Raw genomic sequence first — 40,744 nt, forward strand, 5'->3', positions numbered from 1 at the left:
GGCGAGAAGAAGCCGGGCCACGCGCCGTCCGCGAACTCGACGTGCATTTCGAGCGCGATGCGCATCAGCCGGCTCAGGTAGCGGAATCCTTCCGCGCGCGTGAGCGGATCGTCCGGCGCCTCGGCGCGCAGGATCTGCTCGCCGCTGCGTTTCAGGGTGTCGCAGAAATCGGCCCAGGTCTGGCCCGAAAGCAATTGCGTGGCGCGTGTGTCGTCCGTCATGTGTCGTCTCCGCCGATGGTCGAGCGCTCACCTTAAGCGGGCGCGCCACGCGCCACTTCGTCCGGGTGGACTAAGGACAGATCCGCTGCCCGGCAGCGCCACGTGTTAGTCCACCCGGACGAAGAACGGCACCGCTCTCGCTCGATACCGTTGGCGTCATGCACGAAACGCCGCACATGTCGCGCGGCGCCGGCATGCAACAAGGAGACGAACGATGTTGACCCACTTGGAGCGACTGGAGGCCGAAAGCATCCACATCATGCGCGAGGTGGTCGCGGAAAGCGAAAACCCGGTGATGCTCTATTCGATCGGCAAGGACAGCTCGGTCATGCTGCATCTCGCGATGAAGGCCTTCTACCCGGCGAAGCCGCCCTTTCCGCTGCTGCACGTCGATACGACGTGGAAGTTCCGCGAGATGATCGCGTTTCGCGACGAGACGGCCGCGCGCCTCGGCCTCGACCTGCGCGTGCACGTGAATCCCGACGGCGTCGCGAACGACATCAATCCGTTCACGCACGGCTCGGCCGTGCACACCGACGTGTGGAAGACCCAGGGGCTCAAGCAGGCGCTCGACCACTACGGTTTCGACGCCGCGTTCGGCGGCGCGCGCCGCGACGAGGAGAAATCGCGCGCGAAGGAGCGCATCGTGTCGCTGCGCTCGGAGCAGCATCGCTGGGATCCGAAACGCCAGCGTCCCGAGCTCTGGTCGCTGTACAACGCGCGCAAGCGCCGCGGCGAAAGCCTGCGCGTGTTCCCGATTTCCAACTGGACCGAGCTCGACATCTGGCAATACATCCAGCTGCACGACATTCCGATCGTTCCGCTCTACTACGCAAAGGAGCGGCCGGTGGTCGAGCGCGACGGCGCGCTGATCATGGTCGACGACGAACGCCTGCCGCTGCGCGAAGGCGAAGTGCCGCAGATGCGCAAGGTGCGCTTTCGCACGCTCGGCTGCTATCCGCTGACGGGCGCGATCGACAGCGACGCGAGCTCGCTCGACGACATCCTGCAGGAGATGCGCGACACGCGCACGTCCGAGCGCCAGGGACGGCTGATCGACAGCGATTCGGCCGGTTCGATGGAAAAGAAGAAACAGGAGGGATATTTCTGATGGCACACGTACTCACGGCGCGCGACACGCGCGCACACGCGACATCCGCGACATCCGCGACTTCCGCGACTTCCGCGACTTCCGCGACGCCCGCGACGCCCGCGACGCCCGCGACACCCGATACGCCCGCGACAACCGATACGCGCGACATCCACGCCGACGATGCGCAGACGAAGGACCTGCTGCGCTTCATCACGTGCGGCAGCGTCGACGACGGCAAGAGCACGCTGATCGGCCGCCTGCTCTACGAATCGAACATGCTGTTCGACGACCAGTTGACCCAGCTCGAAGCCGATTCGAGGAAGGTCGGCACGCAAGGCGGCGAACTCGATTTCGCGCTGCTCGTCGACGGCCTGTCGGCCGAGCGCGAACAGGGCATCACGATCGACGTCGCGTACCGCTTCTTCGCGACCGCGCGACGCAAGTTCATCGTCGCCGACACCCCAGGCCACGAGCAGTACACGCGCAACATGATCACCGGCGCGTCGACCGCCGATCTCGCGGTGATCCTGATCGACGCGCGCAAGGGCGTGCTCACGCAGACGCGCCGCCACAGCCATCTCGTCGCGCTGATCGGCATCAAGCGCGTCGTGCTTGCCATCAACAAGATGGATCTGGTCGACTACGATCGCGCCGTGTTCGAGCGCATCGACGCCGACTATCGCGCGTTCGCGGCCGAACTCGGCCTCGACGAAATCGTCAGCATTCCGATGTCGGCGCTGCGCGGCGACAACGTGATCGCATCGAGCGCGCGGATGCCGTGGTACGCGGGCCCGCCGCTGATGCGGCATCTCGACACGCTGCCGCTCGTCGAGCGCGTGACGCGCGACGAACCGTTCCGGCTGCCCGTGCAATGGGTCAACCGTCCGCACCTGAACTTCCGCGGCTATGCCGGCAGCATCGCGTCGGGAGAAGTGCGCGTCGGCGAACGCGTGCGCGTGCTGCCGTCCGGCAAGGAGAGCCGCGTTGCATCGGTGATCACGCCGGCCGGTGAGGCCGAGCTTGCGCGCGCGGGCGAAGCGGTAACGCTTACGCTCGCCGACGAGATCGACATCAGCCGCGGCGACATGATCGCGCGTGCCGACGCGCCGCCGGAAGTCGCCGACCAGTTCGAGGCGACGCTCGTGTGGATGCACGACGAGCCGCTGCTGCCGGGCCGCCCGTATCTCGTGAAGCTCGGCACGCAGACGGTCGGCGCGACCTGCGCGACGCCGAAGTACAAGATCGACGTGAACACGCGCGAGCATCTCGCCGCGCGCACGCTCGCGCTGAACGAGATCGGCGTGTGCAACCTGAGCTTCGACCGGCCCGTCGCGTTCGATCCGTACGACCTGAATCGCCACACCGGCGGCTTCATCGTGATCGACCGCTTCACCAACGACACGGTCGGCGCCGGGATGCTGCACTTCGCGCTGCGCCGCGCGCACAACGTGCACTGGCAGGCCGTCGACGTCGACCGCGACGCGCGCGCGGTGCAGAAGGCGCAGACGCCGCGCATCGTATGGCTGACCGGGCTGTCGGGCGCGGGCAAGTCGACGATCGCGAACCTCGTCGAGCGGCGGCTGCATGCGCTCGGCAAGCACACGTACCTGCTCGACGGCGACAACGTGCGGCACGGCCTGAACCGCGATCTCGGCTTCACCGAGGCCGATCGCGTGGAGAACATCCGGCGCGTGGCCGAAGTCGCGCGGCTGATGCTCGATGCCGGGCTCATCACGCTCGTGTCGTTCATCTCGCCGTTCCGCGCGGAACGCGACATGGCGCGCGCGCTGGTTCGCCCCGACGAGTTCGTCGAAGTGTTCGTCGACACACCGCTCGCGGTCGCCGAGGAACGCGATCCGAAGGGTCTGTACAAGAAGGCGCGCAAGGGCGAACTGAAGCACTTCACGGGCATCGACTCGCCGTACGAGCCGCCTGCGCAGCCGGAACTGCGCATCGATACGGTGGCCGAGTCGCCGGAGGCCGCGGCGGAACGCATCGTCGCGTACCTGCTGCGCGAACGCACCGCGTAAGCGGCGCCAGGGCGGCGCACGCTGCGTCGCACCGGCACGGCCCGCGTCGTCTACTCCGTTCGGATGACGCGGGCGGCTGGCCGGTCGGTATGCTGGCTCGGGAGCATTCACCCCGACCCAGGAGAACACGAGCATGCGGATCGCGCTGGCGCCCGGCGACACGGCCGCACACGATAGTTTCGACGACGCGGCATGGACGGCCCGCGAACTCAGCGCGTGGCTCGGGCTCGTCTATCAGGGCCCGTCCGAATCGACGCCTTGGGCGGGCTTTCTCGAAGCGATGCGCGTGCGGCTCGACGCGAGCTTCACGACGCTCGTGCTGCGCAGCCCGCGCGGCGCGCGTCGCGGGCTCATCATCAACGCATCGACCCACGGCCCGCTGCTGCCCGGCGAACCGTCGTACAGCGAAGAGTTCTACGCGCTGTGCCCGTTTCTCGACCTCCCGCCCGGCCAGGTGTTCACGGCCGACACGCTGTTCGGCACGACGCGCTGGTGCGCGCACGATTTCTACCGGCAATACCTGCAGCCGCTCGACCTGCGCTTCATCCTCGGTGCGAACCTGCGCGGCGAGCGCGGCGTCGAGTGCGCGTTCTTCGTGAGCCGCCCGCATCATGCGCGCGACTTCGACGCGGCCGAACGCGCGCAGGTCGCGACGCTGCTGCCGCACCTGCAGCGCGCGGTCGAGCTGCATGCGGCGCTCGACGTGCTCGATGCCGAGCGCGCGCTGTATGCGGGCACGGTCGACCGGCTCGACGTCGGCACCGCGATCCTCGACGAGGACGGCCGCGTGATCAAGCACAACCGCATCGCCGAGCGGCTGTTCGAGCAGCAGGACGGCCTGTGCCTGCGCCAGGAGCGGCTCCATGCGTCGTGCCCGCTCGACGAGCGCCGGTTGCAGAAGGCGCTGCAGGCCGCGCTCGAGCATTTCCGTGCAGGCGCGCTCGGGCGCATCGAGGCCACGACGCTGTCGCGCCCCGGCGGCGCGATGCCGTTGAACGTGCTGCTGCGCCCGCTCGCGCCCTTTCACGGCGCGGAGGACCGCCAGCACCGGCCGGCCGTCGCGGTGTTCGTCCGCGATCCGGCGTCGTCGCCGCAGACCTCGCGCGACATGCTGCACCGGCTGTTCCGCCTCACGCCGATGGAAACCGAGATCGCGCTGCTGCTCGTCGACGGCCTGACGCTCGATGAAGCGGCCGCCGCGACCGGCATCACGAAGAATACGGCCCGTGCGCATCTGCGCGGAATCTTCGCGAAGACGGGCGCGACACGGCAGGCCGTGCTCGTGAAGATGCTTCTGAACAGCGTCGTGTCGATGGCGTAGCGGGCCGCGCGCGAAGCCGGCCGGTTGCCGGAGCGAAGTCCGCCGCAGGGCAGAACCGAGCGGCACGCCGAGCGCCCGCCGGCTCATGTCATCCGTCATCAGATGTGATCGCACACAGCGACACCCCCCTGACATTCCCCAATATTTGAAAATATTCCGGGTAAACCCGCGACGTCATTTCAGGATCTCAGGCGTACCATGTCATACGACAACATACTACTTAGATCACCACCCGACGCGAATGCGGGCTGCTGCCGCGTTCGCCGCCCGCTCGGAGACTCCCTTGACCTCGCCCGCCCTGCCCGGCCGCGACCCGCTCGCATCTGCCGTCTCGAAAGTGAAATGGCACGTGCTGCCGCTCGTGCTGATCATGTTCATCGCGAACGACATCGACCGCCGCCGACGGCCTTCGGCTATCTGAAGCAACATACGGGTTCGATCACGGGCGGTCTGGATGCGCTCGCGATCGCGTCCCTAGTCGTCCCTGGTCGCCGCGGTCGCCGCACCGTTCGCGAGCACGCACCGGCGCAGCGATCCGCCGCGCGGCCTGCCGGCCGACGAGTCCTTCACGCACACCGCAATGCTCCGCCATGCCGAACACTGACCGCCTGACCGTCGTCGTCTCGAATGCCGTCGACGGCGACCTCGCCACGTTCTCGCTCACGTCCGACGGCACGCTCGCGCCGCTCGCCCGCTACCCGGCCGGCGACGTCGCGATGCCAGTCGCCGTGCAGCCCGATCGCGCGCGGCTGTACGTCGCGACGCGCGGCGAGCAGCCGACGATCGTCGCATTCCGCGTCGCGGCGGCCACCGGCGCGCTCGCCCGCATCGGCGCGACCGCGATCGACGCGAGCCTCGCCTACCTGTCGCTCGACCGCAGCGGCCGCCGGCTGCTCGGCGCGTCGTACGGCGGCCATTCACTGAGCCTCTACGACGCCGCGCGCGTGCGCGACGGCGACGGCGCGCCGCTGCAGGTCGCGCACGGCATCGCGAACGCACATGCCGTCGTCGTGTCGCCGGACAACCGGTTCGCGTACGTGAGCTCGCTCGGCTCGGACCGGATCTTCACGTTCGCGCTGATCGAGGATGCCGGCGGCCAGCGTGCGGTCGAGCACGGCGAAACGCGCGTGCCGGGCGGCTTCGGGCCGCGCCACCTGCGCTTCGCGCGCAACGGCCGGATGCTGGTCGCGGTCAGCGAATTCCAGGCCACGCTCGCGACCTTCGCACGCGACGCCGACAGCGGCCGCCTCGGCGACGCACGGGTCAGCGCGCGCCATCCGGCCGTCGCCGGCCTCGCGCAAGGCCATGCGCGCCCGCCCGCGCCGACCGGGCCCGCCGTGTGGGCCGCCGATCTCCACCTGACGCCCGACGAGCGCTTCGCGTATGTCAGCGAACGCACGTCGAGCCAGTTGCTCTGCTATCGCCGCGATGCGGACGGCACCTTCGACCCCGTACACGCGACGGCCACCGAAACGCAGCCGCGCGGCTTCGCGGTCGATCCGTCGGGACGCTGGCTCGTCGCGTGCGGCGAGCAGTCGGAATACGTGTCGGTGTACGCGATCGCGCCGGACGACGGCACGCTGGCGATGCACGCACGCGTGCCGGGCGGCCGCGGGGCGAACTGGGTTGCGATCGTCTGATGGGTCCATCGACCGATGGATCCAACGATCGCTTCATCGACGCCGGGCGCACGACCGGCAGCGGCCCGCGCCGCCCGGCGCGCCGTCAGCGCCGCTCGCTCGGCGCGACGCCGGTCCAGCGCTTGAACGCACGCGTGAAATTCGCGCGGTCGGTATAGCCGACCCGCGCCGCGATCTCGTCGACCGGCAGGCGCGTGCCCTCGAGCAACCGGAGCGCATCGCGCAACCGGATCTCGTCGAGCAGCGCCGAATAGGTCGCGCCGAATTCCGCGAGCTTGCGTTTGAGCGTGCGCGCCGACACATGCAGTTCGCGCGCGACCTCGTCCACCGACGGATAACCGGTGTCGCCGCAGATCAGCAGGTTGCGCACGCGCTCGACGATGCTTTCCGCATAGCCGAGCCGCGCGAGTTCGGCCTCGCATTGCTGGACGATCATCTGCGCGGTCTGCGCGTTCGCGGTGCCGATCGGCTCGTCGAGCAGCGCGGCGTCGCAGCGGATGCGGTTCGCGCTCGCGCCGAAATGACAGCGCGGCAGCCGCGCGCGATAGCGCTCGAACCACGCCGGCTCGGGCCATTCGAAATGCAGCTCCGCTCGCGACTGCAGCGTGCGCCCCGGCGCGGGATCGAGCAGCGAGTTGAACAGGATCGCCGTCTCGACCAGGAAGTTCTCCACCGCGAACTGGCGCAGCCGGCCGAGCGGAAACGCCTCGAGCACGTCGATGTCGACGATCCCGTCGAGCTCAGCGAGCCGCACCGAAAAGAACGGCACGCGCGTCGGCAGGTAGCGGATGCCGAGCGCGATCGCCTCGCCGAGCGTTGCGCAACTCATCAGCCCGAAGCCGATCAGCCCGGATTTCGTGAGGCTGCTGCGCAGGCCGATCTCGATCGCGATCGACGGATCGTCCGTCGCCTCGAGCAGGTTGAACACGATCGCCGCCTGCTGCAGCGGCGTGATGCGCGCGTCGGGCTGCGCGAGCCGCTCGCGCTCGACGCCCGAGCCGGCGAGAATCCGGCCGCCATCGATGCCGCGCTCCTCGGCGAGCATCAGCATGAACAGCGCATACGCGGACGATACCGTCGCCTTGTTCAGCTGGCGCGCGGCATCCGGGGCGGACAGGGCCATGCGGCGAACTCCGGAGCGGTTTCGGCGGATTGTAGCGCCGCTGGCCCGCAATGACACCGCGGCGGCATTCTAGCCGCCCGACGCGGCCTCGCACGCCCGTGCACCGGCCACCGTGACCCGAAATGACACCATCATTGGCACCGGCGGCCCTCGCGTGCGCTCCGGGGCGCGCCTATGCTTGTCACATCGGCATTGCGCCCCACTCTTTCCGCACGGATTCCGGTCGATGAGCCAACCCGCACGAACCGTCTTTCGCCACGACGCCGACAAGGTCGCGCATGTCCGCCGCGAGGTCAACGCCGCGAGCGATGCGATCCGCGCGCGCTTCCCGCTGCTCGACAACCAGAACCTCGTCGGCGCGACCGTGATGGCCGTGTCGGTGGGCGCGATGCTCGCGATCGCGTGGCTGTATGCGCGCGGCGCGATCGCGTGGTACGTCGCGTTGCCGCTCGCCGCGTTCGTCACGTCGTTGATCCACGAACTCGAGCACGACCTGATCCACCTGATGTACTTCAAGAAGACACCGTGGGCCTATCACCTGATGATGGCGCTGTGCTGGTTCACGCGGCCGGGCACGATCAACCCGTGGACGCGCCGGCGCATGCACCTGCATCACCACAAGGTATCGGGCGGCGAATCGGATCTCGAGGAATTCGGCATCACCAACGGCGAACGCTGGGGCGTGAAGCGGCTGCTGATGATCGCGGACGGCATGCTCGCCGTCGTGCTGCGGCCGGATGCGATGCGCCGCAAGGTCAAGCAGTACGTGGCCGCGCAGCCGGTGCAGGATGCGGCCGAACGCGCGCAATTGCGCGTCGAGCAGGTGTCGTCCTACATGCCGGTCGGTCACGCGTACTACGCGCTGTGGCACGCGTTCATCGTGTATCACGCCGGCCTGTTCGCGCTGCATGCGTTCGGCTATGCGGTGACCGTGCCGGCCGTCGTCGAGCGCGTGATGAGCGTCGTCGATTTCCTCGCGGTCGTGTGGCTCGGGCCGAACTTCGTGCGCAGCTTCTGCATCAACTTCGTCAGCTCGAACATGCATTACTTCGGCGACATCGATTCGCGCAACGTGATCCAGCAGACCCAGGTGCTCAACCCGTGGTGGATGCTGCCGTTCCAACTGTTCTGCTTCAACTTCGGCAGCACGCACGCGATCCATCACTTCGTGGTGCGCGATCCGTTCTACATCCGGCAGTTGACCGCGCGCACCGCGCATGCGGCGCTGCGTGAAGTCGGCGTGCGGTTCAACGACGTCGGCACGTTCAGGCGAGCCAATCGCTGGGGCGCGTATCGTCCGATTCGCGGTGCGCGCGGCGTGCAGCGGGCCGACGCGTAACGGCGGGCAGGCGGCGCGGCTCGCCGCGCGGGTCCCGTCAGTCGGTCAGTCGGTCAGCTGGTCAGTCGGTCAGCTGGTCAGTCCGTCAGCGCCGATCGCCGGCATCGGTCCCTGCCCGCGGATCCATGCCCGGTTCGCGAGTTCGGCCATTTCCTTGTCGCCGCGGCTGTCGCCGTACGCGAACAACTTCGCGGGCGGCTGATTTCCCCACCAGCCGCGCAAGCGCACGACCTTCTGCGGGCCCCAGCAGTTCTCGCCGTTCAGCCGCCCGGCAAACGTGCCGCGCTCGAACGCGAGGCGCGTCGCGAGCACCGTGCCGATGCCGACCGTCTTCGCCCACTTCTCCAGATACAGCGACGGCGACGCGCTGACCAGCACGACTTCATGCCCGCGCGCCTGATGCTCGCGCACCCGTTCCAGCATGTCCGGACGCACGAGGGTCGGCAGATAACCATCGACGAAGCGGCGCGCGAGCGCGTCGAGCGCGTCCTCGCGGATCGGCCCGAACGCAAACCATGCGAACTTCGCCTTCGCGTCGCCGCGCGACAAGAGGCCCGCCTTCATCGCGACGATCCACGGCAGCGCGCGCAGCCCGGCCCATGCGAAACGCGGCGTGCCGACCGCGTAGCGGACGAAATGACGGAAGCTGTCGGTGGTCGTGATGGTGCCGTCGAAATCGAATGCGGCGACGATGCGGTCGGTCATGGAGAGGCGGGAAAGCGGTGAGATGCCCGGGAAGATAGCAGACTCGGGCCGCCGTGCGTGCGGGCACCGGCGCGACTGGCGGCACGGCTCGATACGCGATCGCGTCAGTTCGCGCTCTTCCGATACAACGCGACATACCCCGCGAGCATCAGCAGCAACGACCCGCTGACCCGGTTCAGCCACCTCTCCCCGGCCGCTTTCCACATCCGCACCGAATGCACGCCGAGCAGCGCGTAGCCGGTCATCCCGATCACGTCGATCGCGACGATCGTCGCCGCGAGGATCGCGTATTGCGGCGCGACCGCATGCGACCGGTCGACGAACTGCGGCAGCAGCGCGGACATGAACAGGTAGTACTTCGGGTTGCTCATCGCGACGAAGAAGCTCTTCAGAAACGCGGTGCGGCGATCGGGCATCGCAAGATCCGGCGCCTGCGCGGCGGTGGAACCGCCGCTCGACATCAGCATACGGATGCCGACATAGGCGAGCCACGCGGCGCCGAGCAGCTTCAGCGTCACGAACGCGGTTTCGGATGCCTCGAGAATGACGCCGAGACCGAACCCGACCAGCGCGACCAGCACGACGTCGGCCGTCACCGCGCCGAGCATGCCGACCATCGCGTGACGCAGTCCGTAGCGCGAACCGTTGCTCATCGCGAGCAACACCGTCGGGCCGGGCGTCGCGACGCCGACGGACAGGATCAGGGCAAATGCGAGCAGTGCGGAGATCGTCATGAGCGGGGGTGCGTGATGAAAGTGATCGAGGAAACGAAACGCGTGCAACGCCCCGGTCATGCAGGCCGCGTCGTTCGATGCGCCGGCCCTGCGGCCGGGACGGGACGGTCGATGATCGCACGATTGCCGCGCCGCCCGCTCGCCGGTCGTGCAGCCGTGTGTTGACGTGACGCCCGACCGCGGAACCTCGCCGCCCTTCCGTGGCGGCCGCGAGCGAGACGACGCAGGATCGCCGGGCGAGCCGCGGGGGGCGGCTTCCCGGCCGATTTCAGCGGCTCACCAAAGGGAGTGGCGGGAGGCCGCCAGAGTTTGCTATACTCTCATTCTTCCGGAGAGATGGATGAGTGGTTTAAGTCGCACGCCTGGAAAGCGTGTATAGGTTAATCGCCTATCGGGGGTTCGAATCCCCCTCTCTCCGCCAGAATCAATGAAAAGGCCTCGCAAGATCGATCGATTTTGCGGGGCTTTTTTGCGACATGCGACGTGGAATCAAGTCGCGTTGGCCGCCCTCTTCCCCGCTTCCGCGACTGGTCGTGGCAATGGCCCAGTCGCCGCGCGGATGTTCCTCACCGCCTGTCGCGCCGGCACGCCTTCGCGGCGTTAGCGCGTCGACCCGACATCGACGTTTTCGTCGCGGCGTATCAGACCAACGGCATGTTGTTGCCGATTGCCCGCCGCTTCAATGACGTGCTGTCCGTAACCATCGGGTTACATAGCATTCAGCTTATTCGTCTAGCCGACCGATAGATTCGCCATATATGTTCCCGGGTAATCGGTGAATGGCGTCGCTCTACCAAACTGCCCCTTCAATTTCGTCCCGATCGAAAGCAACAGCTCGCGCATCACCACGATGGGTCGCTTGAATTTCAATCACCCTCACGGTTTACGTGACGATTTGTGAGCTTCGTTGGTTCTGAGTATTCACTTATCACGGGATCGTTGGCAGCCGGATGAAGCTTGCAGACGTGTACTAATCGAATCAGCAAAACATAGTATACACACCGAAAAACACTGACCCGAAGTTTCGTACAGTAGTAGTTTTCTTATTAAAAACCAGACGTACCTCGATATGAATCGAATCTTCTCAAAAAGATTCCAGCAGCAGCCTTGAGAAAACCTTTAAAGATCGTTGCCACACAGTTATCGTGCCGAACCGACTTCGGTATGATCGCTTACGCAATCACGCGCAGCGTTCTTCATCTCTCATTTTCCGGGTGCTGCACTCATTTAAATAGAACACCTCAAATATATCGCCGTTTATTCCGAAAGATAAAGTTACCGCAATTACGCAGCTCCGATGTTTAAATATTCGGTGATGGTCGGGCGCGTTTTCCATGAAACGGGGTGACCGAATGGGCGGGAAAGTCTTGCTGAAGGTGCTGCGCGGCGGCTACGCGCAGTTCGATCGCATCATCAAACTTGACACGCCGCTCGGCGACGACTGGCTCGTGCCGCTGTACGTCAAGATCAACGCACGGCTCGGGCGCAATTTCGAGGTAACCGTCGACGCATCGTCCGTCATGGGCGACAAAATCAAGCTCAACGCCCTGATGCAGCAACCTGTCACGCTCTGGATTCGCCAGCCGGACGGCAGCTATCTGCCGATCCACGGCTACGTGCAACGCGCCTGTCGCCTCGGAAACGATGGGACCGTCTCGTATTTCCAGCTCCAGTTCTCCTCCTGGTTGAGCTTTTTGAAACTCGGCAGCGATCGGCGCGACTGGCAGGAAGCCAGCGGCTGGCAGATTCTCACCGACGTATTCGACAAGCATCCGCAAGCTTCCGGCAACCATGGTCAGGAACTGCGCACGGCGATGCGCTCATATTCGCATCGCGTGCAGTGGGAAACCGACTGGAATTTCGTGCATCGGAGCCTGGAGGAAGTCGGTGTGTTTCCGCGCTTCGATTTTGCGCAGGACGGCAAGTCGCACAAGCTCGTCATGATGGACGACCTGTATTTCGGGCCTTCGCTGCCGAATGCGGAGATGAAGTTCAGCCACGCGGGTACCGACGAGGATTTCGATGGGCTCACCCAGTTGAGCGAACAGCAGGACGTCCAGAGCGCGACACTCACGCTCGGAACGGTCGACTACAAGCGGCCGGACCTCGACAAACAGGTCAGCACGCCGGCGGCGGATCTGGATGATTTGCCGGGTCAGGGTGAAGACTATCTCTATACCGGCTCGCAGACTTGGGCCAAATCCGATGTTGGACAACAACAGGCCCGTATTCGAACCGAGGAATGGGCTTCACGTGCGAAGCGCTATTTCGCGATCGGCAGTCCGCGCTACGCGCTGCCCGGCTACTGGTTCAGGGTATCCGGGCATCCTCTCTTCGATGCGCTGCCAGCGGACGAGCGCGAGTTGTCGATCATCGCGAGCGACTGGCTGATTCAGAACAACGTGCCGGGAATGGATGCGCTCACGCGATTCCCGCGCAGTCTGCGCAGCGAAATCGAACAGGTCCAGTCCGCCGGGGCCGGTACGACCGTGAGCCACCGCGATGGCGGCGTCGGATTTTTTCACGTCGAGATCGAAGCGCAGCGCCGCAAGACACCGTTTCGCAGCCCGTTCGAGCATCAGAAGCCGGAGATGCACTTGCAGACGGCGATCGTGGTAACCGACAGCGACGAGGAAATCGTCACGGACGACGGCAACCGTGTGCGGGTCAGGACATCGAACAGCCGGAACAATCGCAATACGAAGTCGACGTCGTGGATCCGGGCGGCGATGCCGGACGCAGGCGCAAGGCGTGGCGGCTATTTTCCGTTGCGCAAAGATGATCAGGTGCTCCTGGGCTTCGTGAATGGCGATTGCGACCGGCCGGTCATCATCTCGCGATTGCATGGAGGCGCAACGATGCCGGTATGGCATACGCACGGCCTGCTGTCCGGCTTCCGCTCTCGCGAATATGGTGGCGACGGTTTCAACCAGCTCGTCATGGATGACTCGAGTGGTCAGAACCGGGTCCACCTTTACTCGTCGAGCTACAGCTCTCACCTGCATTTGGGCTATCTGATCGAGCAGAGCGACAACACGCGCGGCACGTTCCTTGGCAACGGGTTCGACCTGAAATCCGGCGCATACGGCGCGGTGCGCGCCGAGCAAGGCCTGTATGTGTCTACGCAGCCGGCCACCGCGCAGCCGCTGAACGTAACGGCCGCAACCGAGCCGCTCGCCGGCGCGGAAGCCGTGTTCGAAGCCGCGTCGAAGGCCAGCGAAACGAACCGCGCCGAAAGCCTGCACGACGGCCAGACCTCGCTGAAGTCGTTCACAGACGCAACGCAGCGCACGGTCGCTGGCGCGACCGGCGGTGGCCGCACAGCCGGCGGCGGCACCGGCAACGCGAATGGTTTTGCGAAGCCGGTGATGCTGCTATCGAGTCCTGAAGGGATCGCCGCGTCGACGCAGCAATCGGTGCATGTCACGGCAAACCGGCACGCGAACGTCGTGGCAGGCAAGAACATCAACCTGGCGGCCGGCAAAGCGTTGCTGGCCAGTGTGCTCGACAAGATCAGCCTGTTCGCGCAGAACCTCGGCATCAAGATTTTCGCCGCAAAAGGGCCGGTAGACATTCAGGCGCAGAGCGGCCCCGTTTCACTGGTCGGCCTGCAAGACGTGAAGATCGAAAGTGCGGACGGACGTCTGATCCTGACGGCCGCGGAGGAAGTGTGGATCGGCGCGGGTGGCTCGTATATCCGCATCAAGGGTGGGCTGATCGAGAACGTGACGACCGGGCAGATCCTCGAAAAATGCGGAAGCTGGGACAAACCGGGTGGTGCGAGCGGAACGATTCGCGATCCGTTGCAGACAACGCCGGTGTCGACCGATGGCGGCCGCGGCTCACTCTTCTCCGGTTGACGCCAGGCCGCCCACCACCCGAGCAGCAAGAAAAACGAGAACCGAGAGATTCCGGGAAACATGAGCAATAGCCACCCTACCCCGAAGCCCAGCGCGTCGGCCCAGCCGGCGTCTCCCCCGAGCACAAGTGCGGGATCACCTTACACACCGCTGAACTGGGCTTTTCCGTTCACGCCGGTCGGCAAGGATGACCCGGCCAACCCGATGACCTATATGAAGGCGTTGGCAGCCGCCGAGGACGGGTTCTATCCGTTGGGCGCGAACGGCATGTGGCACGGCGGCATCCACTTCGACCAGAACACGGCGGCGCGATTGAGGCAAGGCGACGGCATCCGCGCGATCGCCGATGGCGACGTCGTCGCGTACCGGCTGGACAGCAAGTATCCGGAGCAGCGCTATCAGGACGGCCGACACGCGTTGTATTCGACGGGGTTCGTGCTGATCCGTCATCGATTGCAGTTGCCACCTGCGCCCCAACCGCCGAAGGCGAACGCGGCAAAGGATTCCTCAACGCAGCCGACGACATCATCGACCGGGCCCACGCCGCCAGTTCCGTCGGCGACCAAGAACGCGACTGCGAGCAAGCCGGCACCGGATGAAACGCTGACGTTCTTCAGCCTGTACATGCATACGATGGACTGGAACACATACCGGTCTGCGGCAGAACAGGCGAAAGTCGCACCGGTCGGCGGGTCCGGGCCGAGCATCGAACCGATGCCGTATTGGGAGGGCGATCGCTACTATGTCGTCGGCAACAAGGCAAACGACAAGCAGAACGCACCGCGGCCGAAAGTGCCGGTACCGTCACTGCGCGACACGATCAACCGCGACGTGCTCGGGGAATTCATCCAGAGCGATTTCAAGAAACTGCCGGAACCGGAAGAAAGCGACAAGGATGCAACGCCGCTTCCGCCCCCGATCACGGGCATCCGCATCCGCGATCTTCCGAACGGCAAGATCATCGGCATTCTGCCGCGGGGGTCGGAATTGACCATATCGGACACTGACGAGCGGGCACAAGCGAAACCAGGCTGGGCGAAAATCAAGTCGATCAAGTCGGGCACGCCGGCCGCGGCGGTCGTCGGCGCGCCGGCGTCGCCGCACGCGCCGTACGGATACATCTTCCTCGGGGAACTCGATCCGATCGTCGACCCGAAGCCGCTAGACGTGGTCGTCGTGCTGAAGCAACCGTACAGGGTGAAGGCCGGCGACGTGATCGGCCGGCTCGGCCACTATCTGCGCTATCCGGATGCAAAGCTGCTGCCGCCGAAACCGAACCGGTCGCTGCTGCACCTCGAAGTATTCGCAGGCCCGGAGCTCGAATCGTTCATCCAGAAGAGCCGTGATCGCGCAAAGTATCTGCCGGCGTCCAAAGCGTTCCTGGAAATCTCGCCTGGAGCGCAGCTGGTTACCCATTTGCCGGAGCCCGCTCACAAGCTGCAACCCGGCACCAAGCTCGTACCGCTCGCCGCCGACGCAAAGGGCAAGTGGGTGAAGGTGCAACCGAAAACGGCCGCCCCCGGACATGGCAGTCGCCGCACGAAGCCGGTTTTCAACGACATCGGTACGCCTGTATGGGTCGACGGAAGCCTCGCCAATACGATCCTCACTACGATCGTGCCCGCCTGGAAGGACTTCCCGCTGAACTTTTCCGATGCAAAGGGCCCGGGAGCGGATTTCCGCGCCGTGTTCCGCACCGTCGATCTGGACAAGAACATCGCGCAGGACGACAAAGGGCGTCGCTGGTATTACGTGACGATCGGCACCAGGGACGGCGGCACGCGTGACGGATGGGTGTGCGAACAAGATCATCCGCTCGTGCGCATGTGCGGGCCGTGGGACTGGCCGGGCTTCGAGCTGATCGACAACAGCAGCATCAAGCCGCTCGACATGCTCAAGCGTTACATCTACGTCGCCGAGCAGTTCCTGGTCGACGAAGACAAGACCGAATTCGAGACGAGCGCAGCGACGGTCAATAGCAGCCCGCTCATCGCGAAACTCGAAAAAGCGATCGACGCGAACCACGACGGGAAAGTGACCGCCCAGGAACTGAAGCACGCGCAGGAAACCCCGTGGACGGCGGAAGCCCTCTCCCACCTCGTCGTACGGGGCGAGAGCGAATGGGGCGGCGGCCTGGGCAAGTGGGAGGCGTTGTCTCCGCTCATGAAGAAGCTGTTATGGCTGTGGAAGACCGAAATCGAGCGGATCGGAAAATTGCAGTGGTGGGAGCAGGTCACCAGTGTGGAGGGGTTCCCGAAGGAGCCGAATCCGTGGCATTTTCATCCGATTGGTTTGGTTGGAAACTTTATGGCCAGCGCTGGAGGGACTATCACTTTGGAAGAAGCGCGAGTCAGAGCGTTCCTTCGGATGATCCGTGTTGGAGAAGGTACTCGTGGACTGGATAGTTATGAACGGCTATTTGGGGGGCAATCCTTTATCAAGGATTATGGGCGCACATTTGACGATCACCCCCGCATAATGATAACCAGATTGATCCGTGGGCGAAGCGTTACCTCCTCTGCCGCAGGAGCATATCAAGTTATGGGATATAACTGGGATGGCAACGACAGCAAGGCGTACCGAAAAATGGCGCGCATCACAGATTTCTCCCCTGTCTCTCAAGACAGGTACTGTGTCGCCCTGCTCAAGTTTAAACGACGTGCGCTTGATGTCGTAAAGAACGGAGATCTAGACAGTGCAATATACAAATATCAATGCAATCTAGAATGGGCGAGTCTCCCCGGCGACAAATATGATCAAGGGGGAGTTACAATGAAATCTGTGCGAGCACACTTCCAGAAGTTCGTTGATGAAGAGCTCGCGGGGCAAACAGAATTAGTCGTTCCAATTGGTGGACTAGACGACTTGATCAAGTGAAGACAATGAAACACAAAATCTCTATAGTCATGACAGCCATCCTCCTGGGGATGGCGACCACCGCGCAGCCCGAGACTCTTTCCAGCGAATTTTCCAATTACAGCGCCCCAATATACAATGGAGAACTAAAAATACCAGATTATTACAATAAAACTGACGATGGCTGGCGCGATGACGAGGGAAAATTGGTCGATACCCCCCACATCAATTTTGCAGGGAAGTATTTCATAGGAAGGCATAGTTGCGGAACTGAGTGCATTTACTACTCCCTATCTGACCTGACCACTGGAAAAGACTACAATTATCTGGACATGTTTTCATCAGGGGGAGACACACCAACCCGGACGCGAGATGGGAGGCGCTATTTTACTGAATTGATAAGTGTGGCGAGCAGTCGACTGCTCATTGCAAAATATCACATTCCTGCCTCCCCCGGACGCAACGAAGAATGCAGACAGAAAGAATTTGAACTCAACAACTCAGGAAAAATCTCGCCAACATTAAAAAATACTACACACTGCAATAATTGAATTACCCGACCCTTGAGATTTCACCATGATCGATTTAATCCGCGTCGGAGACGGGACGGACCACGGTGGCAAGGTCGAAACAGGTTCCACGAGAATGCGCTTTGACGGTCGCTACGTCGCCCGCAAGGGCGACCGCGTATCGTGCCCGCAGCATCCCGACGTGTCGCCCAACATCATCGAGGAAGGCGATCCATCGATGACGGACGACGGAATACCGATTGCACGGCACGGCCATCGCGCGACGTGCGGCTGTCACCTGATTTCGAGTCTCACTTGACCGGCTCGACAAGTGTTGTTCGCACGATGTGAAGCGATCATCGCTGGATCTCTGCGTTGCTTGTTTTCGATCGCAGGCAAAAACATGAAGCCGCTTGAATTCCCCGGAAATCAAGCGGCCTCTCTGTCGGTGCACCGAGACGCCCCGCCCCCTCACGGATGCCGAATGTAATCCACCAACGCCCGCGTATACTCATCCGGCTGCCGATCAACCAGACTCACCGCGATCGCCACCGCGAACCCCGCCGGCACGCCGAACACGCCTGAACTGATCGGCTCGATCCCGAACCACGTCGGCCCCGCAAACCCTGTCAACTGCGTGAAGTACGGATAAGTCGACACGATGTAGTACACACAGACCGCGAGCCCCGTCACCATCCCGGCGATCGCACCGCGCGTCGTCGTGCGTTTCCAGAACACCCCAAGCACGAGCACCGGAAAGAAGCTCGACGCCGCGAGCGAAAACGCCGCCCCGACCAGAAACAGGATCTTCCCGGTATTGAGCGACGCGACATACGACGCGAACAGCGCGACACCGAGCAGCAAGACCTTCGAGATCGTCACGCGCCGCTGGCTCGACGCATCCGGCGCGACCATGCAGTAATAGACATCGTGCGACAACGCATTCGCGATCGTCAGCAGCAACCCGTCCGCGGTCGACAGCGCAGCAGCCAGCGCACCGGCCGCGATCAGCCCCGACACGACATACGGCAACCCCGCGATCTCCGGCGCGGCGAGCACGACCATGTCCGGCTGCATCTGGATCTCGGACCAGTGCACGATGCCGTCGCGAACCACCTCGACGACGCTGATCAGGTCCGGCTCGAAGTGATGCCACTGCGTGACCCACGCGGGCAATTCAGCGGTCGGCCGCCCGACGAGGTTGGTCAGAATCTCGTACTTGATCATCACCGCGAGCACCGGCACGCTCAGGTAGAACAGCGCGATGAAGAACAGCGTCCAGCCGACCGAGCGCCGCGCGGATGCGACCGACGTCGTCGTGTTGTAGCGCGTGAGGATGTGCGGCAGGCTCGCGGTGCCGAGCGACAGGCACAGCAACAGCGCAAGGAAATTCCGCTCGCGCGGCTTGCGGTCGTCGTCGTTCGCTGCGGGAAACGGCTCGTGCATCGGCACGGGCGGCTCGGCGCGTGCCAGCAGGTCGTCGCGCGCCTGGGTCCAGGTCACGCGCGCCGCCGTCGGGTCGCGCGGAAAGTCCGCCAGCTCGCGCTCGCGCTGGTTGATCTCGCGCAGCGGCCCGTTGTGGCGCCGCAGGTCCGCGAGCTGGTCGACGAGTTGCCGGCGTGCGTCCGCAAACGATGCGGGCAAGCGATCGAGCTGCGCCTGCACGGCTGCCGCCTGCCGGCGATACGCATCTCGCACCTGCTGCTCCTCGGCCGCGTCGCGCAGCTGCGCCTCGCGCGCCGCCACGCGTTCCATCAGCTTGCCGTAATTGAACTGCGGCACCGGCCCGAGCCCGTTCTTCATCGCGATCAACGACACGGGGATCAGGATCGCGCTGATCAGGATGATGTACTGCGCGACCTGCGTCCACGTGACCGCGCGCATTCCGCCGAGAAACGAACACACGAGAATGCCCGCGAGCCCGCAGAAGATCCCGATCGCGAAATCGACGCCGATGAAGCGCGTCGCGATCAGCCCGATCCCCTGGATCTGCGCGACCAGATAGACGAATGAGCACAGGATCGCCGCGCCGGCCGCGAGCGCGCGCACGGCGGTGCTCGAAAAACGCGTGCCGAGAAAATCGGGAATCGTATAGCGCGCGAGCTTGCGCACGTACGGCGCAAGCAGGAACGCAACGAGGCAGAACCCGCCGGTCCACCCCATCACGTACGCGAGCGCATCGTAGCCGGTTGCGTAGAGCGAGCCGGCAAGGCCGATGAACGACGCCGCCGACAGCCAGTCGGCCGCCGTCGCCATCCCGTTGAACGCGGATGGCACGCGCCGCCCGGCCACGTAGTATTCGACGAGATCGGACGTGCGCGACAGCAGCCCGATCACCGCATACACGGCAATCGGCACGAACAGGAACACATAGCCGATCCACACGCCGGAGCCGGTCGCGCGCTCGATCCGCCACAGCAGCAGCACGAACCCGAGAAAGCCGAGTGTGTAAAGCGCGTACGCGCGAATCAGTCGATGCGTCAGCATGGATCAGCGAGCATGGTGCGCATTGCCCGCGTGCGCGGCATGTTCGTCGTACGCGCGCCGCAGCATGCGGTCCGCGCGTTGCATCAAGCCGATGTAGACGACGATCAGCACGAGATACACGAGAATCGCGCCCTGCGCGCCGACATAGAACGGCAGGCTGAAACCGGCGAAGCGAATGCCCGCGAGCGCGGGCGCGAAGAACGGCACGACGAACGACACCGAGAAGCCGATTGCCATCAGCACCAGGATCAATGCGACGTTGAAGCGCCAATAGCGCGCATGGGCACGCGCGAGCGGCTCGGGAACGGGCGGCGGCGCGACAGGCGCCGGACGGTGCGGAACGGTCATGCCGTTATTTAGCAAAAAGCCCCTGCGCGGGCAATCGGGATTGCCGCGCAGGGGCCCGTGCGCGCAACGTGCGCAACAGGCGCGATCAGCGCACTTCGGCGAGCTGCTCGAGGATCGCCGGGTTCTCGAGCGTGGACGTGTCCTGCGTGATCGCCTCGCCCTTCGCGAGCGAGCGCAACAGGCGCCGCATGATCTTGCCCGAGCGCGTCTTCGGCAGGTTGTCGCCGAAGCGGATGTCCTTCGGTTTCGCGATCGGCCCGATCTGCTTGCCGACCCAGTCGCGCAGCGCCTTCGCGAGCGCCGCCGCTTCCTCGCCCTCCGGACGCGAGCGCTTCAGCACCACGAACGCGACCACCGCCTCGCCGGTCGTGTCGTCCGGGCGGCCGACCACCGCCGCTTCCGCAACCAGCTCGTGCGAGACCAGCGCCGACTCGATCTCCATCGTGCCGAGCCGGTGGCCCGACACGTTCAGCACGTCGTCGATGCGGCCCATGATCGTGAAGTAGCCGGTGTCCTTGTCGCGCACCGTACCGTCGCCGGCGAGATAGAGCGTGCCGCCGAGTTCTTCCGGGTAATAACTCTTCCTGAAGCGCTCCGGATCGCCCCAGATCGTGCGGATCATCGCCGGCCACGGACGCTTGACGACGAGAATCCCGCCTTGCCCGTTCGGCACGTCCTGGCCGGTTTCGTCGACCACCGCGGCCATGATGCCCGGCAGCGGCAGCGTGCACGAACCCGGCACCGTCGGCGTCGCGCCCGGCAGCGGCGTGATCATGTGGCCGCCGGTTTCGGTCTGCCACCACGTATCGACGATCGGGCAGCGCTCCTGGCCGACGTGCTTGTGGTACCACATCCACGCTTCCGGATTGATCGGCTCGCCGACCGTGCCGATGATGCGCAGGCTCGACAGGTCGTAGCTCTTCGGATGGACCTTGTCGTCGGCCTCGGCGGCCTTGATCAGCGAACGGATCGCGGTCGGCGCGGTGTAGAACACCGTGACCTTGTGATCGCCGATCATCTTCCAGAAGCGGCCGGCGTCCGGATACGTCGGCACGCCCTCGAACACGACCTGCGTGCCGCCGCACGCGAGCGGGCCGTACGTGATGTACGTGTGGCCCGTGACCCAGCCGATGTCGGCCGTGCACCAGAACACGTCGGCGGGCTTCCAGTCGAAGGTCCACTTCATCGTCTGCGCGGCCCACAGCAGGTAGCCGCCGGTGCTGTGCTGCACGCCCTTCGGCTTGCCGGTCGAGCCCGACGTATACAGGATGAACAGCGGATGCTCGGCGCCGACCCATTCCGGCGCGCAGGTGTCGGACTCGCCGTCGGCGATCTCGTGCATCCACAGGTCGCGTTCGGCATGCCAGTCGATCTTGCCGCCGGTGCGGCGATAGACGATCACGCTCTTGACCGCTTCGCAGCCGCCCATCGCGAGCGCTTCGTCGGCGATGCTCTTGAGCGGCAGCGTCTTGCCGCCGCGTGCCTGCTCGTCGGCGGTGATGAGCGCAACCGCGCCGACGTCGACGAGCCGCTCGTTGAGCGATTTCGCGGAGAAGCCGCCGAACACGACCGAGTGCGTGGCGCCGATGCGCGCGCAGGCCTGCATCGCGATGATGCCTTCGATCGACATCGGAATATAGATGATGACGCGATCGCCCTTGCCGATCCCGCGTTTCTTCAGCGCATTGGCGAAGCGCGACACGCGTGCCAGCAGCTCGGCATAGGTGACGCGCGTGACGGTGCCGTCGTCGGCCTCGAAGATCACCGCGACACGCTCGCCGTTGCCGGCTTCGACGTGGCGGTCGAGGCAGTTGTACGACGCGTTGAGCTCGCCGTCGTCGAACCATTTGTAGAACGGCGCGTCGCTCTCGTCGAGCACCTTCGTGAACGGCTTGTGCCAGCTGAGGCCCTCGCGCGCGAGACGCGCCCAGAAGCCTTCGTAATCCTGCTCGGCCTCGGCGGCCAGCGCGCGGTAGGCCGGCATGCCGGAGATGTTGGCCGCCTTCTCGAGCGCCGCGGGCGGCGCAAACTGACGGGTTTCGTGAAGAACCGATTCAATCGCAGACATCGACAACCCCTTGGTGAACATGAATCCTCTGCATGGCGGCGCGATCGTGCGCGCCGCGCGTCTTGGCCGGCGCATGTGCGCCGCTGTCTCCCACCCACCCGCGCGCGGCCCGGAGGCTGCGCACGATGCTGCGCCGCACCACGTCATGCGACGATGGACGTATGGCCCGGCGATATCCACGATAAGCGCTCGAACTTACCCGTCACTTACGCGGCATCGCCGTTTCGTACGCCAGCGCCGCCTTGCGGTCGGCTGCATGACAGCCGGCTTTACGCTGTTACAAACGCGACCCTACAATCCTAACTGAACTCGCCCCCCGGACTCCAGCTTGAATCGCTACGCCCTCTTCCTCATCCTGTCGATGCTGTTCGTCGGCAGCAACGTCGGTATCGGTAAATCCATCGTCGTCTTCGTCCCGGTCGCCATCCTCGCCACGCTGCGCTTCGTGATCGCGATCGCCGTGCTGTGGCCGCTGTTCAGTTCGGTGAAGATGCGCGCGGTCCGGCGCGCGGAATGGCTGAACCTGTTCCTGCAGGCATTCTTCGGCACCTTCATGTTTACGCTGCTGATGCTCAACGGCGTGCAGCGCACGAGCGCGGTCGCGGCCGGCGTAATCACGAGCACGATCCCGGCCATCGTCGCGCTGTTCGCCTGGCTGATCCTGCGGGAAAAACCGAACGGCCGTGCGCTCGTGTCGATCGCGCTCGCGATCGCCGGCGTCGTGACGATCAACCTCGCCAACGGCAGCGCAGGCAGCACGTCCGCGCACGGCGCCGGCGGCACGTCGTCCGGCTCGCTGACCGGCAACCTGCTGATCCTCGGTGCCGTGTGCTGCGAATCGATCTACGTGATCCTGTCGCGCCGGCTCACGCAGACGCTCGCGCCGATCGACATCTGCGCATACACGCACCTGTTCGGCCTGTGCCTGATGCTGCCGCTCGGCGCGACGGCGCTGTGGCATTTCGATTACGCGAGCGTGCCGGCCGGTACATGGGCGCTCGTCGTCTGGTACGGGCTGTCGGCCAGCATCTTCTCGTTCTGGCTGTGGATGAAGGGCATCCGGCACGTGCCGGGCAGTCTCGCCGGCGTGTTCAGCGCGGTGCTGCCGGTCGCCGCCGCCGCGTACGGCATCGCGTTCCTCGGCGAACGCCCGACGCTCGCGCACGGCATCGCGCTCGCGTGCGTCGTCACCGGCATCGTGCTCGCGAGCCTGCGCGTGAAGCGCGTGCCGGCCGCCGCGTCCTGATCCGTCCCCGGCAGCGCCGGCGCGTCGCTGCAGTCGCGCCGGCCGACGCGTTACAATAGCGCGCCTTTTCAAGATTACCCCCGATACCTGCGCACAGCGCCCGCACCACCATCATGTCTGCCCCGCATTCGCCCGGCTCCACCCGTCGTCCCCTGCGCCCGCTGCCCGCGCTGATCTTCATGAGCCGCTGGCTCCAGGTTCCGCTTTATCTGGGCCTGATCGTCGCGCAGGCCGTCTATGTATTCCTGTTCCTGAAGGAAGTCTGGCACCTGCTGTCGCACGCGACCGCCCTCGACGAGATCAGCGTGATGCTCGCGGTGCTCGGCCTGATCGACGTCGTGATGATTTCGAACCTGCTGATCATGGTGATCGTCGGCGGCTACGAGACGTTCGTGTCGCGCCTCGGCATCGAGGGCCACCCCGACGAGCCCGAGTGGCTCGACCACGTGAACGCGGGCGTGCTGAAGGTCAAGCTGTCGATGGCGCTGATCAGCATTTCGTCGATCCACCTGCTGAAGACCTTCATCAACCCGGATCAGCACACGACGCACGCGATCATGTGGCAGGTGCTCATCCACGTGTCGTTCCTCGTGTCGGCGCTCGTGATGGCGTGGGTCGACCGCCTGACGACCCACACGCACCCGGCCCATTTCCACGAGACGCATGCGCCGGCGCCGGCCGTGTCCCGCAAATCGGTCGAACCTGCCGTCAACGCATAAACGTATTCCCCACAGTCCCCACAGAGTCTCAGCCATGACCGTCATCAAACAGGAAGACCTGATCCAGAGCATCGCGGATTCGCTGCAGTACATCAGCTACTACCACCCGCTCGACTACATCCAGGCCCTCGGCCGCGCGTACGAGCTGGAAGAGAGCCCGGCCGCGAAGGACGCGATCGCGCAGATCCTCACGAACAGCCGCATGTGCGCGGAAGGCAAGCGTCCGATCTGCCAGGACACCGGCATCGTCACGATCTTCGTGAAGGTCGGCATGGACGTGCGCTGGGACGGCGCGACGATGGGCCTCACCGACATGATCAACGAAGGCGTGCGCCGCGGTTACACGCACCCGGACAACGTGCTGCGCGCGTCGATCGTCAATCCGCCGGAAGGTGCCCGCAAGAACACGAAGGACAACACGCCGGCCGTGATCCACTACGAGATCGTGCCGGGCGACAAGGTCGACGTGCAGGTCGCGGCGAAGGGCGGCGGCTCGGAGAACAAGTCGAAGTTCGTGATGCTGAACCCGTCCGACTCGATCGTCGACTGGGTGCTGAAGACGGTCCCGACGATGGGCGCGGGCTGGTGCCCGCCGGGGATGCTCGGGATCGGCATCGGCGGCACGGCCGAAAAGGCGATGCTGATGGCGAAGGAATCGCTGATGGAGCCGATCGACATCCAGGAAATCATCGCGCGCGGCCCGCAGGACTGGGTCGAGGAACTGCGCGTCGAACTGCACGAGAAGGTCAACGCGCTCGGCATCGGCGCGCAGGGCCTCGGCGGCCTCGCGACCGTGCTCGACGTGAAGATCATGGCCGCACCGACGCACGCGGCGTCGAAGCCGGTCGCGCTGATCCCGAACTGCGCGGCGACGCGTCACGCGCACTTCGTGCTCGACGGCTCGGGCCCCGCGAAGCTCGAGGCGCCGTCGCTCGACGCCTGGCCGAAGGTCCAGTGGGAACCGAACACGGAAACCAGCAAGCGCGTCGACCTGAACACGCTGACGCCGGAAGAAGTCGCGAGCTGGGCGCCGGGCCAGACGCTGCTGCTGTCGGGCAAGATGCTCACGGGCCGCGACGCCGCGCACAAGCGCATCGCCGACATGCTGGCAAAGGGCGAGAAGCTGCCGGTCGACTTCACGAACCGCGTGATCTACTACGTCGGCCCGGTCGATCCGGTGCGTGACGAAGTGGTCGGCCCGGCAGGTCCGACGACGGCCACGCGGATGGACAAGTTCACCGAGACGATGCTCGCCCAGACGGGCCTGATCTCGATGGTCGGCAAGGCCGAACGCGGCCCGGTCGCGATCGACGCGATCAAGAAGCACAAGGCGGCCTACCTGATGGCGGTCGGCGGTGCCGCTTACCTCGTGTCGAAGGCGATCCGCGGCGCGAAGGTGCTCGCATTCGAAGACCTCGGCATGGAAGCAATCTACGAATTCGACGTGCAGGACATGCCGGTGACGGTGGCCGTCGACTCATCGGGCACGTCGGTGCACCAGACCGGTCCGAAGGAGTGGCAGGCGAAGATCGGCAAGATCCCGGTCGCAACCGCTTAAGCGCACTCGCACGAAAGGCCGGACGACGATCCGGCCTTTTTACTTCTCATTCTCATTATTGTGCGCGGCCGGTGCTTCAAGGCTGATTCTCATTCCCGGCAAAAGGCAGGCCCGACAAGGCTCCGAGGCTTGGCTTTTCCCGTTCGAGCGATTATCGTTCGGTTTCTGAAGCCCCACTGAACAAGGAACAGCCATGCAAGGCGACAAGAAAGTCATCGAATACCTGAACGCCCAACTGAAGAACGAACTCACGGCGATCAACCAGTACTTCCTGCATGCGCGCATGTACAAGCACTGGGGCCTCGACAAGCTCGGCAAGCACGAATACGACGAATCGATCGGCGAAATGAAGCACGCCGACTGGCTGATCGAGCGCGTGTTCATGCTCGACGGCCTGCCGAACCTGCAGGATCTGCACAAGCTGCTGGTCGGCGAGGAAACCGAAGAGATCCTGAAGTGCGACCTGAAGCTCGAGCAGATCTCGCAGTCGACGTGCAAGGAAGCGATCGCTTACTGCGAATCGGTGCGTGACTACGTGTCGCGCGAGATCTTCGAAAAGATCCTCGACGACACCGAAGAGCACATCGACTGGCTGGAAACGCAGATCGACCTGATCGGCAAGGTCGGCCTGCAGAACTACCAGCAGACGATGATGGGTTCGCCCGAGTAATCGTCCCCCCCCCCGATCGCCACCTCGCCTTCCGCATGACGATGACGAACCACCCCGCCGCCCCCGTCGGCATCTTCGATTCCGGGCTCGGCGGCCTGTCGGTGCTGCGCGCCGTGCGCGCGCACCTGCCCGGCGAGTCGTTCGTCTACGTCGCCGATTCGCACCATGCACCGTACGGTCCGCGCGACGAGGCGTTCATTACGGAGCGTACGCTGGCCATCGGCGAGTGGCTCGCCCGCGAAGGGGCGAAAGCGCTCGTCATCGCGTGCAACACGGCAACGGCGCGGGCGATCGCGTCCATCCGCGAACGCCTGGCGATACCGCTCGTCGGTGTCGAGCCGGGCATCAAACCGGCCGCCGCACTCTCGTCGACCGGCGTCGCAGGCGTGCTCGCCACGCAATCGACGCTGAACAGCCCGCGCTTCCAGGCGCTGCTCGACCGTTACGGCGCGGGCCGTCGCTTCATCTGCCAGCCCGGCCACGGGCTCGTCGAAGCGATCGAACGCGGCGACACGAACTCGCCCGCGTTGCGTGCGTTGCTCGAGCGTTACCTGCAGCCGATGCTCGACGACGGCGCCGATACGCTGGTGCTCGGCTGCACGCACTACCCGTTCTTCACGGAAACGATTCGTGACCTTGTCGGCGACCGCCTGACGATCGTCGACACGAGCGATGCCATTGCCCGCCAGCTCACGCGGGTGCTCGACGAACGCGGCCTGCGCGCGCCGGCCGGCACGCGTGCCGCGCCGCCGCGCTTCTGCTCGACGAGCGACGGCCTGGAACTGCGCGCACTCGCGTCGTCGCTGCTCGGCCTCGACGTGCCGGTCGAATCCGTCACCATTTCCTCGCCGAACGCGCGCGCCTGCGCGACCGTCTGACGCGGGCCGGCACACCGCCGGTTCGCCCTCTCCCGCCGCGGCTGCGCCGCACCCTCCATTTCAAGGGTCCGATGACCTTAAAAAAAGCCGAACCCAGGCTTGTCAACGCCCGCAAATTTAATGATAATAATTCGCATTAACGTTAGCTATCGCAACTCATCATGATCGTCTGCGTGTGCAAGTCTGTTTCCGATCGCAAGATTCGCGCGTCCCTCGCCGAGGGCGTGAGTTCCTTCGATGAACTCCAGTTCGAGCTCGGCGTGGCCACGTGCTGCGGCAAGTGCGAGGAGTCCGTCCGCGACCTCATGGCCGAGCAAGGCGTCTGCGCGAGCCGGTGCGGCGTCGAGCACCACGCTCACCCGATCCCGGTCACGTTCTACGACCGCAAGGCCGCCTGAGCGTACGCGCGCGGCTGCGGCCGCATTTGATGTCCGACCGTCAGCAAGCCACCTTCCGCGCGAGCCAGCGGCTTACCTGCCAAGGAGCCTGTCATGGAATTGCTGATCGGATTTGTGACCACCGTGTGCATCTCGCTGCTGATCTTCCGCAAGTAATACCGATTCACCCGCCGCGCCCCGGGTGCGACGTCGTTCTTTCAAGCTAACATGCAGGCTTCGCAATCCGCTCCTGCCGGCGCCCTGCCGGCTGCCCCACGTATGAACCCCCGGGTCATCACCGTCGCGGTCGGTGTGCTTGCCGCACACGCGATCATGCTGGCGGCCGCCTGGCTCCATCGCAACGCGCCGCCGCCGAAAGAGATCGAGGTCCAGTCGATCACCGCGCAACTCATCCCGCCTGCGCCAGCCGCTCAACCGGTCGCGGTCCAATCGGCCGCGCAGCCCGCGCCGCCGAAGCCCGTGCCGCGCGAGAAGCCCAAGGTCGAGCCGAAGCCCGTGCAGAAGGCGGTCAAGCCGACGCCTCAGCCGGTCGCGCAATCCCCCTCGCCGACGCCCGCGCCGGCGGCTGCCGATCCGACACCCGCTCCCGCCGCACCTGCTCCTGCTGCGCCGGCCGCCGCACCCGGCCCGGCTCGCGAGACGATGCAGGTCAGCGCGCCGAAGAACGTATCGGCACTCAGCTGCAATTTCGTGAAGCCCACCTATCCGTCGATGTCGCGCCGCCGCGGCGAAACGGGCACGGCTTATGTTCACTTCATCATCGGCGTGACGGGCAAGATCGAAAGCGTCCAGTTGCAGAAGAGCAGCGGCTACCCGCGTCTCGACGAAGCCGCGCTCGATGCGACGCGCGCCAGCACCTGTCCGCCGTACATCGAGAACGGGCAAGCGATTCGCGCCGCCCATACGCTGCCCTTCAACTTCACGCTCGACGATTAACCCGCCTCATTCGGAAGATTCAAAGGAAACAAAAATGCAAAGCTACGGTATCGCGCACGTCTGGGCGCAAGGTGATTTCGTCACGCGCGCCATCGCGATCACGCTGCTCGTGATGTCGGTCCTGTCGTGGATCGTGATCATCGTCAAGGGCTGGAACGTGGTTCGCCTGAACCGTCTCACGAAGAATGCCGAGCAGGCGTTCTGGCATTCGGACGATTTCGACGACGGCATCAAGAAGCTCGGCCTTGCCGCATCGACGCCGAGCGACAACCCGTTCCTCGCGCTCGCGCTGTCGGGCAAGGAAGCCGCCGATCACCACCATCAGACGCAACCGCACCTGCACGACCGCATGGACGTGTCGGACTGGGTCACGCGCTGCCTGAAGGACACGATGGACGAAGGCATCTCGCGCATGCAGGCCGGTCTCGCGATTCTCGCGTCGATCGGCAGCACGGCGCCGTTCGTCGGCCTGTTCGGCACGGTCTGGGGCATCTACCACGCGCTGCTGGCGATCGGCGCAACCGGCCAGACGTCGATCGACCAGGTCGCGGGCCCGGTCGGCGAATCGCTGATCATGACGGCCTTCGGCCTGTTCGTCGCGATTCCCGCGGTGCTCGGCTACAACGCACTGACCCGCGCGAACAAGGGTGTCGTCAGCAAGCTGCGCCGCTTCGCGCACGGTCTGCACGCGTACTTCGTGACGGGTGCGCGCCTCGCATCGTCGTCGCCCCGCGACGGCCTGCGCCTTGCTTCGCGCGCCAGCTGAGACGGGGTGAACCATGGCAATGAACACCGGCTTCAGCGATGACGACGAAGATGGCGTGATGAGCGAGATCAACATGACGCCGCTCGTCGACGTCATGCTCGTACTCCTGATCATTTTCCTCGTGACGATCCCGGCGATGCAGCATGCGGTAAAGATCGACCTGCCGCACGCGAGCAGCCAGCCCGTCGACGAAAAGCCGCAGACGGTCGACGTCGCGATCCAGGGCAACGGTACGATTCTGTGGAACGAACAGACGGTCACGCGCGAGCAACTGCAGGCGCACATCGCGGAAGCGGCACAGCATCAGCCGCAACCGGAGTTGCACCTGCGTGCCGATCGCAAGGTTGCCTATGAACGTGTGGCCGAAGTGATGTCCGATGCGCAGGCCGGCGGCCTGACGAAGCTCGGCTTCGTGACGGAGCCGACTGCGAAGGCGAAGTAACGCACACGCATTTCGCTACGCGACGGTCGGTCGCTTGGCCGGCAGCATTTTGCCGGCCGCACCTCGCCGGCCACGCACAAAGTAAAAGGCCTTCATCGCCAGATGAAGGCCTTTTTTCATGCGCACGCGGGCGCCTTCGGGCGGCGGGCTCTTCGGCGGTATCGGTTGCGCCTCGAGCAACGCAAATGCGGCTACCGTGGTCTTCACGGACTGCGCGTTCTGCCCTATCTGGCTCGCAATATATGCGGCCACCTGATTCCGCTCAGAACTTCCTTCGCGAAATGGGATTTCAATATAGGCCTGCCCGCGGATGCATTCAAGGTCCCGGCGATTGAAACTTGCGATTGCAGGCGGCGCTTCAATGACAAAACAAATTTGCCACGAAGCGCATCTTGCATTCAGGTGGCCGAAGCATCGGCCGCCGCCGCATCCTTCTTCGCGCGCTCGGGGCAGCCCGGCTGCTTGTATTCGCCGTGGTCGAGCTTCTCGACCAGATAGTCGACGAACGCGCGCACCGCGGGCGGCATCCCCTGCCGCGACACGAACACCGCGTAGAGTTGCGGCACCGGCAGCGTCCAGCCCGGCATCACCGGCGACAACTGCCCCGCGCGCAACGCATTGCCGTACATCATCTCGGGCAGCGCCGCGATGCCGAGGCCGTCGAGCACGGCCTCGCGGATCGTCATCAGGTCGGCCGTCACGAGCCGCGGATCGTGCTCGTGCAAATGACGCGTGCCGTCCGGTGCGATCAGGCTGAACACGTGCCGCCCATCGACGCTCGGCGTATCGAGCGTCTCGAAATGCGCCAGATCGTCCGGCACGAGCGGCGGCGCATTCTGGTTCAGCAGGCTCGGCGCGCCGACCAGCATCTGCTCGGTCCGCCACAGCGGCCGCACGACAATGTTCGCGTTCTGCGGTGGCTCCGAGCGCACGCGCAACGCGACGTCGATCGAATCCTCGAACAGGTCGATCACGCGATTCGTGACACGGATGTGCACCTTCACCTCGGGATAGCGGTGCAGGAATTCGGGGAGGATACGCGACAGCATCGTCTGCGACAGCGTGACGGGGACGCTCACGCGCACCGAGCCGCGCGGCGACGCGCGCAGCTGCTGCACGGCGTTCATCGCGGCCTGGGCTTCGGCGAGCATCGCCTGGCAATGCTGGTAGAACAGCTCCCCCGCCTCGGTCAGCGCGAGCTTGCGCGTCGAGCGCTGCAGCAGGCGCACGCCGAGCGCCGCCTCGAGTTCGGTCAGGCGCCGCGACAGGCGCGATTTCGAGATACCCAGCACGCGTTCCGCCGCCGAGAAACCGCCGTGTTCGACGACCTGCGAAAAGTACATGAGGTCGTTCAGGTTGTGTGCATCGATGTTCATGTCATCGTTCCAATTTCAGAACAATCCATTGCGAACCGCCGCAAATCGGCCGGTAAAACGCCCAATATAATAGCGCTATGTTTCAAAAATGACGCTATTCCGATGATATCGAGGGCTTTTGCATGACGACCGCTCGCTCGCTTGACCGCACGTACCCCGCGCTTCGCACGACCGAAGGCGGCGGCTTCGTGGTTCACCGCCCGTTCCCGACCCGGCTGCTGATGGATTTCGATCCGTTCCTGCTGCTCGATGAAATGGGCCCCGTCGACTATGCCCCTGGCGAAGCCAAGGGCGCGCCCGACCATCCGCATCGCGGCTTCGAGACCGTCACCTACGTGCTCGACGGGCGCTTTCGCCATCGCGACTCGGCCGGCCATGCCGGCACGCTCGGGCCCGGCGACGTGCAGTGGATGACGGCCGGCGCGGGCGTCGTGCACAGCGAAATGCCGGATCCCGAGTTCGCGCAGGCAGGCGGACGCTCGCACGGCTTCCAGCTGTGGGTCAACCTGCCGCGCCGCGACAAGCTGATCGCACCGCGCTACCAGGAGATTTCGGCCGGCCGCATCCCGAGCGCGACGTCGCCGGACGGCCGCGCGCAGGTCCGCGTGATCGCCGGCGAAGCGTTCGGTGTGCGTGCGGCAATCGAGACGCGCACGCCGATCCTCTACCAGCATTTCACGCTGCAACCGGGCGCAACGGTCACGCAGCCGGTGCCGGCAGGGTATCGCGTGTTCGCCTACCCGCTCGACGGAGCGGGCCGCTACGGGCCCGACAGGCAGCCCGTCGACGCACGGCACATGGTCGTCTACGGTGACGATGGCGATGCGGTAACGTTCGAAGCCGACGATACGCCGCTCGACCTGCTGCTGATCGGCGGCGTGCCGCTCAACGAGCCGATCGTCCGCTATGGCCCGTTCGTGATGAATACCGAGGAAGAGATCCGGCAGGCCGTCGTCGACTACCAGACCGGCCGCATGGGTCGCATCGAAGCGTGACGTCCGATCGGGGGCGCAGGTGCCGCGAAACCGCTCGTTTTGCGTCACAATGACTTCTTGAACCATGTGGCTGCCCGCCACCAGAAGGAACCCGCCCTCGTGAACTTCGAACATCTGATCCAGATCAACTCCGACGATCCGGCCGTGCCGTCCCTGACCCGCGACCAGCTCTGGGAAGGCCTCGTGCTGCGCGCCGAACAGCCGCAGCTGTTCGTGATCGGCCTCGACAGCTGCGTCGTCCACGAACGGACGGACACGACGCTCGAACGCGAACTGCACTACGGGCATGCGACCGTGCGCGACCGCGTGACGTTCACCCCGAACCAGCAAGTGCGCTACGACATCCATGCGGCCGGCGGCGAAATCGGCGGCTCGCTGACGATGACGATCGAGGAGCGCGACGATCACGAACTGTTCCTGCGCTTCGAATACCGCACGACGCTGACCGTCACGGACGACAGCGAGGAAGCGCGCCAGACGCACGGCATCGTCAAGGAAGCGTATCGCACGTCGGACATCGACACGGTGCGCCTGATTCGCGAATACGCTCAGGGGCGCCAGGACCCCGACCCGCTCCACTGACGTCGGCGGCGGCCTGCGGGCCGCCCATTTGACTCAGACTATCGAATTCGTCGTATCGATCGATAAAGAGTTTTTGTAAATGGGAATAGTTATCATTTAGAATTCATTCCATCGTATCGACAGTCACCGATCAACCGAATGACCGACACCACGCGCCCGACCACGCTGAGCTTGCGCCGCCCGACCGGCACCGCAAGCGCCAACCGTCAGAAGACGGCAGCGGTCACGACGCCGGCGAAACCCGCCGCCAGCCGCGATGCCGGCACCCGGACCCTCAGCAGCGATGCGCTGCTGCAAGGCCACAGCCACATCAGCATCGCGCATAACGGAGAGACGTATCAATTGCGTGCCACGCGGCTCGGCAAACTGATCCTGACGAAGTAACGACAGAGTATTGTGGGGACCACCTCCCTGAGAGGTGTTGGGCAGTAGCCAGCGTAACGGCTTGCACGCGAGATCTAGACCCCTTCGTGCAAACACACTCAAGCAGCCGTTGCAGCAAGCCAAGCCACTTTTTTTGGTTCTCGCACAAGGAAGAAAAAAAAGCGACACGTCGAAGGACGTGTCGCTTTTTTGTTTGGGCGTCCGGATGCAAAGGAAAAAGCATCGCGGTTGTCGGCGCTGCGGCTTCGACGCGTTCCGGAGCCCGACAGCGGGACCACCCTCTCCGGTTGCCCAGGAACTCGGCCGCAAGGCCTTCAATCCCGCATCAGAAACCCCAGAACATCAGCCACCATGCGCTGTCGACCACGGCCAGGCCTGCCGCGAACCACGCGAATGCAGCCAGCCGGCGCGGCCATGCCGCATAGCGCCCCGTCACTTTCCATGCGAGCCAGGCGCTCCACGCATTCGCGCCGACCAGAATCGCGATGCGCACGTCGGTCGCCCAGCCGAGCGGCACGTGCTCGGCCCGCAGCAGCGACAGCGTCGTCGCCGACAGCCCGAGGAACACGCCGGCTCCTGCGATCGGGATCAGCGCCTGCGCGAGATGATGGAGACGCGTGCGATCGAAGCGTCCGAGCATCAGCGTCGCGCCAGCCAGCAGCACGAGCAGCGCGGTGCCGTACACGAGCCCCGTGCCGACGATGTAGCTGACGATCAGCCCGCCGTCGAGCCACGAGAACACGTCGTTGCGATCCGGATAGTGCGTGAGCAGGAACCACGGTGCATTGGTCTCGAGCGGCCACGTGATGTCGTGATCGATCAGCCAGCCCGCGAGCCATTGCTTGATCTGCACGAACCACGGGCTCACGGTCCAGTGGAACGCACCGATCGCGACGCCGAGCAGGCCGTACAGGATCAGCGCCGTGTCCCACGGGCTCGCCTGCTGCGCGCCGAGGTTCACGACCTCGTCGGACGGCGAGCGCCACGACAGCGCAATCGCGTCGCGGTGCCCGCTGCAGCGGCCGCACATATGGCAGGCGGCGGCGCCCTTCATGTTGCGCAACGGCACGAGCGGCGCGCAATTGATCGGAATCACGCGATGCCCGTGCTCGCCGTTCTTGTACGAGCGGCGCCACGCATCCTCGTCGACCTTGTAGCGCATCGGCGCGAGCCGCGCGAGCAGCCCGAACACACCATTGACCGGGCACAGATACTTGCACCATACGCGCTTCTCGCGGCCGTACAGCACGCCGATCACGATCGCGCCGACGGTCGAGCCGCCGAGCACGAACAGCACCGCGAGCGGGTACTGGTACACGCTCACCATCTGCCCGTAGATCGTCGTGAGCCCGAACGCGACGAACGGCCAGCCGCCCCACCGCATCCAGCGCGGAATCGCGCCGCCGCGGCCGAACTTGCTCGCATATTCGGTCAGCGCGCCTTCCGGGCACAGCACGCCGCACCAGACGCGGCCGAGCATCACCATCGACAGCAGCACGAACGGCCACCAGATGCCCCAGAACACGAACTGCGCGATCAGCGTGAGATTGTTCCACAGGTGCGCGGAATCGTCCGGCAGCGGCAACACCGCCGGCACGATGATCAGGAATGCGTAGACGCCGACGACGACCCACTGGATGCCGCGGATCGCCGCGCCGTGGCGCTGCATCCACTGGCCGGCCTGCGCGAGCCAGCCCGGCTTGGCTGCGGCGACGACACTCATGCCGCGCGACCTGCAGGAACGACCGGACGGCGGCTCGCGCGCTTCATCAGCAGCCAGACCACCGCCCAGTACACCGCATAGGCGATCAGGTTGGTCAGCGCCGGATGCGCACGATAGCCGGTCAGCGTCGCGACGAGCGAACCGAACGTGCCGGAATCATCGAGGATCCCCGACGTGTCCCACACCTGCGAAATGCCGAGCGGCAGGATTTCCTTGTCGATCAGCTTGTCGACGCCGGTCTGGAACAGGCCCGCGCCGAGGAACAGCAGCATGATTTCGGTCACGCGGAAGAAATGCCGCCACGAGAAGTACTTGCCGCCGAGTTGCAGCAGATAGAACGTCAGGAACGCGAGACCGAGACCGATCACGACCGCGAGCATCTGGCCGCCGTCCACGTGCCCCGACTGGCCGAAACCAAGGCCGTACAGGAAGATCACCGTCTCGCTGCCTTCGCGTGCGATCGCGAGCGCGACCAGCACGGCGACGCCCCACCAGTTGGAATCGCGCGTGCTCTGCTGCAGCGACTGCTCCATGTCGCGCTTCAGCGTGCGGCCGTGCCGGCGCATCCACAGCACCATCTGCACGATCAGCACGCACGCGATCAGCACCATCGCGGTCTGGAAATAGTCCTGCGCGTCGCCGGACAGCACTTCGGTAAAGCCGACGAGCGCAGCGCCGAGACCGACGGCCATCAGCAGGCCGACTGCCACGCCCGTCCAAAGAAAGGGCAGGCCGCGGCGCGCGTCGTCGTCGCCGTTCTTCAGCCATGCATAGAGGATGCCGACGACGAGCAGCGCTTCGACGCTCTCCCGCCAGACGATGAACAAGATCTGACCCATTGAATCCTCCTGACGTGCGGGGCAAGGCACGCGTACGCCCGCACGCAGATAAAACGCATTACTTCGCGACGATCACGCCCTGTGCCTGCTGGTGGAAATCGTCGAAAAACTTGTATTCGCCCGGCGACAGCGGGGCGACGACCACGAACGAATCGGCGCCCGGCGCAAGCACCTTTTCCTTGCGCAACTGCACGCTCTCGAATTCGGCGGCGCCCTTGCCGGTGTTCCGGATCTCGATCTTGAAGCGCTGCCCGGCCGGCACTTCGATACGGGCGGGATTCAGCTTGCCGTCCGTCATCTCGAGCTTGAACGTCGGCAGATCGGCGGCATGCGCCGCGCCGGCGAGCCACAGCGCGGCGGCTGCGGCGGCGATTTTCTGGGGAAATTTCATTCTGGGTTCTCTACGCCGACGGCGCGCCGAAGCGCGCCGTCCGTGATGCCACCGATCAGTACCCGCCCTTCTTGCCGATGCCGGCGAACGGGAAGTCGTATTCGAGGGTGATGGGCTTGAACCACGCGCCCACGCCCGTTTCCTTGTCGACGTGACGGCCGAACGCCATGTGGCCCGATTGCATCGGCGGCTTGACGGTCATCGTCAGGTGATACTTGCCGGGACCAGCGAGCTTTACGTTGTCGCCATAGTGCGGGCCGTCGCTTGCAACCATGCCCATCAGGTCGCCTTCAGCCTTCCACTTCGTGTCGCCCTGCTTCGTCAGCTTGTACGTGACCTGCAGGTACGGCATCCAGTCGCCTTCCGCGAAACCCGTCGGGTTGTTCTTGACCGCGTGGATGTCCGCCTCGAGGTGGATGTCGGAATCCGACGCCTTGCGCATCATCCCTTCCGGATCCATCGTGATCGGCTGCAGGTACACCGCGCCGATTTCCATGCCGCCCTGGATCTGCTGCTTGCCGATCGGATATTCGGCTGCCGTTGCCGACATCGCGGCAAGCGCCGCCGCTACCGCAACCGACGTGCGGATGAACGAAGAACCCAACATGGACACTCCTTGTTATTTGTCTGGTGACTTGCGCGCCTCCGGTCAGGTCCGCGCGCTGGAAACACTAACGCTACGAATAACGTTAATGCGAACTATTCTCAATACTTGCGAAGTTTAGCACCGAACCGGCTCCGGAACAAACGAGACACCGCGTAAACCCCTGATCCGACAAGGCTTACAACGGTGTTACCGGAAGGTTTCAGTGACGTTTGGAACGATTTATCGGCCGCCGTTGACGTGGTCGCCCACGTTCGCGCCGAACACGCGTTCACGCAGCAGCGCAAGCTGGTCGCGCGTCGCCGCGGCCTTTTCGAACTCGAGGTTCTTCGCGTAGTCGGCCATCTGCTTTTCGAGACGCTTGATCTCTTTCGAGATCTGCTTTTCCGACATGTCCTCGAACTTCGCGCGTTGCTGCGCTTCCTTCAGCTCGGCGCGCGCGTCGTCGGCGTTGTAGACGCCGTCGATGATGTCCTTGATGCGCTTCACGACGCCGCGCGGCGTGATGCCCATCTTCTCGTTGTGCGCGATCTGCTTCGCGCGGCGCCGCTCGGTCTCGCCGATCGCGCGCTTCATCGACTCGGTCATGTTGTCGGCATACAGGATCGCCTTGCCGTTCACGTTGCGCGCCGCGCGGCCGATCGTCTGGATCAGCGAGCGTTCGGCGCGCAGGAAGCCTTCCTTGTCCGCATCGAGAATCGCGACCAGCGACACTTCCGGAATGTCGAGGCCCTCGCGCAGCAGGTTGATCCCGACCAGCACGTCGAACGTGCCGAGCCGCAGGTCGCGGATGATCTCGACCCGCTCCACCGTGTCGATGTCGCTGTGCAGGTAGCGCACCTTGACGCCGTGGTCGGCCAGGAACTCGGTGAGTTGCTCGGCCATCCGCTTCGTGAGCACGGTGATCAGCACGCGCTCGCCGGCATTCACGCGCGCGTTGATCTCGGTCAGCACGTCGTCGACCTGCGAGCTTGCCGGGCGCACTTCGATTTCCGGATCGACGAGCCCGGTCGGCCGCACCACCTGCTCGGCGACCTGCCCCGTCACGCGCTTCTCGTAGTCGGCGGGCGTCGCCGACACGAACACCACCTGGCGCATCTTGCGTTCGAACTCCGGGAACTTGAGCGGCCGGTTGTCCAGCGCCGACGGCAGCCGGAAGCCGTAGTTGACGAGATTTTCCTTGCGCGCGCGGTCGCCGTTGTACATGCCGTTCAGCTGGCCGATCAGCACGTGCGATTCGTCGAGCAGCATCAGCGCATCGGGCGGCAGGTAGTCGACGAGCGTCGGCGGCGGCTCGCCGGGCGCGGCGCCCGAGAAATGCCGCGAGTAGTTCTCGATGCCCTTGCAGAAGCCGAGCTCCTGCAGCATCTCGAGGTCGAAACGCGTGCGCTGCTCGAGGCGCTGCGCCTCGACGAGCTTGCCGTCGCTGTGGAAGAACTCGAGGCGCTCGCGCAATTCGTCCTTGATCGTCTCGACCGCCCGCATCACTGTGTCGCGCGGCGTCACGTAGTGCGACGACGGATACACGGTGAAGCGCGGGATCTTCTGCCGCACGCGCCCGGTCAGCGGGTCGAACAGCTGCAGCGTCTCGACCTCGTCGTCGAACAGCTCGACGCGCACGGCCAGCTCCGCGTGCTCGGCCGGGAAGATGTCGATCGTGTCGCCGCGCACGCGGAACGTGCCGCGCTGGAAGTCCTGTTCGTTGCGCGAGTACTGCATCGCGATCAGCCGCGCGATCACGTCGCGCTGGCCGAGCTTGTCGCCGGTGCGCAGCGTCAGGATCATCTGGTGGTATTCGGACGGGTTGCCGATACCGTAGATCGCCGACACCGTCGCGACGATCACCACGTCGCGGCGCTCCATCAGGCTCTTCGTCGCCGACAGCCGCATCTGCTCGATGTGCTCGTTGATCGACGAATCCTTCTCGATGAACAGGTCGCGCTGCGGCACGTACGCTTCCGGCTGGTAATAGTCGTAGTACGACACGAAGTACTCGACCGCGTTGCGCGGGAAGAACTCGCGGAACTCCGAGTAGAGCTGCGCCGCGAGCGTCTTGTTCGGCGCGAACACGATTGCCGGGCGGCCGAGCCGCGCGATCGTGTTGGCCATCGTGAAGGTCTTGCCCGAACCCGTCACGCCGAGCAGCGTCTGGAATGCGAGGCCGTCGCCGACACCTTCGACGAGCGTTTCGATCGCGGTCGGCTGGTCGCCTGCAGGCGGGTATGGCTGGTACAACTGGAACGGCGACCCTTCGAAGGTCACGAATTTCGATTCGTCGAGCGCGTCGCCGACTTCGGCGTGATGTTCGGACATGGAGTGCGGCCGGAGCGAGGGCAAAAAAACTATTCTAGCGCTTCGCGGCGTTGCGAACCGCTGACGGCTCCTGACGCGAGGCAACCGTCCGAAATCGCAATTCGGCGCGCAATCGCCGCCTCCGGCAGCGTGAATTCGCTACAATGTCAGGCTGCTGCGCTTTCCGGCGCCGTGCCCGTTGGCGCGCGGTCCGCTGCGCCCGCCCCGCCGGCTGAAAGCCTGACCCTCTTTTCACTACTGCCGAATCATCATGTCGCTCTTCTCCGCTGTCCAGCTTGCTCCCCGCGACCCGATCCTGGGCCTGAACGAAGCCTTCAACGCCGATGCGCGTCCGACCAAGGTCAACCTCGGCGTCGGTGTGTACACGAACGAAGAAGGCAAGATTCCGCTGCTGCGCGCCGTTCGCGAAGCGGAAAAGGCGCGTGTCGACGCCGGCCTGCCGCGCGGCTACCTGCCGATCGACGGGATCGCCGCGTACGACGCAGCGGTGCAGAAGCTGCTGCTCGGCAACGATTCGCCGCTGATCGCCGCGGGCCGTGTGGTCACGGCGCAGGCACTGGGCGGCACGGGCGCACTGAAGATCGGCGCCGATTTCCTGCGCACCGTGAACCCGAGCGCGAAGGTCGCGATCAGCGACCCGAGCTGGGAAAACCACCGCGCCCTGTTCGAAGCGGCCGGTTTCGAAGTCGTCGCCTACCCGTACTACGACGCCGCCACCAACGGCGTGAACTTCGAAGGCATGCTGGCGGCGCTGAACGGCTATGCGGCAGGCACGATCGTCGTGCTGCACGCGTGCTGCCACAACCCGACCGGCGTGGACCTGACCGAAGCGCAATGGCAGCAGGTGGTCGACGTCGTCAAGGCACGCAACCTCGTGCCGTTCCTCGATATGGCCTACCAGGGCTTCGGCGAGAACATCGAGGCCGATGCCGCCGCGGTGCGTCTGTTTGCCGCGGCCGACCTGAACGCGTTCGTGTCGTCGTCGTTCTCGAAGTCGTTCTCGCTGTACGGCGAGCGCGTCGGCGCGCTGTCGATCATCACGTCGAGCAAGGAAGAAGCGACGCGCGTGCTGTCGCAACTGAAGCGCGTGATCCGCACGAACTACTCGAACCCGCCGACCCATGGCGGCGCCGTCGTCGCGGCCGTGCTCGCGTCGCCGGAACTGCACGCTTCGTGGGTGCAGGAACTCGGCGAAATGCGCGACCGCATCCGCGCGATGCGCAACGGTCTCGTCGAGCGCCTGAAGGCGAGCGGCGTCGATCGCGACTTCAGCTTCATCAACGCGCAGCGCGGGATGTTCTCGTATTCGGGCCTGACCTCGGCGCAAGTCGATCGCCTGCGCGAGGAGTTCGGCATCTACGCAGTCGGCACGGGCCGGATCTGCGTTGCTGCACTGAACACGCGCAATCTCGACGCGGTCGCCACCGCAGTCGCAGCGGTCCTGAAGTAAGCCGGCACCAGCGGGCGGCAGCCCGCTCTGCCGAAACAAAAAACGCGCTCCCCGGAGCGCGTTTTTTTATGCCGTCCTACTGTCAGCGAATGCTCGCTGCAGCACAAGCGGCGCGCAGCGCGGCCGCCCGTGCCGGGCCC

36 protein-coding genes, 1 tRNA gene and 2 pseudogenes (1 of these 39 running past the window's edge) are annotated in these 40,744 nt (G+C 64.9%); 25 read left to right on the plus strand and 14 right to left on the minus strand.

From position 1 onward, the window contains the following. On the minus strand, positions 1–221 hold the 5' portion of the coding sequence (locus U4Y91_RS33655) for a DUF1214 domain-containing protein (RefSeq protein ID WP_321808684.1). It extends 889 nt beyond the left edge of the window; only the first 221 of its 1,110 coding nucleotides appear in the window; its start codon is at positions 219–221; the stop codon falls past the left edge of the window. A gap of 190 nt (positions 222–411) precedes the next feature. Between U4Y91_RS33655 and cysD the strand changes: the two are divergent. The 6 genes and pseudogenes from cysD to U4Y91_RS33685 all read left to right on the plus strand — a co-directional run. Continuing rightward, positions 412–1,332 (plus strand): annotated as a pseudogene (gene cysD, locus U4Y91_RS33660) (sulfate adenylyltransferase subunit CysD); the annotation flags it as partial. Next, a complete protein-coding gene (gene cysN, locus U4Y91_RS33665) occupies positions 1,332–3,344 on the plus strand; it encodes a sulfate adenylyltransferase subunit CysN (RefSeq protein ID WP_321808685.1) in 2,013 nt (670 codons plus the stop codon). The pseudogene cysD and the gene cysN, both read left to right, overlap by 1 nt. 133 nt (positions 3,345–3,477) lie before the next feature. Beyond that, the gene (locus U4Y91_RS33670; protein WP_321808686.1) at positions 3,478–4,665 is read left to right on the plus strand and encodes a helix-turn-helix transcriptional regulator; all 1,188 of its coding nucleotides are present in this window, start codon (positions 3,478–3,480) and stop codon (positions 4,663–4,665) included. A gap of 283 nt (positions 4,666–4,948) precedes the next feature. Further along, a complete protein-coding gene (locus tag U4Y91_RS33675; protein ID WP_321808713.1) occupies positions 4,949–5,086 on the plus strand; it encodes a hypothetical protein in 138 nt (45 codons plus the stop codon). Next, positions 5,065–5,269: pseudogene (locus U4Y91_RS33680) on the plus strand (MFS transporter); the annotation flags it as partial. The gene U4Y91_RS33675 and the pseudogene U4Y91_RS33680, both read left to right, overlap by 22 nt. Next, the gene (locus tag U4Y91_RS33685; protein ID WP_321808687.1) at positions 5,256–6,305 is read left to right on the plus strand and encodes a lactonase family protein; all 1,050 of its coding nucleotides are present in this window, start codon (positions 5,256–5,258) and stop codon (positions 6,303–6,305) included. The pseudogene U4Y91_RS33680 and the gene U4Y91_RS33685, both read left to right, overlap by 14 nt. An 85-nt stretch (positions 6,306–6,390) precedes the next feature. Here the strand turns inward: U4Y91_RS33685 and U4Y91_RS33690 are convergent, their stop codons facing one another. After that, positions 6,391–7,428, minus strand: coding sequence for an AraC family transcriptional regulator (locus U4Y91_RS33690; RefSeq protein WP_321808688.1), 1,038 nt, complete (start codon positions 7,426–7,428; stop codon positions 6,391–6,393). A gap of 226 nt (positions 7,429–7,654) precedes the next feature. On the opposite strand from U4Y91_RS33690, the gene U4Y91_RS33695 reads away from it, so the two are divergent. Next, on the plus strand, positions 7,655–8,767 hold the full coding sequence (locus U4Y91_RS33695; RefSeq protein WP_321808689.1) for a fatty acid desaturase: 1,113 nt from the start codon (positions 7,655–7,657) through the stop codon (positions 8,765–8,767). Positions 8,768–8,836: 69 nt separating this feature from the next. On the opposite strand, the gene U4Y91_RS33700 is transcribed toward U4Y91_RS33695, so the two are convergent. Then, positions 8,837–9,472 (minus strand): HAD family hydrolase, encoded by a 636-nt coding sequence (locus U4Y91_RS33700; RefSeq protein ID WP_321808690.1) that lies wholly within the window; start codon positions 9,470–9,472, stop codon positions 8,837–8,839. A 104-nt stretch (positions 9,473–9,576) separates the two neighbouring features. Continuing rightward, positions 9,577–10,206, minus strand: coding sequence for a LysE family translocator (locus U4Y91_RS33705; protein ID WP_321808691.1), 630 nt, complete (start codon positions 10,204–10,206; stop codon positions 9,577–9,579). A gap of 330 nt (positions 10,207–10,536) precedes the next feature. On the opposite strand from U4Y91_RS33705, the gene U4Y91_RS33710 reads away from it, so the two are divergent. From U4Y91_RS33710 to U4Y91_RS33730, 5 genes are all read left to right on the plus strand, one after another. Next, positions 10,537–10,627, plus strand: a tRNA-Ser gene (locus U4Y91_RS33710). A 931-nt stretch (positions 10,628–11,558) separates the two neighbouring features. Beyond that, a complete protein-coding gene (locus U4Y91_RS33715; RefSeq protein WP_321808712.1) occupies positions 11,559–14,066 on the plus strand; it encodes a type VI secretion system Vgr family protein in 2,508 nt (835 codons plus the stop codon). A gap of 60 nt (positions 14,067–14,126) precedes the next feature. Continuing rightward, the gene (locus tag U4Y91_RS33720; RefSeq protein WP_321808692.1) at positions 14,127–16,943 is read left to right on the plus strand and encodes a glycoside hydrolase family 104 protein; all 2,817 of its coding nucleotides are present in this window, start codon (positions 14,127–14,129) and stop codon (positions 16,941–16,943) included. A gap of 5 nt (positions 16,944–16,948) precedes the next feature. Next, positions 16,949–17,473, plus strand: coding sequence for a hypothetical protein (locus U4Y91_RS33725; protein WP_321808693.1), 525 nt, complete (start codon positions 16,949–16,951; stop codon positions 17,471–17,473). A 25-nt stretch (positions 17,474–17,498) separates the two neighbouring features. After that, a complete protein-coding gene (locus U4Y91_RS33730) occupies positions 17,499–17,750 on the plus strand; it encodes a PAAR domain-containing protein (RefSeq protein ID WP_321808694.1) in 252 nt (83 codons plus the stop codon). A 152-nt stretch (positions 17,751–17,902) separates the two neighbouring features. Here U4Y91_RS33730 and U4Y91_RS33735 read toward each other — a convergent pair whose 3' ends face one another. The 3 genes from U4Y91_RS33735 to acs all read right to left on the minus strand — a co-directional run bounded on the left by U4Y91_RS33735 (position 17,903) and on the right by acs (position 22,334). Next, complete coding sequence (locus tag U4Y91_RS33735; RefSeq protein WP_321808695.1) at positions 17,903–19,918, minus strand: sodium:solute symporter family protein; 2,016 nt, start codon at positions 19,916–19,918, stop codon at positions 17,903–17,905. Positions 19,919–19,921: 3 nt separating this feature from the next. Continuing rightward, the gene (locus tag U4Y91_RS33740; RefSeq protein WP_321808696.1) at positions 19,922–20,266 is read right to left on the minus strand and encodes a DUF4212 domain-containing protein; all 345 of its coding nucleotides are present in this window, start codon (positions 20,264–20,266) and stop codon (positions 19,922–19,924) included. 85 nt (positions 20,267–20,351) lie between these two features. Then, positions 20,352–22,334, minus strand: a complete 1,983-nt coding sequence (acs, locus tag U4Y91_RS33745; RefSeq protein ID WP_321808697.1) for an acetate--CoA ligase — start codon at positions 22,332–22,334, stop codon at positions 20,352–20,354. A 328-nt stretch (positions 22,335–22,662) separates the two neighbouring features. Here acs and U4Y91_RS33750 point away from each other — a divergent pair, with 328 nt between their 5' ends. The 9 genes from U4Y91_RS33750 (at position 22,663) to U4Y91_RS33790 (ending at position 29,947) form a co-directional block, all read left to right on the plus strand. Further along, positions 22,663–23,580 (plus strand): DMT family transporter, encoded by a 918-nt coding sequence (locus tag U4Y91_RS33750; RefSeq protein ID WP_321808698.1) that lies wholly within the window; start codon positions 22,663–22,665, stop codon positions 23,578–23,580. Positions 23,581–23,693: 113 nt separating this feature from the next. Beyond that, entirely contained in the window at positions 23,694–24,299 is a 606-nt protein-coding gene (locus tag U4Y91_RS33755) for a TIGR00645 family protein (protein ID WP_321808699.1), read from the plus strand. A 34-nt stretch (positions 24,300–24,333) separates the two neighbouring features. After that, positions 24,334–25,857 carry a fumarate hydratase gene (locus U4Y91_RS33760; RefSeq protein ID WP_039322317.1) on the plus strand — a complete coding sequence of 508 codons (1,524 nt, stop codon included), beginning with the start codon at positions 24,334–24,336 and terminating at the stop codon, positions 25,855–25,857. Positions 25,858–26,050: 193 nt separating this feature from the next. Continuing rightward, on the plus strand, positions 26,051–26,527 hold the full coding sequence (gene bfr / locus U4Y91_RS33765; RefSeq protein WP_006482753.1) for a bacterioferritin: 477 nt from the start codon (positions 26,051–26,053) through the stop codon (positions 26,525–26,527). Between the two features lie 41 nt (positions 26,528–26,568). Next, the gene (gene murI, locus U4Y91_RS33770) at positions 26,569–27,405 is read left to right on the plus strand and encodes a glutamate racemase (RefSeq protein WP_321808700.1); all 837 of its coding nucleotides are present in this window, start codon (positions 26,569–26,571) and stop codon (positions 27,403–27,405) included. Between the two features lie 161 nt (positions 27,406–27,566). Further along, complete coding sequence (locus U4Y91_RS33775) at positions 27,567–27,803, plus strand: bacterioferritin-associated ferredoxin (RefSeq protein WP_011885486.1); 237 nt, start codon at positions 27,567–27,569, stop codon at positions 27,801–27,803. Positions 27,804–28,010: 207 nt separating this feature from the next. Continuing rightward, positions 28,011–28,739 (plus strand): energy transducer TonB, encoded by a 729-nt coding sequence (locus U4Y91_RS33780; RefSeq protein WP_321808701.1) that lies wholly within the window; start codon positions 28,011–28,013, stop codon positions 28,737–28,739. A 34-nt stretch (positions 28,740–28,773) separates the two neighbouring features. Beyond that, the gene (locus tag U4Y91_RS33785) at positions 28,774–29,505 is read left to right on the plus strand and encodes a MotA/TolQ/ExbB proton channel family protein (RefSeq protein WP_044848999.1); all 732 of its coding nucleotides are present in this window, start codon (positions 28,774–28,776) and stop codon (positions 29,503–29,505) included. Between the two features lie 13 nt (positions 29,506–29,518). Continuing rightward, complete coding sequence (locus U4Y91_RS33790) at positions 29,519–29,947, plus strand: biopolymer transporter ExbD (protein WP_321808702.1); 429 nt, start codon at positions 29,519–29,521, stop codon at positions 29,945–29,947. A 15-nt stretch (positions 29,948–29,962) separates the two neighbouring features. Here U4Y91_RS33790 and U4Y91_RS33795 read toward each other — a convergent pair whose 3' ends face one another. Further along, positions 29,963–30,154: a hypothetical protein gene (locus U4Y91_RS33795; protein ID WP_321808703.1), complete on the minus strand. Its 192-nt coding sequence runs from the start codon at positions 30,152–30,154 to the stop codon at positions 29,963–29,965. A 191-nt stretch (positions 30,155–30,345) separates the two neighbouring features. Next, positions 30,346–31,323 carry a LysR family transcriptional regulator gene (locus U4Y91_RS33800; RefSeq protein ID WP_124489788.1) on the minus strand — a complete coding sequence of 326 codons (978 nt, stop codon included), beginning with the start codon at positions 31,321–31,323 and terminating at the stop codon, positions 30,346–30,348. A 122-nt stretch (positions 31,324–31,445) separates the two neighbouring features. Here U4Y91_RS33800 and U4Y91_RS33805 point away from each other — a divergent pair, with 122 nt between their 5' ends. From U4Y91_RS33805 to hemP, 3 genes are all read left to right on the plus strand, one after another. Beyond that, the gene (locus U4Y91_RS33805; protein ID WP_321808704.1) at positions 31,446–32,318 is read left to right on the plus strand and encodes a pirin family protein; all 873 of its coding nucleotides are present in this window, start codon (positions 31,446–31,448) and stop codon (positions 32,316–32,318) included. Positions 32,319–32,417: 99 nt separating this feature from the next. Next, a complete protein-coding gene (locus tag U4Y91_RS33810; protein ID WP_321808705.1) occupies positions 32,418–32,900 on the plus strand; it encodes an SRPBCC family protein in 483 nt (160 codons plus the stop codon). Between the two features lie 138 nt (positions 32,901–33,038). Next, positions 33,039–33,284 carry a hemin uptake protein HemP gene (gene hemP / locus U4Y91_RS33815; protein WP_321808706.1) on the plus strand — a complete coding sequence of 82 codons (246 nt, stop codon included), beginning with the start codon at positions 33,039–33,041 and terminating at the stop codon, positions 33,282–33,284. A 325-nt stretch (positions 33,285–33,609) separates the two neighbouring features. On the opposite strand, the gene U4Y91_RS33820 is transcribed toward hemP, so the two are convergent. The 5 genes from U4Y91_RS33820 to uvrB form a co-directional block, all read right to left on the minus strand. Continuing rightward, positions 33,610–35,007: a 4Fe-4S binding protein gene (locus U4Y91_RS33820; protein WP_321808707.1), complete on the minus strand. Its 1,398-nt coding sequence runs from the start codon at positions 35,005–35,007 to the stop codon at positions 33,610–33,612. Beyond that, the gene (locus U4Y91_RS33825; RefSeq protein WP_321808708.1) at positions 35,004–35,846 is read right to left on the minus strand and encodes an FTR1 family iron permease; all 843 of its coding nucleotides are present in this window, start codon (positions 35,844–35,846) and stop codon (positions 35,004–35,006) included. The genes U4Y91_RS33820 and U4Y91_RS33825 overlap by 4 nt, the downstream gene beginning before the upstream one ends. Positions 35,847–35,904: 58 nt before the next feature. Next, positions 35,905–36,237 carry a cupredoxin domain-containing protein gene (locus U4Y91_RS33830; RefSeq protein ID WP_011885496.1) on the minus strand — a complete coding sequence of 111 codons (333 nt, stop codon included), beginning with the start codon at positions 36,235–36,237 and terminating at the stop codon, positions 35,905–35,907. Between the two features lie 55 nt (positions 36,238–36,292). Beyond that, positions 36,293–36,844 carry an iron transporter gene (locus U4Y91_RS33835; RefSeq protein ID WP_044848991.1) on the minus strand — a complete coding sequence of 184 codons (552 nt, stop codon included), beginning with the start codon at positions 36,842–36,844 and terminating at the stop codon, positions 36,293–36,295. A 219-nt stretch (positions 36,845–37,063) separates the two neighbouring features. Continuing rightward, entirely contained in the window at positions 37,064–39,154 is a 2,091-nt protein-coding gene (uvrB, locus tag U4Y91_RS33840; protein WP_321808709.1) for an excinuclease ABC subunit UvrB, read from the minus strand. A gap of 250 nt (positions 39,155–39,404) precedes the next feature. On the opposite strand from uvrB, the gene U4Y91_RS33845 reads away from it, so the two are divergent. After that, positions 39,405–40,604: an amino acid aminotransferase gene (locus U4Y91_RS33845; protein WP_321808710.1), complete on the plus strand. Its 1,200-nt coding sequence runs from the start codon at positions 39,405–39,407 to the stop codon at positions 40,602–40,604. The last annotated feature ends 140 nt before the right edge of the window (positions 40,605–40,744 follow it).

Source organism: Burkholderia sp. BCC1993 (assembly GCF_905339865.1).
In the GTDB taxonomy this organism is placed as follows: domain Bacteria; phylum Pseudomonadota; class Gammaproteobacteria; order Burkholderiales; family Burkholderiaceae; genus Burkholderia.

Excerpts from the sequence above, each read along its gene's own strand:
- U4Y91_RS33700 (WP_321808690.1), bottom strand. The coding sequence starts at position 9,472 with ATGACCGACCGCATCGTCGCCGCATTCGATTTCGACGGCACCATCACG.
- U4Y91_RS33670 (WP_321808686.1), top strand. The coding sequence starts at position 3,478 with ATGCGGATCGCGCTGGCGCCCGGCGACACGGCCGCACACGATAGTTTC.
- U4Y91_RS33695 (WP_321808689.1), top strand. The coding sequence starts at position 7,655 with ATGAGCCAACCCGCACGAACCGTCTTTCGCCACGACGCCGACAAGGTC.
- U4Y91_RS33735 (WP_321808695.1), bottom strand. The coding sequence starts at position 19,918 with ATGCTGACGCATCGACTGATTCGCGCGTACGCGCTTTACACACTCGGC.
- murI (WP_321808700.1), top strand. The coding sequence starts at position 26,569 with ATGACGAACCACCCCGCCGCCCCCGTCGGCATCTTCGATTCCGGGCTC.
- U4Y91_RS33830 (WP_011885496.1), bottom strand. The coding sequence starts at position 36,237 with ATGAAATTTCCCCAGAAAATCGCCGCCGCAGCCGCCGCGCTGTGGCTC.
- U4Y91_RS33805 (WP_321808704.1), top strand. The coding sequence starts at position 31,446 with ATGACGACCGCTCGCTCGCTTGACCGCACGTACCCCGCGCTTCGCACG.
- U4Y91_RS33690 (WP_321808688.1), bottom strand. The coding sequence starts at position 7,428 with ATGGCCCTGTCCGCCCCGGATGCCGCGCGCCAGCTGAACAAGGCGACG.
- U4Y91_RS33775 (WP_011885486.1), top strand. The coding sequence starts at position 27,567 with ATGATCGTCTGCGTGTGCAAGTCTGTTTCCGATCGCAAGATTCGCGCG.
- U4Y91_RS33715 (WP_321808712.1), top strand. The coding sequence starts at position 11,559 with ATGGGCGGGAAAGTCTTGCTGAAGGTGCTGCGCGGCGGCTACGCGCAG.
- uvrB (WP_321808709.1), bottom strand. The coding sequence starts at position 39,154 with ATGTCCGAACATCACGCCGAAGTCGGCGACGCGCTCGACGAATCGAAA.
- U4Y91_RS33685 (WP_321808687.1), top strand. The coding sequence starts at position 5,256 with ATGCCGAACACTGACCGCCTGACCGTCGTCGTCTCGAATGCCGTCGAC.
- U4Y91_RS33790 (WP_321808702.1), top strand. The coding sequence starts at position 29,519 with ATGGCAATGAACACCGGCTTCAGCGATGACGACGAAGATGGCGTGATG.
- U4Y91_RS33740 (WP_321808696.1), bottom strand. The coding sequence starts at position 20,266 with ATGACCGTTCCGCACCGTCCGGCGCCTGTCGCGCCGCCGCCCGTTCCC.
- U4Y91_RS33845 (WP_321808710.1), top strand. The coding sequence starts at position 39,405 with ATGTCGCTCTTCTCCGCTGTCCAGCTTGCTCCCCGCGACCCGATCCTG.
- U4Y91_RS33705 (WP_321808691.1), bottom strand. The coding sequence starts at position 10,206 with ATGACGATCTCCGCACTGCTCGCATTTGCCCTGATCCTGTCCGTCGGC.
- U4Y91_RS33760 (WP_039322317.1), top strand. The coding sequence starts at position 24,334 with ATGACCGTCATCAAACAGGAAGACCTGATCCAGAGCATCGCGGATTCG.
- bfr (WP_006482753.1), top strand. The coding sequence starts at position 26,051 with ATGCAAGGCGACAAGAAAGTCATCGAATACCTGAACGCCCAACTGAAG.
- U4Y91_RS33820 (WP_321808707.1), bottom strand. The coding sequence starts at position 35,007 with ATGAGTGTCGTCGCCGCAGCCAAGCCGGGCTGGCTCGCGCAGGCCGGC.
- U4Y91_RS33725 (WP_321808693.1), top strand. The coding sequence starts at position 16,949 with ATGAAACACAAAATCTCTATAGTCATGACAGCCATCCTCCTGGGGATG.
- U4Y91_RS33755 (WP_321808699.1), top strand. The coding sequence starts at position 23,694 with ATGTCTGCCCCGCATTCGCCCGGCTCCACCCGTCGTCCCCTGCGCCCG.
- U4Y91_RS33825 (WP_321808708.1), bottom strand. The coding sequence starts at position 35,846 with ATGGGTCAGATCTTGTTCATCGTCTGGCGGGAGAGCGTCGAAGCGCTG.
- acs (WP_321808697.1), bottom strand. The coding sequence starts at position 22,334 with ATGTCTGCGATTGAATCGGTTCTTCACGAAACCCGTCAGTTTGCGCCG.
- hemP (WP_321808706.1), top strand. The coding sequence starts at position 33,039 with ATGACCGACACCACGCGCCCGACCACGCTGAGCTTGCGCCGCCCGACC.
- U4Y91_RS33730 (WP_321808694.1), top strand. The coding sequence starts at position 17,499 with ATGATCGATTTAATCCGCGTCGGAGACGGGACGGACCACGGTGGCAAG.
- U4Y91_RS33835 (WP_044848991.1), bottom strand. The coding sequence starts at position 36,844 with ATGTTGGGTTCTTCGTTCATCCGCACGTCGGTTGCGGTAGCGGCGGCG.
- U4Y91_RS33720 (WP_321808692.1), top strand. The coding sequence starts at position 14,127 with ATGAGCAATAGCCACCCTACCCCGAAGCCCAGCGCGTCGGCCCAGCCG.
- U4Y91_RS33800 (WP_124489788.1), bottom strand. The coding sequence starts at position 31,323 with ATGAACATCGATGCACACAACCTGAACGACCTCATGTACTTTTCGCAG.
- U4Y91_RS33785 (WP_044848999.1), top strand. The coding sequence starts at position 28,774 with ATGCAAAGCTACGGTATCGCGCACGTCTGGGCGCAAGGTGATTTCGTC.
- cysN (WP_321808685.1), top strand. The coding sequence starts at position 1,332 with ATGGCACACGTACTCACGGCGCGCGACACGCGCGCACACGCGACATCC.
- U4Y91_RS33780 (WP_321808701.1), top strand. The coding sequence starts at position 28,011 with ATGCAGGCTTCGCAATCCGCTCCTGCCGGCGCCCTGCCGGCTGCCCCA.